Annotated in this window: 49 protein-coding genes (2 of these 49 cut by a window edge); 12 read left to right on the top strand and 37 right to left on the bottom strand. The window is 61.1% G+C overall.

The features are described from left to right. The 9 genes from ACMDB8_RS14260 to glgA all read right to left on the bottom strand — a co-directional run. A protein-coding gene (locus ACMDB8_RS14260; protein ID WP_056727515.1) for an autotransporter outer membrane beta-barrel domain-containing protein crosses the window boundary here: on the bottom strand, positions 1-2 show a 2-nt sliver of it. The gene continues 2527 nt to the left of window position 1, outside the view; just 2 of its 2529 coding nucleotides fall inside the window; only part of the start codon is in view: it crosses the left edge, with 2 bases visible at positions 1-2; its stop codon lies beyond the left edge, outside the window. Positions 3-183: 181 nt separating this feature from the next. Continuing rightward, positions 184-984 carry an endonuclease/exonuclease/phosphatase family protein gene (locus ACMDB8_RS14255; protein WP_056727513.1) on the bottom strand — a complete coding sequence of 267 codons (801 nt, stop codon included), beginning with the start codon at positions 982-984 and terminating at the stop codon, positions 184-186. A gap of 96 nt (positions 985-1080) precedes the next feature. Continuing rightward, complete coding sequence (locus ACMDB8_RS14250; RefSeq protein WP_056727512.1) at positions 1081-1839, bottom strand: PIG-L deacetylase family protein; 759 nt, start codon at positions 1837-1839, stop codon at positions 1081-1083. Positions 1840-2052: 213 nt separating this feature from the next. Then, a complete protein-coding gene (gene glgX / locus ACMDB8_RS14245) occupies positions 2053-4215 on the bottom strand; it encodes a glycogen debranching protein GlgX (RefSeq protein ID WP_409079265.1) in 2163 nt (720 codons plus the stop codon). Between the two features lie 150 nt (positions 4216-4365). Further along, entirely contained in the window at positions 4366-4683 is a 318-nt protein-coding gene (locus tag ACMDB8_RS14240) for a DUF2934 domain-containing protein (RefSeq protein WP_056727508.1), read from the bottom strand. Positions 4684-4704: 21 nt separating this feature from the next. Then, complete coding sequence (locus ACMDB8_RS14235) at positions 4705-7500, bottom strand: malto-oligosyltrehalose synthase (protein ID WP_223541463.1); 2796 nt, start codon at positions 7498-7500, stop codon at positions 4705-4707. Next, positions 7497-9575 (bottom strand): 4-alpha-glucanotransferase, encoded by a 2079-nt coding sequence (gene malQ / locus ACMDB8_RS14230; protein WP_223541462.1) that lies wholly within the window; start codon positions 9573-9575, stop codon positions 7497-7499. Before malQ ends, ACMDB8_RS14235 begins: the two co-directional genes overlap by 4 nt. Further along, positions 9572-11368: a malto-oligosyltrehalose trehalohydrolase gene (treZ, locus tag ACMDB8_RS14225; RefSeq protein WP_409079266.1), complete on the bottom strand. Its 1797-nt coding sequence runs from the start codon at positions 11366-11368 to the stop codon at positions 9572-9574. The genes malQ and treZ overlap by 4 nt, the downstream gene beginning before the upstream one ends. Positions 11369-11380: 12 nt before the next feature. After that, positions 11381-12964, bottom strand: a complete 1584-nt coding sequence (glgA, locus tag ACMDB8_RS14220; RefSeq protein ID WP_056727502.1) for a glycogen synthase GlgA — start codon at positions 12962-12964, stop codon at positions 11381-11383. Between the two features lie 564 nt (positions 12965-13528). Between glgA and ACMDB8_RS14215 the strand changes: the two genes are divergently transcribed. Then, positions 13529-14341: a crotonase/enoyl-CoA hydratase family protein gene (locus tag ACMDB8_RS14215; RefSeq protein ID WP_056727499.1), complete on the top strand. Its 813-nt coding sequence runs from the start codon at positions 13529-13531 to the stop codon at positions 14339-14341. Positions 14342-14347: 6 nt separating this feature from the next. Continuing rightward, positions 14348-15178, top strand: coding sequence for an NAD(+) diphosphatase (gene nudC, locus ACMDB8_RS14210; protein WP_046037107.1), 831 nt, complete (start codon positions 14348-14350; stop codon positions 15176-15178). On the opposite strand, the gene ACMDB8_RS14205 is transcribed toward nudC, so the two are convergent. The 3 genes from ACMDB8_RS14205 to ACMDB8_RS14195 all read right to left on the bottom strand — a co-directional run bounded on the left by ACMDB8_RS14205 (position 15146) and on the right by ACMDB8_RS14195 (position 17211). Continuing rightward, positions 15146-15925 (bottom strand): TSUP family transporter, encoded by a 780-nt coding sequence (locus ACMDB8_RS14205; RefSeq protein ID WP_056727498.1) that lies wholly within the window; start codon positions 15923-15925, stop codon positions 15146-15148. The genes nudC and ACMDB8_RS14205 overlap by 33 nt on opposite strands. Before the next feature lie 190 nt (positions 15926-16115). Next, positions 16116-16592: a DUF1348 family protein gene (locus ACMDB8_RS14200; RefSeq protein WP_056727496.1), complete on the bottom strand. Its 477-nt coding sequence runs from the start codon at positions 16590-16592 to the stop codon at positions 16116-16118. A gap of 55 nt (positions 16593-16647) precedes the next feature. Further along, a complete protein-coding gene (locus ACMDB8_RS14195; protein WP_223541460.1) occupies positions 16648-17211 on the bottom strand; it encodes a TetR/AcrR family transcriptional regulator in 564 nt (187 codons plus the stop codon). Between the two features lie 217 nt (positions 17212-17428). Between ACMDB8_RS14195 and pssA the strand changes: the two genes are divergently transcribed. Together pssA and ACMDB8_RS14185 are read left to right on the top strand one after the other, a co-directional pair. After that, complete coding sequence (gene pssA, locus ACMDB8_RS14190) at positions 17429-18772, top strand: CDP-diacylglycerol--serine O-phosphatidyltransferase (RefSeq protein ID WP_409079267.1); 1344 nt, start codon at positions 17429-17431, stop codon at positions 18770-18772. A 126-nt stretch (positions 18773-18898) separates the two neighbouring features. Further along, the gene (locus ACMDB8_RS14185; RefSeq protein WP_056727491.1) at positions 18899-19915 is read left to right on the top strand and encodes an AraC family transcriptional regulator; all 1017 of its coding nucleotides are present in this window, start codon (positions 18899-18901) and stop codon (positions 19913-19915) included. Between the two features lie 34 nt (positions 19916-19949). Here ACMDB8_RS14185 and ACMDB8_RS14180 read toward each other — a convergent pair whose 3' ends face one another. The 13 genes from ACMDB8_RS14180 to arnB form a co-directional block, all read right to left on the bottom strand. After that, positions 19950-20420, bottom strand: coding sequence for an LEA type 2 family protein (locus ACMDB8_RS14180; protein WP_056727489.1), 471 nt, complete (start codon positions 20418-20420; stop codon positions 19950-19952). A gap of 57 nt (positions 20421-20477) precedes the next feature. Then, positions 20478-21950, bottom strand: coding sequence for a nucleobase:cation symporter-2 family protein (locus tag ACMDB8_RS14175; protein ID WP_056727487.1), 1473 nt, complete (start codon positions 21948-21950; stop codon positions 20478-20480). 97 nt (positions 21951-22047) lie between these two features. Further along, the gene (locus tag ACMDB8_RS14170) at positions 22048-22755 is read right to left on the bottom strand and encodes an HPP family protein (RefSeq protein ID WP_223541458.1); all 708 of its coding nucleotides are present in this window, start codon (positions 22753-22755) and stop codon (positions 22048-22050) included. Between the two features lie 159 nt (positions 22756-22914). Continuing rightward, positions 22915-24126: an MFS transporter gene (locus ACMDB8_RS14165; RefSeq protein ID WP_263291685.1), complete on the bottom strand. Its 1212-nt coding sequence runs from the start codon at positions 24124-24126 to the stop codon at positions 22915-22917. A gap of 56 nt (positions 24127-24182) precedes the next feature. Continuing rightward, on the bottom strand, positions 24183-25766 hold the full coding sequence (locus ACMDB8_RS14160; RefSeq protein ID WP_162252432.1) for an ArnT family glycosyltransferase: 1584 nt from the start codon (positions 25764-25766) through the stop codon (positions 24183-24185). A gap of 5 nt (positions 25767-25771) precedes the next feature. Beyond that, positions 25772-27151 carry a UDP-glucose dehydrogenase family protein gene (locus tag ACMDB8_RS14155; RefSeq protein ID WP_223541456.1) on the bottom strand — a complete coding sequence of 460 codons (1380 nt, stop codon included), beginning with the start codon at positions 27149-27151 and terminating at the stop codon, positions 25772-25774. After that, positions 27148-27549 (bottom strand): 4-amino-4-deoxy-L-arabinose-phosphoundecaprenol flippase subunit ArnF, encoded by a 402-nt coding sequence (gene arnF, locus ACMDB8_RS14150; protein ID WP_056727481.1) that lies wholly within the window; start codon positions 27547-27549, stop codon positions 27148-27150. Before arnF ends, ACMDB8_RS14155 begins: the two co-directional genes overlap by 4 nt. After that, complete coding sequence (gene arnE, locus ACMDB8_RS14145) at positions 27546-27890, bottom strand: 4-amino-4-deoxy-L-arabinose-phosphoundecaprenol flippase subunit ArnE (RefSeq protein ID WP_223541455.1); 345 nt, start codon at positions 27888-27890, stop codon at positions 27546-27548. Before arnE ends, arnF begins: the two co-directional genes overlap by 4 nt. Next, on the bottom strand, positions 27887-29536 hold the full coding sequence (gene arnT / locus ACMDB8_RS14140) for a lipid IV(A) 4-amino-4-deoxy-L-arabinosyltransferase (RefSeq protein WP_223541454.1): 1650 nt from the start codon (positions 29534-29536) through the stop codon (positions 27887-27889). Before arnT ends, arnE begins: the two co-directional genes overlap by 4 nt. Beyond that, positions 29533-30417: a 4-deoxy-4-formamido-L-arabinose-phosphoundecaprenol deformylase gene (arnD, locus tag ACMDB8_RS14135; RefSeq protein WP_056728082.1), complete on the bottom strand. Its 885-nt coding sequence runs from the start codon at positions 30415-30417 to the stop codon at positions 29533-29535. Before arnD ends, arnT begins: the two co-directional genes overlap by 4 nt. Then, entirely contained in the window at positions 30417-32423 is a 2007-nt protein-coding gene (gene arnA / locus ACMDB8_RS14130) for a bifunctional UDP-4-amino-4-deoxy-L-arabinose formyltransferase/UDP-glucuronic acid oxidase ArnA (protein WP_056727475.1), read from the bottom strand. Before arnA ends, arnD begins: the two co-directional genes overlap by 1 nt. After that, entirely contained in the window at positions 32420-33439 is a 1020-nt protein-coding gene (arnC, locus tag ACMDB8_RS14125) for an undecaprenyl-phosphate 4-deoxy-4-formamido-L-arabinose transferase (RefSeq protein WP_409079268.1), read from the bottom strand. Before arnC ends, arnA begins: the two co-directional genes overlap by 4 nt. Further along, complete coding sequence (gene arnB, locus ACMDB8_RS14120) at positions 33436-34584, bottom strand: UDP-4-amino-4-deoxy-L-arabinose aminotransferase (protein ID WP_409079269.1); 1149 nt, start codon at positions 34582-34584, stop codon at positions 33436-33438. The genes arnC and arnB overlap by 4 nt, the downstream gene beginning before the upstream one ends. 390 nt (positions 34585-34974) lie before the next feature. On the opposite strand from arnB, the gene ACMDB8_RS14115 reads away from it, so the two are divergent. After that, complete coding sequence (locus ACMDB8_RS14115) at positions 34975-35913, top strand: site-specific integrase (RefSeq protein WP_056727471.1); 939 nt, start codon at positions 34975-34977, stop codon at positions 35911-35913. A gap of 4 nt (positions 35914-35917) precedes the next feature. On the opposite strand, the gene ACMDB8_RS14110 is transcribed toward ACMDB8_RS14115, so the two are convergent. The 7 genes from ACMDB8_RS14110 to ACMDB8_RS14080 form a co-directional block, all read right to left on the bottom strand. Beyond that, positions 35918-36988 (bottom strand): ABC transporter ATP-binding protein, encoded by a 1071-nt coding sequence (locus ACMDB8_RS14110; RefSeq protein ID WP_056727470.1) that lies wholly within the window; start codon positions 36986-36988, stop codon positions 35918-35920. Continuing rightward, positions 36985-38583, bottom strand: a complete 1599-nt coding sequence (locus ACMDB8_RS14105; protein WP_056727468.1) for an ABC transporter permease — start codon at positions 38581-38583, stop codon at positions 36985-36987. Before ACMDB8_RS14105 ends, ACMDB8_RS14110 begins: the two co-directional genes overlap by 4 nt. A gap of 4 nt (positions 38584-38587) precedes the next feature. Continuing rightward, the gene (locus ACMDB8_RS14100) at positions 38588-39601 is read right to left on the bottom strand and encodes an iron ABC transporter substrate-binding protein (RefSeq protein ID WP_056727467.1); all 1014 of its coding nucleotides are present in this window, start codon (positions 39599-39601) and stop codon (positions 38588-38590) included. 377 nt (positions 39602-39978) lie between these two features. After that, positions 39979-40536 (bottom strand): PqiC family protein, encoded by a 558-nt coding sequence (locus tag ACMDB8_RS14095; RefSeq protein WP_056727466.1) that lies wholly within the window; start codon positions 40534-40536, stop codon positions 39979-39981. Between the two features lie 17 nt (positions 40537-40553). Beyond that, entirely contained in the window at positions 40554-42230 is a 1677-nt protein-coding gene (locus ACMDB8_RS14090; RefSeq protein WP_056727464.1) for an intermembrane transport protein PqiB, read from the bottom strand. After that, positions 42211-42867, bottom strand: a complete 657-nt coding sequence (locus ACMDB8_RS14085; protein ID WP_223541449.1) for a paraquat-inducible protein A — start codon at positions 42865-42867, stop codon at positions 42211-42213. Before ACMDB8_RS14085 ends, ACMDB8_RS14090 begins: the two co-directional genes overlap by 20 nt. Then, the gene (locus ACMDB8_RS14080; RefSeq protein WP_056727460.1) at positions 42864-43460 is read right to left on the bottom strand and encodes a paraquat-inducible protein A; all 597 of its coding nucleotides are present in this window, start codon (positions 43458-43460) and stop codon (positions 42864-42866) included. The genes ACMDB8_RS14085 and ACMDB8_RS14080 overlap by 4 nt, the downstream gene beginning before the upstream one ends. 370 nt (positions 43461-43830) lie before the next feature. Here ACMDB8_RS14080 and ACMDB8_RS14075 point away from each other — a divergent pair, with 370 nt between their 5' ends. Further along, entirely contained in the window at positions 43831-45483 is a 1653-nt protein-coding gene (locus tag ACMDB8_RS14075) for an arylsulfatase (protein ID WP_413966557.1), read from the top strand. 93 nt (positions 45484-45576) lie between these two features. Here the strand turns inward: ACMDB8_RS14075 and ACMDB8_RS14070 are convergent, their stop codons facing one another. The 3 genes from ACMDB8_RS14070 to ACMDB8_RS14060 all read right to left on the bottom strand — a co-directional run bounded on the left by ACMDB8_RS14070 (position 45577) and on the right by ACMDB8_RS14060 (position 49489). Continuing rightward, entirely contained in the window at positions 45577-46878 is a 1302-nt protein-coding gene (locus tag ACMDB8_RS14070) for an NAD(P)/FAD-dependent oxidoreductase (RefSeq protein WP_056725074.1), read from the bottom strand. After that, positions 46875-47963, bottom strand: coding sequence for a polyamine ABC transporter substrate-binding protein (locus ACMDB8_RS14065; protein WP_223542146.1), 1089 nt, complete (start codon positions 47961-47963; stop codon positions 46875-46877). Before ACMDB8_RS14065 ends, ACMDB8_RS14070 begins: the two co-directional genes overlap by 4 nt. A gap of 167 nt (positions 47964-48130) precedes the next feature. Further along, a complete protein-coding gene (locus ACMDB8_RS14060) occupies positions 48131-49489 on the bottom strand; it encodes a glutamine synthetase family protein (RefSeq protein WP_056725071.1) in 1359 nt (452 codons plus the stop codon). Between the two features lie 164 nt (positions 49490-49653). Between ACMDB8_RS14060 and ACMDB8_RS14055 the strand changes: the two genes are divergently transcribed. After that, on the top strand, positions 49654-50586 hold the full coding sequence (locus tag ACMDB8_RS14055) for a helix-turn-helix domain-containing protein (RefSeq protein WP_409079211.1): 933 nt from the start codon (positions 49654-49656) through the stop codon (positions 50584-50586). Here the strand turns inward: ACMDB8_RS14055 and ACMDB8_RS14050 are convergent. Both ACMDB8_RS14050 and ACMDB8_RS14045 read right to left on the bottom strand, forming a co-directional pair. After that, a complete protein-coding gene (locus tag ACMDB8_RS14050; RefSeq protein ID WP_056725067.1) occupies positions 50583-51179 on the bottom strand; it encodes a cupin domain-containing protein in 597 nt (198 codons plus the stop codon). The two genes, ACMDB8_RS14055 and ACMDB8_RS14050, sit on opposite strands and share 4 nt — an antisense overlap. A 162-nt stretch (positions 51180-51341) precedes the next feature. Continuing rightward, positions 51342-53303, bottom strand: a complete 1962-nt coding sequence (locus ACMDB8_RS14045; RefSeq protein ID WP_409079212.1) for an FAD-dependent oxidoreductase — start codon at positions 53301-53303, stop codon at positions 51342-51344. A 216-nt stretch (positions 53304-53519) separates the two neighbouring features. Here ACMDB8_RS14045 and ACMDB8_RS14040 point away from each other — a divergent pair, with 216 nt between their 5' ends. The 5 genes from ACMDB8_RS14040 to ACMDB8_RS14020 all read left to right on the top strand — a co-directional run. Next, positions 53520-54569: an ABC transporter substrate-binding protein gene (locus tag ACMDB8_RS14040; RefSeq protein ID WP_056725063.1), complete on the top strand. Its 1050-nt coding sequence runs from the start codon at positions 53520-53522 to the stop codon at positions 54567-54569. A gap of 75 nt (positions 54570-54644) precedes the next feature. Then, a complete protein-coding gene (locus tag ACMDB8_RS14035; protein WP_409079213.1) occupies positions 54645-55433 on the top strand; it encodes a class II aldolase/adducin family protein in 789 nt (262 codons plus the stop codon). 156 nt (positions 55434-55589) lie between these two features. After that, positions 55590-56237, top strand: a complete 648-nt coding sequence (locus tag ACMDB8_RS14030) for a TetR family transcriptional regulator C-terminal domain-containing protein (RefSeq protein ID WP_056725059.1) — start codon at positions 55590-55592, stop codon at positions 56235-56237. A 92-nt stretch (positions 56238-56329) separates the two neighbouring features. Further along, a complete protein-coding gene (locus ACMDB8_RS14025) occupies positions 56330-57046 on the top strand; it encodes a response regulator (RefSeq protein ID WP_046037067.1) in 717 nt (238 codons plus the stop codon). A gap of 5 nt (positions 57047-57051) precedes the next feature. Then, on the top strand, positions 57052-57381 hold the 5' portion of the coding sequence (locus tag ACMDB8_RS14020; protein ID WP_056725057.1) for a substrate-binding periplasmic protein. It continues 444 nt past the right edge of the window; 330 of the gene's 774 nt are visible here — the first part of the coding sequence; it begins with the start codon at positions 57052-57054; the stop codon falls past the right edge of the window.

The following is a 57381-nucleotide window of genomic DNA, read 5'->3' as shown; positions in this document are numbered from 1 at the left end:
ATGGTTGCCTCCGCGATGGGATCAACGTCCGTTCCTTTGGCCGTCAGCAATGGCCAGGAACGACTGCCCTTACCGGCATCGGCAGGGCGTCACCAACGTAGCAGGCGCCGCTTCAATGCGGCTACTGTCAGAAATAACAGGTGGGGGGCGTTATCACAGCGCCAGGCGCCTGATAGCCGTGATTCACAAGTGCACTTCCACCGCCAGCGGCAAATGATCGGACAGGTGCGTCCACGGCTTGTTTCCCAGTATTTGTGGCTGGTGGCTGCTGGCGTTGCGCAGGTAGACGCGATCGAGGCGCAGCAAGGGAAACCGCGCGGGGTAGGTTTTGGCCGGTCGGCCAAGGTGGCGTTCGAAGGCTTCGTGCAAGTAGTCGCGGCGGGCAAGGGTGGCATTGCCCTGCATCTGCCAGTCGTTGAAGTCGCCGGCAATGATCACCGGCGCATCATCCGGCAGGGATTCGAGGAGCTGACAGAGCAACTGCAACTGCAGTTGTCGATGGCTTTCCAGCAGGCTGAGGTGAACGCAAATGGCATGCACTTCGCGATGCCCCGGCACGTCCAGCACGCAGTGCAGCAAGCCACGGCGTTCCGGGCCGGTAATGGAAACATCCAGGTTTCGATACTCGCGGATCGGGTATTTCGACAGCAGGGCATTGCCATGGTGACCGTCGGGATAGACGGCGTTGCGCCCATAGGCGAAGTCGCTCCACATGCTGTCGGCGAGGAATTCATATTGCGAGGTTTGTGGCCAATCGTTGTAGCGGGAGGAATGGCGGTCGTGCTCGCCGACGACTTCTTGCAGAAACACCAGGTCTGCCGACGTACTGCGCACCGCTTCACGCAACTCAGGAAGGATGAAGCGCCGGTTGAGTGCAGTAAAACCCTTGTGGGTGTTGACCGTCAGCACGCGAAGCCGATGAATCGTCGGGGGCGTGTTCAAGGGTGTCGATTCGGCTGCCTGCCGTTTTGGATAACTGGCCACTTACACTCCTCTGACTCAAGGCTGCTTATGCATGCGACTGATGCAAAGGCAGGCAGTTCAGTCCGATGGACTGCACCGGGTCGATAATCGATGAGTTCATACCAACACGATTTCATAAGGCAAACGGATACGCTCCAACAGCGGCCGGGGCAGCAACGGCGCAAGGCCGATGGCCGGTTCGCCGTCCAGTTGGCTGGCGTAGGCATGGGTGGCGTGGCTCTTGCGGGCGACGGTCCAGGTATCGAGGCGCACCTTGCGGGCGCGGTGCCAGGGGATCAGTTCCCGGTCTCGTGCCGGCCAGTGCCAGGCCCAGAACGGTACGTCGTTGTAGGTTGCCCCTGCGTTGGCTGCCGCCCTGGCGCTGGCGCGGCCAACGGTGTCGTGGTCGACGTTGCCGTCCTCGCGCCAGGTGCTGAACACCACATCACCGGGGCGCAGGTAGCGCGTGATGAATTGGGCGATCTGATCTTCGTGCTCCACCAGGGCGTTGTCGGTAAACCCGCCACGAATCCACTTCAGGCTGTGCATCGGCAACCCGAGCCGGCGGATGGCTTCGACGCTTTCCTGGGGACGAAACACGCTGAGGCGTTTTTCCGACCACTGCCGAGAGCCCGGATGGCTGGCGCTGCCGTCGGTGATCGAGATCAATTGCAGCGGGTGGCCGAGGTTACTGAGCAACTGCAGCAGGCCGCCGCAGGTCACTACCTCATCGCCGGGGTGCGGGGCAATGAGTACCGCGCGTGCGCCGGTGGGTACCAGCGACTGGGTGCTGATGACCGGAATGCTGTCCAGTTGCGGGGCGCTGTTCCAGATCTGTGATGGCAGGCTGGCTTCGCTCAGGGAAACGGGTTTCATAGTCGATACGTCCTTGTTCTGCGTCGCCTTCAGTCGTGCATGGGACCAGCCCGGCAGACCCGTGAGGGCTCGTTGATAGCGGAGCGACAAGCCAAACCCTGGATTGCCGCGAATCGAGTATTGCTCATGTAACGCTATTCGTCGCGTCGCGAACCTGTCCGCAATGACTTTTCCGCTCTGCGGTGTTGCGGCCATAAACGCCTGTAGGCTTTTTTACTCTTCTTCCTCATGCTGCAACTCGAACAGCAGCAACGAGCGTCCGGTGACCGAGTACTCGTGGCCAAACTCGAAACGCTCCTGGCCGCGGATCGATGGCTGGTTGGTGTCGATCATGCATGTCCAGAAACCGCCGTCAGGCACTTCCGGCAGCCGGAAATTGACGATGTCGTGATGTGCGTTGACTACCAGCATCAACGTCGCGTCGACGCCTTTGCGGCGGATGCCGGTTTCCTGGGCGCGGCCATCGAGCAACATGCCCAGGCATCGATTGTGCGCATCGTGCCAATGTTCGGTGGTCATTTGTGTGCCGTCCGGCGCCAGCCAGGTCACGTCCTTGACGCCGATATCCTCGTTGTAATTGCCCACCAGAAAACGTCCGCGCCGCAGAACCGGGTAGGTCAGGCGCAACTTGATCAGGCGTTTGACGAACTTGAGCAGGGCCTTGCCATCTTCGCTGAGGTCCCAGTTGACCCAGCCGATCTCACTGTCCTGGCAGTACGCGTTGTTGTTGCCGTCCTGGGTGCGGGCGAACTCGTCGCCGGCCACCAGCATCGGCGTGCCTTGGGCCAGCAGCAGGGTGGCGAAGAAATTGCGCATCTGCCGATGGCGCAGCGCGTTGATCTCGGGATCGTCGGTGGGGCCTTCGGCGCCGTGGTTCCACGACAGGTTGTTGTTGCTGCCATCCTGATTGTCTTCGTCGTTTGCCTCGTTGTGCTTGTCGTTGTACGACACCAGATCGTTGAGGGTGAAGCCGTCGTGGGCGGTGACGAAATTGACCGATGAGTATGGCCGCCGACCACGTTGATTGAACATATCGCCCGAAGCGGTCAGGCGGCTGGCAAAGTCAGCCAGTTGGCCGTCGTCGCCTTTCCAGAAGGCGCGCACGGTGTCGCGGAACTTGTCGTTCCACTCGACCCAGCCCGGCGGAAAGTTGCCGACCTGATAACCGCCGGGGCCGCAGTCCCAGGGTTCGGCGATCAGTTTGACCTGGCGCAGCACCGGGTCCTGGCGGCAGGCCACGAGGAAACTGTGGCGCTCGTCGAAACCGTCGTGGTAACGCCCCAGAATGGTCGCCAGGTCGAAGCGGAAGCCGTCCACGTGCATTTCCGTGGCCCAGTAGCGCAGGGAGTCGGTGACCATTTGCAGTACGCAGGGGTGGCTCAGGTCCAGGGTGTTGCCGGTGCCGGAATCGTTGATATAGAAGCGCTTGTCATCGGGCTTGAGACGGTAGTAGGACGCGTTGTCGATGCCGCGCATGGACAGGGTCGGGCCTTGCTCGTTGCCCTCGGCGGTGTGGTTGTAGACCACGTCGAGGATCACCTCCAGATTGGCTTCGTGCAGGTGCGCGACCATTTCCTTGAATTCGGCGATCTTGCCGCTGGCCAGGTAACGCGGATCGGGGGCGAAGAACGCAATGCTGTTGTAGCCCCAGTAATTGGTCATGCCCTTGTGCAGCAGATGCTGGTCGTTGACGAAGGCGTGGATCGGCAGTAATTCCACAGTCGACACGCCGAGCTTGCGGATGTGCTCCACCACATCATCGACCATCAACCCGGCAAAGGTGCCGCGCAGGTTTTCGGGGACGGCGGGGTGGCGCATGCTGAAGCCGCGCACATGGGTTTCATAGATGATCGTCCTGTCCCACGGCACGCTGACCCGATGATCGTGGCCCCAGGTATGCGCCGGGTCGATGACCTTGCATTTGGGCACAAAGGGCGCGCTGTCCCGTTTATCGAAGCTGAGGTCAGCGTCGGGGTGGCCGATGGTGTAGCCGAACAGCGCTTCGGACCATTTCAGCTTGCCCACCAGTTGTTTGGCGTAGGGGTCGATCAGCAGTTTGTTGGGGTTGAAGCGATGGCCGTTGGCCGGGTCGTATGGACCGTAGACGCGATAGCCGTAGATCAGCCCCGGATGGGCGTCGGGCAGGTAGCCGTGGTAGATCTCGTCAGTGTATTCGGGCAGTTCGATGCGTTCGAGTTCCACCTCGCCGGCGTCGTCGAACAGGCACAGTTCAACCTTGGTGGCGTGGGCGGAAAACAGGGCGAAGTTGACTCCCAGTCCATCCCAGGTGGCACCCAGTGGAAAGGGCAGGCCTTCGCGGATTCGTGTGGTTTCGGCACGAGGGGCTGGCGCGGCGGCTTTCTTCGGACTGGTCATAGGTATTCCTTAAAGCGGCGGCAACCTGTAGGAGCAAGCCCGCTCCCACAGGGACCTGTGAGTTGCCACAGATTGCAGTTACACCACCAAACACTGTGTGAGCGGCGGTGCGGCGGTCCGACTTGCCCGCGAAGGGGCCTCAAGGCCTATTCAAACCGCTGGCGGTTTTCGCGCAGCCCGGGGCTTTTTCTCAGCGGCCTTTTCCCCCGGCGGGATCACCTTCGAAGCCGCCGCCGGTTTGGCCTTGGTTTTTGCCGCGGCGACCTTGGCATCGCCAGCCTTGCCATTGGCCGTTTTGCTGACCGGGGTTTTCGCAGCAGCCTTGACCGGCTTTTTCGGGGCCAGGGCTTCGGCTTCCGCCAGTTTGCACGCCATTTCCCAGTGACGGGCCTCCTGGCCTTCGGGTTTTCCTTCGGATTCCCAGATCTGATAGGCAAATTCGCGGATGCGTTTATCGTCGGTACTCATCGTAATGCTCCTGAACTGAATTCAAGTGTGGGCAGTTTGAAAAATGAGATTGACCGGGAAATCCCCCAGCGCGGCGCTGATCAGCAGCTCCCTGTGTTCTGTGACTGTGATGCGGGAAAAAAGTCCCTGCAGATGTTCGTCCGGGACGGTGAACGGCAGTTTGACCCGGGTATCGCCCCACAGCGGCGCGTGGACCTGTGGTTCGGCACCGTTTTCCAGCAGATCGGCACAACGTATCGGCACAATCACAATGGCGCGTTTCCCCTCCCGTTCACGGACAAATCCCAGCACTCGATGGGCCTCGCTGCCCACCACTTCCAAAGCCTGGCAGGTACCACGCCGAAACAGCTCGGCATGCTCGGCGCGCAGGCTCAGGGTGCGCGCAATCAAGGCTTGTTTGATGCGCCCGTCACGCCAGTTTTGCATCAAGTCCGGCAGGTCCACCGCTTGCTGCAGCGCCTGCTGGCGGCTGGCGTAATCCACGGGACGACGGTTGTCCGGGTCGACCAGGCTGAAGTCCCAGAACTCGTTGCCCTGATACAAGTCCGGTACACCGGGCACGGTCATGCGCAGCAAGGTTTGCGCCAATCCGTTGAGTGCGCCGGGGGCGGCAATCGAGCGGGCAGCCTTGGCCAGGGCCGTACGCAACAACTCGCCTTCGGGGCTGAGCAACAGACGCTGGATAAAGTCTTCGCTCGCTTGCTCGTAAGGGTCATTGGGCGCGTTCCAGCTACTTTGCAGTTTGGCTTCGCGCAGGGCCTTGCGTTGCCACTGCCAGAGGCGTTTTGCGTAGTCCTCAAGGGCCGGCGCATGATCGATCTCCAACGCCAGCGGCCAGCTGCCGATGATCGCCTGGTAGAGAATCAGTTCATCCCCCGTCGATGGCATTTGATCGTCGTTGCGCAAGGGCCGGGCGAGGGCGCGCCACAGGCCGATCTGGTCGGCGTACCAACTGCTGCGCTCGCTCAGTACCGCCAGCCGCGCCCGTGAATCTTCACCGCGCTTGTGGTCGTGGGTGGCGCTGGCCAGCAGATTGTCCGGGAAGGTGTCGAGGCGTTCGATACAGGCCTGATGAAAGTCGGCGACAGGTGCGCTGAACTGTTCGGTGTTGAAGCCAACGTCATTGCGCGAGAGCAGGACCGCCGAACGATAGAACGCGGTGTCTTCCACCGCTTTCGCCGCCGCCGGTGAGGTCAGTTGCTGGAAACGTACGCAGGCGTGCTTCAAGCGTTTGCGCTCGCGACCGGCCGGGCGCGAACGCCAGGGTTCACCGCCGAGCCATCCGGCCAGGCAGTCGAGCACCGGCCAGTCCTCTTCACCCAGGGTTTGGCGGGCGCCGTCCATGGCCTGACGGAAAAACGCCTCGCCCTGGGCCGACCGGCCAAGGGGACTGATGTAGGTGCGGTACACCGGGAAATGCACGATCAACGCCTGCAAGGCCCGGCGAATGGCGCCGAGGGTCAGGTCGCGGGTCATGAGGTTGTCCCGGGCCACTTGCAGCAAGGCCTGGGCAACGCTTTCGAAATCTCCGGCCAGGGAGCCGCTGAGGACTTGCTGGCGGGCCAGTTGAGCTTCCTGGCCGAAATCGGCGGACCGCTCGCTGTGACGATGCCAGAGTTCGGCCAGAGTCTGCGCGCCCCGTGGATCCTGTTGCAGTAGTGACAACTGGTTCATGAATTCGTAGCCGGTGGTGCCGTCCACCGACCAGTCGCGAGGCAGGGTTTCCCCTTCGCCCAGGATCTTTTCCACATAGATGGGCAGGTGCCGGCCCGCTGACAGGCTGTCGACCCGGCGGCGCAGCTTGCGGCAATAGCCTCGCGGGTCGGCGAGGCCGTCGATGTGGTCGATGCGCAACCCGTCGATCAGCCCTTCAGCCACCAGTTGGAAAATCTTCGCGTGGGTGGCTTCGAACACGGCGGGACGCTCGACCCGCAGTCCGCCGAGTTCATTGATATCGAAGAAGCGCCGCCAGTTGATGTCATCGGCGGCGGTGCGCCAACTGGCGAGGCGATAGCTCTGGCGTTCCAGCAGGTTGTGCAGGCGCCGGAAGCCTTCGCCGGTCAGTGAGTCGTAGTTGTTCAGGTGCTGCTCGATGGCGTGGGCCAGGGCCGGATCGTTGACCAGATCGCGAAGTTCCGCTTTCAGCGGCAGGGCCAGGCTGTGGGCGTCGGTCTGGTAGCTCAGGGTGCTGAAGCGATCGGCCAGGTTTTTCAGTTGTTCGGCCTGCTGTGTATCGAGCGGTGCATCGGTCCTGAGCAGTTCCCCGTAATCGCTGGGGCAAATCGGAAAGCGATGTTCGTAGTGCTCGACATGGAAGCTGCCGTGCCAGGCATCGAAGCGCAGGGGCAGGGTGCCGTCCTGCAACGCGACGCCGTAGTCGCTGCCCAGAAACGGCAGGAGCAACTGGCCTTCCATCAACGGGTCGGGTGAATGCCACTGGATGTCGAAAAACTCGCCGTAAGGGCTCAGGCGTCCCCACTCCAGCAAATCCAGCCACCAGGGATTGTCACCGCCGCCGACCGCCATGTGGTTGGAGACGACGTCGAGAATCAACCCCATGTTGTGCTCGTGCAGGGCGCTGACCAGGCTGCGCAGCGCCGCCTCTCCGCCCAGTTCCGGATTGACCCGGGTCGGGTCCACCACGTCATAACCATGCATCGACCCGGCGCGGGCACGCAACAGCGGGGAGGCGTAGACATGGCTGATGCCAAGACGGGAGAAATACGGCACCAGTGGCACCGCATCTTCAAGCGTGAAGCCTTTGTGAAATTGCAGGCGCAAGGTGGCGCGCAGTAGACGACTCGGTACCAGGGTCATCGATCACGCTCGGCCGCCTGGAGCCGCGCACAGGCGAGCAACTCCAGGCGTCGTGCGGCATCCGCTCCGTCGAGCAGGGCTTCGCTGTAACCGGGCAAGCGCCGCGACCAGTTGGGGTGGGAGTCGATGGTGCCGGGCAGGTTGGCTTGCTGTTCGACACCAAGGGCGTCTTCCAGGGGCAGCAGCACCAAGGGGGCCCGGGTATGACCGAGGAAGCGCACGCTGGCATCGAGCACCTGGTCGGTTTCGTGGGACTCTTCACGGAAGTTCTGCGGGTCCTGGCTCAACGCCCGGCGCAGGCCTTCGCGCTCGCGTTCGCGGTGCTGGCGCCATTCGATTTCACCACTGGCATCGAGCAAGCCGAGCCGGGCGTTCCAGTCGATATCGCGGCCATGCCACCAGCCGTTGAGGGTCGGCAGGTCATGGGTGCTGGTGGTGGCCAGGGCGTTGTCCGGCCAGTCGAGGATCGGCTTGAAATGCGTGTTGTCCTGTTCGAACAGCAATACCCGCATGCCCAGCATCGAGCGGGCGATGAGTTTTTCCCGCAGGCCGTCCGGCACGGTGCCGAGGTCTTCGCCCAGGACGATGGCCTGGTGACGATGGGATTCCAGGGTCAGCAGGCGCAGCAGATCGTCCACCGGGTAATACAGGTAGGCGCCGTCCGCTGGCGGCGATCCATTGGGGATTACCCACAGACGCTGCAAGCCCATGACGTGATCGATGCGCAAGCCACCGGAGTGGGCGAAATTGGCCCGCAACATTTCGATGAAGGCCCGGAAACCATTGCGCACCAGGCCTTCAGGGGAGAATGCGGAAATCCCCCAGCCTTGGCCCGTGCGGTTGAGAATGTCCGGCGGCGCACCGACGGTGAGGGACGCGAGCAGTTCGTCCTGACGGCTCCAGGCCTGGCTGCCGCCACCATCGGCGCCAACGGCCAGGTCGGCGATCAGGCCGATACTCATGCCGCTGGCGCGGGCGGCGGTTTGCGCGCGCTCCAGGCAGCGCGTGATCAGCCACTGGCAGAAGGCGAAGAAGCCGATGCGCCCGGCATTCTCTTCGGCGAATGCCGCCAGTTCGGCGCTGCGCGGATTGCGCCAGGGTTCAGGCCACTGCCGCCAGTCGAGGTGTTCACCCCGGGCGGCGCGCGCCTCCTGGATGGCTTCGAAGCGACAGTGGTTTTCCAGCGCTTCGCCGGCGGCGTGACGAAAACTGCTGAAGTCTTCGTGCAAAGGATGTTCGCCCTGGACGAAACCTTCGTACAGCGACTGCAACAGCCGATGCTTGGCTTCGGCGGCGGCCGGCCAGTCAATCAGCGGTCGCTCTTCCAGCGCCTTGAGTTCAATGGCCAGCCCGGTTGCATCGATGGCGGTGCGCAGTGCGCGTTCGCCGAGAATGGTGCCCGGGGCGCAGTAAAGGCTGTTGAGAAATAAGCGGCTGGACGGCGAATAGGGGCTGTAGCGTTGGGTGTCACTGGAAAACATCGCATGCAGCGGGCTGATCGCCAGCGCCTCGGCGCCACGCTCGCCGGCCACCCGGGCGAGGTCCTCCAGCGCCTGGGTGTCACCAAACCCGCCATCGCCGGGGCGGCGCAATCCATACAATTGCACACTCAGGCCCCAGGCACGGGGGATGGGGTTGTCCACGGCATCGGCCACGCTGTAGCAACGGGCCGGGGCTACGGCCAGGGTGAAGCTTTGTCCGTCGATGCTGACCTGTTGATAGCCGACCGGTACCAGCCCCGGTAGCACCGCGTTGGCGTCCAGTTTCAGGTCGAGCCGCGAACCGTCTTCGAGGTGGATTTCGCAAGGGGTCCCGGGCTCGAAAAAACGCGCCAGGTCCAGGCCCTTCCCGACATCGGCGGTGATCAATGGCGGCAAGTGATGGGTCTGTTGCACCTCTTGCAGTTCCAGCAGGCTGGCGTCGATTTCCTGGGCGCTGCCGGCCGGGTGGCCAAGGCCGGTCAGCACATTGCGCAACACGGACGGCGCGACTTTTTGCGGGCGGCCGTTGGCGTCGAGCCAATCGACTGCGAGACCGGCACGGCTGGCCAGGATTTCCAGTTGCGCATCACTCATGGACGCTCTCCAAACGGGGTAGCAAAGGGGGCTGCGGCGGCGAGGCTGACGAGCGCGCAATACGGGGCAAGGGTGTTTGGGGCCGGCAGGTCGGCGCCCTGTGGCGGGTATTCGAACAAGCGCGTGGCACCGGTCTGTGAGGTGTGGACTACGGGGCTGGCGCTGAGGTTCAGGTCAATGCGCAGCTGGCTGCCATCGCCCAGGCGCCAGGTTGCACTGACCGCGGCTTCACCCAGCACATCGGTGCCCAGTGCCCGGGCGCCCGGCAGGCGCGGGATGATGTGCCGGTGACGGATCTGCAACAGTCGTCGATACAGGTCGTGCATCTCGCAATGGCCGGTCGATGGCAGGACTGGGCGGGACGCTGCAAATGTCTGCGGATCGTTCGGGTCCGGAATGTGTTCGCGCAGGATCGGGTCGGCAAAGGCGCTGAGCGCCGCGAACTCATTGCGCCGGCCGTCGCGAACCTGCCTGGCCAATTCACCGTGATGGCTGGTGAAAAACAGGAAGGGTTGCTCGACGGCAAATTCGTCGCCCATGAACAGCAGCGGAATCATCGGCGACAACAGCAGCAACACCGTGGCGGCCCGCAGCGCTTGCGGGTGGGCGAGTTGATGCAGGCGCTCGCCGAAGGCCCGGTTGCCGATCTGGTCATGGTTCTGCAAAAACAGGATGAATGCACTGGGCGGAAGATGTCCGCTGGGTTCGCCCCGCGCCACACCATGGCGATTGAGATGGCCCTGGAACACGAAGCCCTGGCTCAGGCAGCGCGCCAGTTGTTCGGTGGGGTTTTGCGCGTAGTCGGCGTAATAGGCGTCGGTTTCGCCGGTCAGCAACACATGCAGGGCGTTGTGGCCGTCATCGTTCCACTGCGCGTCGTAACCCTGTTCGAGCAGGCTGGCCTGGTTATGTTCGTTCTCCACCATCAGCCACACATGCCGCGCCGGTCCCGTCTGCTGGCGCACCCGTCGTGCCAGTTCCTGGATGAAATCCGGGTCTTCGATGGCGTGCACCGCGTCCAGGCGCAAACCGTCGAAACGGTACTCCAGCAGCCACATCAAGGCGTTTTCGATGAAGAAGTCCCGTACTTCGCGACGGCGCAAGTCGATGGCCGCGCCCCACGGCGTGTGTTTGTCTTCGCGAAAAAAGCCCTTGGCATAACGATGCAGGTAATTGCCGTCCGGGCCGAAGTGGTTGTAGACCACGTCGAGGATCACCGCCAGGCCGTGGCCATGGGCGGTGTCGATCAAGTGCTTGAGCTGCTCGGGGGAGCCGTATGACGCCTGGGGCGCGTAGGGCAGGACGCCGTCATAACCCCAATTGCGTTCGCCGGGAAACTGCGCGACAGGCATCAGTTCGATCGCGGTGACGCCCAGTTCGACCAGCCGCGCCAGATGCTGCTCGACGGCGCTGAAGCCGCCGAGCGCACCGACATGCAGTTCGTAGATCACCGCTTCGTTCCACGGCCGTCCCAGCCAGGCGGCGTGTTGCCAGGCATAGGCCAGCGGATCGACCACCACGCTGTGCCGGTCGATGTCGCCGGCCTGGGCACGGGAGGCCGGGTCGGGCACTTCCAGTTCGCCGTCGATGCTGTAGCGGTAACGCGTGCCCGCCGCGCATCGGATGTTGCTCACGAACCAGCCGTCGGCCTGGGGCAGCAACGGCAAGGACTGTCCATTTTCCAGTTCGACACTGACGTAGTACGCATCTGGCGCCCACAACGCGAATCGCGTGTGCTCTGCGTCCAGCATGATTGCGCCGTGGGGCCAGGTCTCAAGGGTCCGTAACGGCATCTTCAAAGCCTCTTACTGTTTGTGCGATTTCCCCAATGCCTTGGCCACAAGCTGTTCGTAGAGCTCGGCGTAGGGTTCGACCGCCTTGCACCAGTTGAACGGCGCCGCCATGGCCCGGCAGCGCATGGCGTGCAGCAGGCCGGGAAAGGCGAACACCTTGAACGCGCGGCTCAGGGCTTCCTGATAGCTCTGCACCGTGGATTCATCGAACAGGAAACCGGTCACGCCGTTTTCGATGGTGTCGGCAAGACCGCCGGTGTTGCGTGCCACCGGCAACGAGCCGAAGCGCTGGGCGTACATCTGGCTCAGGCCGCATGGCTCGTATCGCGAAGGCATCAGCAGGAAGTCGCTGCCGGCAAACATGCGCCGGGCGTCGGTTTCGTTGAAGCCGATGCGCACGCCGATCTGCCCGGGGAAGCGCAGGGCCAGTTCACGCATGGCCTGTTCTTCTTCCGGCTCGCCGCGACCGATGATCGCGATCTGCCCGCCATTTTTGACGATGTACTCGGACACCGCCTCTGTCAGGTCCAGGCCTTTCTGATAAACCAGGCGCGAAACCACGGCGAACAGCGGTCCTTCGGAGTCTTTCAGGCCGAACAGTTCGCGGACATGGGCGGCGTTCACGGCCTTGCCATCCCAGTCGCCGATGTCGAACGGGCAGAACAGGTGCGGGTCGGTCGCCGAATCCCAGCTTTCATCGATGCCGTTGGGGATGCCACTGAGCAGGCCTTGCTGGGTCTTGGCGGCGAGGAAACCGTCCAGGCCGCAGCCGAAATCCGGGGTGGTGATTTCCTGGGCGTAGGTCGCGCTGACCGTGGTGATGTGGCTCGAATAGGCCATGCCGGCCTTGAGGAACGACATTTTGCCGTAGAACTCCATGCCTTCCTGTTGCAGCGCGTGTTGGGGAATGCCCAGTTCGGGGCACGAGCCCAGGCTGGTCACACCTTGATAGGCCAGGTTGTGGATGGTGAAAAGCGTCGGTGTGCGCTGCCCACGCCAGTGCATGTAGGCAGGGGCCAGGCCGGCGGGCCAGTCGTGGGCGTGCACCAGGTCCGGGCACCAGTGGATCTGCGCGAGGTTGGCGGCAATATCAGCCGCCGCCAGGCCCAGGCGGGCGAAACGGATATGGTTATCCGGCCAGTCGCGGCCGTTGTTGGCGCCGTAGGGTGAACCTTCGCGCTCGTAGAGTTCGGGGCAGATCAACACGTAAATGACCAGGCCATCGGGCATGTCCATGCGCCCGATCTTGCACGGTGGCAACGCAGCATGGCCGCCAAGCTCACCGATGATATGAATGGGGTTCTCGCTGTGCAGCACTTGCGGGTAACCGGGGATCAACACCCGTACATCGTGCAGATGGGCCATGGCCCGCGGCAGTGCTGCGGAAACATCGCCCAGGCCACCGGTTTTCACCAGGTCGGCAATTTCCGAGGTGACGAACAGGACTTTCTTACGGTTTGGATTCTGGTTGGCTGCCGGGGTCAGCGTCCTGGTGCCTGGAACGCTGGCGGGTTGGGTGTTTGCGGCAGTTACGGCGCTCGATTCGCCGACCTGATGAGCACGCTCTCCCTGTATTTCCAAAGCCGTACTGATCATATGAATCTCCCGTGTTGTTGATCTAATTCTTAGGTCTGGCAAACGGTGTTTCATGGCCATTTCCCGTGGCCGGCGCAAACGCGCTGCGCATCAGTGAGCAAGCGCTGCCCAATGCGTCGAGTCGAAGCAAAAGGGTTGAATCAGCCGTTGCAAAGATTGCACCAGTCGCAACGCACCTTCTTGTCAGAGGACCGATCGGGATTGGAAAAAGTTTCGACTATTTTTCCATTTTGTGACCGACCGGTTTCGCATTGAGAAAGTGAGTCTAGGCCAGAACTTAGAGCGGTAAAGGGCAGATGGCAAAATTGTTCGACAATCGGTTTGTAGCGGGACGGACGTGCCTGATCGAGGTGCAAACGCCCCGACGAAGTGCATGTTTTTTTGCGTTCGGGCCTCAAAAAGTCACTGGGCAGTCATATAAATGTGCGACGTGATATATCAGGCGCGCACTATTGTGGTGCGTGTTTTTTGAGTCCCGCATTTGGCCAAACCACTGCCTTACTGCCCACCTTGATGCCTTGTTATAGTTCGGACCTCATTTTTGCCCGCAAAAGGATCATTGGCATGTCTCAGTACACTGCGTTCAACGTCGAACTGGTCGATAAAATCGCCCATGTGCAGATCAACCGCCCGGAGAAGATCAACTCGATGAACGCGGCGTTCTGGAGCGAGATCGTCGAGATCTTCCAGTGGATCGACGACACCGATGAAGTGCGGGTGGTGGTCCTCAGCGGAGCAGGCAAGCATTTCTCCTCGGGGATCGACCTGATGATGCTGGCCGGCGTGGCCAATGAACTGGGCAAGGACGTGGGACGCAACGCGCGCCTGTTGCGGCGCAAGATCCTCACCCTGCAAGCTTCGTTCAATGCCGTCGATAACTGCCGCAAACCGGTGCTTGCGGCCATTCAGGGTTACTGCCTGGGGGGCGCCATCGACCTGATCGCCGCGTGCGACATGCGTTATGCCGCCGAGGACGCACAGTTTTCGATCAAGGAAATCGACATCGGTATGGCCGCCGACGTTGGCACGCTGCAACGCTTGCCGCGAATCATCGGTGACGGCATGCTGCGCGAACTGGCTTACACTGGTCGCACTTTTGGCGCCGATGAAGCGCGGAGCATGGGCCTGGTCAATCGCGTCTACAGCGACAGCGCCAGCCTGCTCGACGGCGTCATGGGTATTGCCCGGGAAATCGCCGGCAAGTCACCGATCGCGGTCACCGGCACCAAGGAGATGATCAGCTACATGCGTGACCATCGCATCGATGACGGCCTCGAATACATCGCCACCTGGAACGCCGCCATGTTGCAATCCACCGATCTGCGCGTGGCCATGGCCGCCCATATGAGCAAACAGAAACCCGAATTTCTGGATTGATTAACCATGATTCCTCGCTGGACCACCGCAGTACTGGACACCGATCAACCCGGCGGCTGGGCCATCGCGCGCAGCCCCGAAGGCTTTCTGTTCGATGACAACGGCGCACTGTTCGCGCGCGAATGGCTGAAACGTCAGGACCTGTCGATTCTGGCCGAGCATGGCATCGGTCACCTCGATGGCGAGCCGGTCTATCTGCTGGAGTTGCGCAGCCACAGCGAAGTGCCGGGTTGCAACTGGAAAGGCCTGCGGGCGTTCATGCTCGAAGGCGATCACACGCTGTACAAGGTGCTCGGTTACGCCGCGCAGATCGGCACCTGGGCCCGGGAGCACCGCTTTTGCGGTAACTGCGGTCAGGCCATGACCCAGGTGCCGCGCGAGCGCGCGATGTATTGCCAGCCATGTGATCTGCGCAGCTACCCACGGATTTCGCCGAGCATGATTGTCCTGGTGACTCGAGGCGATGAAGTGCTGTTGGCACGTTCACCGCGTTTTGTCAGCGGTGTCTACAGCACATTGGCGGGGTTCGCCGAACCGGGCGAATCGGCCGAGGACTGCCTGATTCGCGAGGTTCGCGAAGAGGTGAGCATCGAGGTCAGGAACATCCAGTACATGGGCAGCCAGTGCTGGCCGTTCCCGCACTCGATGATGCTTGGCTTTCACGCCGAATATGCCGGTGGCGAGATCGTCTGTCAGGAAGACGAGATCGAGGACGCCCAGTGGTTCAACGTGCACGAGCTGCCGCCGTTGCCGGCGTCACGCTCGATTGCCCGTTACCTGATCGACGTCTATGTGGCGCGGCGCTTAGGCCACGCTGAACCAGTGCTGCCAGGCTAGGCGCACGGTCAGGCCCAGCACCACGGTGATGAACACCGGGCGAATGAATTTCGCGCCGCCGCTGATGGCGGTGCGAGCGCCGAAGAAGGCGCCGACCATCAACGATGAGCCCATGCACAGGCCGATGACCCAATCCACCTGACCGGAAAAGATGAAGATCGATAGTGCCGCCGCGTTGCTGACGAAGTTCATGCTGCGCGCCACGCCGCTGGCCTTCACCAGGTCGATGGGGTAGAGCAGCAGGCTGCTCACGGTCCAGAACGCACCCGTGCCGGGACCGGCCACGCCGTCATAGAAGCCGAGGCTGAAGCCTTGGGTCGACTGCCACTTTTTCTTGATCGGTGCGTTGCTATCCAGCGGCGCTTTCGGCGTGCCGCCAAACAAGAGATAGACACCGCAAGCGAAAACGATCACCGGCAGCATTTTGTTCAGCCATTCCGCCGGCAGGTAATGGGCGACCACGGCACCGGTCAGCGCGCCGACCAGAGTGCCGACGATGGCGTGGACCCATTGCGCGGGGTGGAACAACTTGCGGCGGTAGAAGGTGAAACTGGCAATGGCCGAGCCGAAGGTCGAACTGAGTTTGTTGGTGCCCAGCACCAGGTGCGGCGGCAGGCCGGCGGTCAGCAAGGCAGGAGTGGTCAACAGCCCACCGCCACCGGCGATGGCGTCGATGAAACCGGCAACAAAAGCGACAAGGGCCAGGATGGCCAGGGTGGAGAGGTCAACGCTAAGTTCGAAAGGCATGGGATCGGCTTAATCGGCGGGTGCAGAAAGGGCTGCGGGGAAGGGGCGACATGTTACCCACACTAACAACACAACACCAATGTGGGAGCGGGCTTGCTCGCGAAGAGGCCGCCAGATCCAGCATAAATGTTGGCTGACACACCGCTTTCGCGAGCAAGCCCGCTCCCACAGGGTTTAGCGTGAAGCTGAATTACAAGCCCAGATCCGACAGCCCCGGATGATCGTCAGGCCGACGCCCCAGAGGCCAGTGGAACTTGCGCTCGCTTTCCTTGATCGGCATGTCGTTGATGCAGGCGAAGCGGCGGGCCATCAGGCCGTCCTCGTTGAACTCCCAGTTTTCGTTGCCGTAGGAGCGGAACCAGTTACCTGAGTCGTCGTGCCATTCATAGGCATAACGCACGGCAATGCGATTGTCGGTAAATGCCCAGAGCTCCTTGATCAGCCGGTAGTTCAGTTCCCTGGCCCATTTGCGGGTCAGGAAGCCCTTGGCCTCTTCGCGGTTGTGGGCGAACTCGGCGCGGTTGCGCCATTGGGTGTCCAGGGTGTAGGCCAGGGACACACGCTCGGGGTCGCGGGAGTTCCAGCCGTCTTCGGCCAGGCGAACTTTTTCAATGGCCGATTCACGGGTGAATGGGGGTAATGGCGGACGAACTTCGGCGTTAGACATTTCAAGTCTCCGTATCAAGTTAAAGTTCAAACAATTGTCGAGCTTGATCAGGTTGCTACAGGTCCAATAACTTTCGCGCCAAGCATTGCGCATTATCGGCGGCACTGTGATCACCCATTACAAGCGCCACGGTAATGGCACCGTCGATCAGGATCAGCAGCTGTCTGGCCAGCAGTTGCGGATCCTCGGCGCCATGTTCGGTACACAGCTCGCACAGGTAGTCGAGCAGCTTCTGTTTATGTTCTTTGGCGACCAGGCGCACCGGGTCTTGCGGGTCGCCGGTTTCGCCGCTGGTGTTGATGAAGGCGCAGCCGCGGAAACCTTCGCAGGCGAACCACGACTTGAGAACGGTAAACAGGTTGAGCAGTCGCTCGGCCGGGGTTTGTGCCTGGCCGACTGCGCCTCTGTACCAGTGCATCCAGCGCTGGTCGCGGCGTTGCAGGGCCGCCACAACCAGTTCGTCCTTGTTGGCGAAGTAGCGGTAGACGCTTTTTCTGGAGACGCCGGCGGTTTTCACCAGAAGATCCATGCCAGTGGCGGCTATGCCACTTTTGTAGATCAACTTTTCGGTGACATCCAGAATGATGTCGCGTGTGTCGTTGCTAGTGATTTCGTTCATGTGACAAACAGTAGAACGATCGTTCTCCATGGTCAATCGATATTTTTCTAGTGCCTGATAAATGGTCTTCGCGAGCAGGCTCGCTCCCACATGGGAATGCATTCAGCCAGTGAGAGCGAGCCTGCTCGCGAAGGGGACATTACAGACGGTAACAAGACCCGAACCTTTGCATGGTGTAAGCTCATGGGTTCTTCGGATTCGACCCATTGCGAGCCCTATGCCGTCGCTTTTCAAACGCTCCCTGCTGCCCAAGTTGCGCAGTTTTCCGCTGACGGCCGATGCCGTCAGCGTCCTCGCCGGCGCTGCCGAATTCCGTCGTTGCCTGCTGGAGAAAATTGCCAGCGCGACCCGGCGTATCTACATCGTTGCGCTGTACCTGCAACAGGATGAAGCCGGCCAGGAAATACTCGATGCCTTGCACGCGGCCAAACTGGCGCGTCCGGAACTGGACGTGGTGGTGGTCGTCGACTGGCTGCGCGCCCAGCGCGGCCTTATCGGTGCCGGCAAGCAGCCGGGAAACTCCGCGTGGTATCAGGAAGTGACCCGTACCCATGCCAGCGAAGTGCCGATCTACGGCGTCCCGGTACAAACCCGCGAGCTGTTCGGTGTGTTGCACCTTAAAGGCTTCGTGATCGATGACTGGGTGATCTACAGCGGCGCGAGCCTGAACAACGTCTATCTGCACAAGTTCGACAAGTACCGCTACGACCGCTATCACCTGTTGCACAATCGTGAACTGGCCGATTCGATGCAGCACCTGGTGCAGCACGGCCTGGTGGCGTCCAAGGCGGTGCACCGCCTCGACCTGCCGAACCTGCCGACCACCCGCAGCCTGCGCAATGACATTGGTGACCTGCGCAGCCGCCTCAAGCACGCGGCGTACGACACCACGCAGGGCACCACCGACAGGACCGGTTTGTCCGTCAGCCCGCTGCTTGGCGTCGGCAAGAACAATCCGTTGAACCGGGTGATCTGCGAACTGATCGCCAGCGCCCAGCAGCAACTGACCATTTGCACGCCGTACTTCAACCTGCCGCTGACGATCATCCGCGAGATCAACCGCGCACTGGCCCGTGGGGTGAAGATCGACATTGTGGTCGGCGACAAGACGGCCAACGATTTCTACATTCCGCCGAGCGAACCCTTCCGGGTCATTTCGGCGCTGCCGTACCTGTACGAAATCAGCTTGCGCCGGTTTGCCAAGCGTCATCAACGCAACATAAACAGCGGGCAGTTGAACCTGCACCTGTGGCGAGATGGCGACAACACCTATCACCTCAAGGGCATGTGGATCGACCGGCGCTATACCTTGCTGACCGGCAACAACCTCAACCCGCGGGCGTTTCGACTCGATCTGGAAAACGCCTTGTTGATCGATGACCCCCATGGCGAACTGCTGGAACCGCGTGGCAAAGAGCTGGCGGAGATCTTCCAGCACACCCGGCGCATCGAGCACTTCCAGAACCTGGAAACCCTGGCCGAGTACCCGGCGGGCGTGGCCAAGTTCCTCAAGCGCGTGAGCCGTGTGCGGATAGAGCGGTTGCTTTACCGCATCCTGTAAACCCGGTGGGTCTCAGAAAAGCGATCGCGAGCAAGCTCGCTCCCACAGGGTTATTCGATCAGCGTTCAGCGGGTGGTTTCGGCTAATATGCCCCCACTCGAACAAGAACAGGGCTTGCCGCGATCCATGTCGGAAAAAGACACCATCTCCATTCAACTGGTGCGTGAAGCACTGTTGCAAAGCTGCGCGCCGGGCATCGCCACGGACGAGGTGTTGAGCAAAGTCGGCATCGACCCGCAACTGTTGGGCAGCACCGACGCCCGTGTTCCGGCCACGGCTTATGCGCGCCTGTGGCGGTTGCTGGCACGGCGCGGCGATGATGAGTTCTTTGGCATGGACTTGCGCAAACTGAAATCCGGCAGCTTCGCGTTCCTGTGTCGCAGTGCCATGCTCCAGCCCAACGTGGCGGCCGGAGTGGCCAGTGGCCTGGAGTTTCTGTCGTTGATCCTCGAGCACCTGCCGGCGCAGTTGGTGCGTCAGCAAAGCCTGGCGGAAATCGTCCTGCTGGAGGACGACAAGGACCCGCGCCGGGCCTTCACCTATTTCACTTACTGGATGATCGTGCATGGCGTTGCCTGCTGGCTGGCAGGGCGGCGGATTCCGATCCTGGCCATCGAACTGCGCTGTTCGAAACCGGATTTCTGCGATGACTATCAGGTGATGTTTTCCGAGAACCTGCGCTTCAACCGCCCACGCACGCGGATGATTTTCTCCGCCGATTGCCTGGACCTGCCCATCAAGCGCAGCCCTGAGGAACTCGAGCGATTCCTGGCCCGTGCGCCGGCGAACATTCTGGTGAAGTACCGCGATCCGCAGAGCCTGGCCAGTCGCATCAAACACGACCTGCGCCACCTGCCGGCCGAACACTGGCCGGAAACCGAAGCCCTGGCGCAACGCCTGTGCATGTCGGCCTCGACCTTGCGCCGCCGACTGGCCGAGGAAGGGCAAACCTACCAGGGCCTCAAGGATGGCGTGCGCAAGGAACTGGCGATCGTCTGGCTGGCGGAGCCGGCGATCAGCTTCAGCGAAATCGCCACGCGGCTGGGGTTCGCTGACGTCAGTTCGTTCTACAAGGCGTTTCGCAAGTGGTCGGGGTCGAATCCGGGGCATTACCGCAGCCTGATTCTCAATGATACCGAGTAAGTCAGCAGCGCAATGACCGTATATTCCCGAGCTGTTAACGGCTGCCGGTGGTAGGCCCTGGCAGATTGAGGGTGCCACTGTCGACGAAACGCATCGTGTTGAACACCCCACCCGAGAGCTTGCCTCGCAGGACGTAGGGCATGTTGTTCAGCGTTTTCATCTGGCTGATGCCATAGGTCTGGCGGATCACCGAAAACGCCGAAACACTGACCGGCACGGTGACGATGGTGTCGGAAAAACGTCCGATCGTACCCTGCACATCGGTGACGCCAGAGGCGAAGGGCTGGCCATTGATGTCCAGGTCCAGGGCAACGCCGCTGTAGGTGAGGGTGTAGTCATTGGGGTTCTGCACGCGGATTCTCACGGCAAAGCGCACTTCCATGCCTTCGCCTTGCAGGGGGTCGACACCCACGACGTTGATTTTCAACGGGTCTCGATTGGGCAAGGAGGAGCAGGCGCCCAGACAGAGCAGGAGGGAAATCAGGACCGCATGGAGGCTGCGCATGGACGTGCTCTCATCTGAAAAAGACTGAACCGCCAGCGGCTCAGCCCTTGAGCCCGACTAGTGGTTCGACTGTGCGACCATCGCAGGCTTTGCGGGTTCATCCCTGGCGGTCACATCGGGGTTCTGCATCACCTGAAGCACGGAGGCCTCCGGATCGAATTCGTCCTCTTCCAGTTCGATGAACTCTTCGGGCAGGAAGATATTAAGAACGATAGCGCACAGCGCGCCGACGGTGATGGGCGATTCGAAAATGTTGTGCAGGGCCTTGGGCAGTTCACGCAAGACTTCCGGCACGGCGGCCACGCCCAGGCCCATGCCGATGGAAATCGCCACGATCAGCATGTTGCGCCGATGCAGGCCGGCCTCGGCGAGAATCTTGATCCCGGCCACCGCGACGGTGCCGAACATCACCAGTTCGGCGCCGCCGAGCACCGGTTTCGGCATCAGTTGCAGTACCGCGCCGATCATCGGGAACAGGCCAAGCACCACCAGCAATCCGGCAATGAAAAACGCCACGTAACGGCTGGCCACACCGGTGAGCTGGATCACCCCGTTGTTCTGGGCGAAGGTCACCATCGGCATGCTGTTGAACACCGCGGCCATGGCCGAGTTGAGGCCATCGGCGAGCAGGCCGGACTTGATCCGGCGAATGTACACTGGGCCCTTGACCGGTTGCCGGGAGATCATCGAGTTGGCCGTGAGGTCGCCCGCGGCCTCCAGCGGCGACACCAGGAAGATCACCGCCACCGGAATGAACGCCACCCAATCGAAGGAGAACCCGTACTTGAAGGGTACCGGTACGCTCATCAGCGGCACTTCAGGCAGGCTGTTGAAATCCACCTGGCCCATGAGCCATGCCACCCCGTAGCCCAGGGTCAGGCCGATGACAATCGCCCCCAGGCGCAGAAACGGCACATCCACCCGGTTCAACACCACGATGGTGCCCAGCACCAGCGCCGCCAGGGCCAGGTGACTGGCCGCCCCAAGATCCGGGGCGCCGAAGCCGCCGGCGATGTCGGTCATCGCCACCTTGATCAGCGACAAACCCATCAGCGTGATGATGGTTCCGGTCACCACCGGGGTGATCAGCATGCGCAGTTTGCCGATGAACTGGCTTAACACCACCTCGATGAACGCGGCAAAGAAGCACACGCCGAAGATGGTCGAGAGAATCTCATCGGTGCCGCCACCCCGGGCCTTGACCATGAAGCCGGCGCTGAGAATCACACTGATGAACGAGAAACTGGTGCCTTGCAGGCACAACAGGCCCGAGCCCACCGGACCGAAGCGCCGCGCCTGCACGAAGGTGCCCAGGCCGGAGACGAACAGTGCCATGCTGATCAGGTAGGGAATTTCGCTTTGCAGGCCCAGGGCGCTGCCCATGATCAGCGTCGGGGTGATGATGCCGACGAAGCTCGCCAGGACGTGTTGCAGGGCGGCAAAGACGGTGGCGGTCAGATGCGGGCGGTCATCGAGGCCGTAGATCAGATCGCTGTGGCGTGGAGCGGGGGCTTTTTCGGAGGCGGTCATGGTGGTTTGCGTGCCAGAAGGCGGGCCGGGTCAGAAAATGGAGGCGCAGGATGCCAGAACCGCCCGGCCACGGCAAAAGAACCTCCAAAACAGCGACTTACAGTCGTGGGGCGAGCACTTCGCCCACACTGCGGCGTTTGGCGTGCAGTTGGCTGGCCTGGATCAACTGTTCGAGGTCTTCGGGCGTGACGTCATAGAACGCTTCCATGTCGGCCAACGCCAGTTTCAGGTCTTCGGCGGTGATGGCCTGACGGTCGACCGGCGGATGATCGGCAGGAATCCTGGCCACCGGTTCGCTGGCGCTCTTGGGGTAACGAACACGGGTCAGGTTGTTGTAGATCAGGGCGCAGAGCAGCATCGTCGCCGCGCTGAGCATCACCGGCCCAATGGCTTTCCAGTCCATGGCAATGGTTGCCGGATCGGCCAGCACCAGGGTCAGGGCCAATGCACCGGCCGGTGGATGCAGGCACCGCAGCCAGCACATCAGGATCAACGCCATGCCCGCCGCCAGGCAAGCGCTACCCAAGGTTCGTCCCAACACATGGGCCACCAGCAGGGCAATCACCCCGGCGCTCAAGTAACCGCCGAGAATCGACCAGGGCTGGGCGAGCGCGCCCGAAGACACGGCAAACAACAGCACCGCCGAGGCCCCCAGCGGGCCGATCAGGTGCTGGGCCACCTCGATGCCGAACACCTGGCTACAGAGCCACACACTCATCAGTGTCCCCAAGGCCATGCCGATGGCGGCGCGGCTCCATTCGGTGGGGCGGGTGTTGATGGCGGCAGGCAACCAGCGAGCAAGCATTCCGAGAAAACTCCGGCAGAAAAAATCGAGGTAAAAAAAGGGCTTAGCTGGGGAACCCAGAAAGCCCTTGAAGTCGTTCCAACTGTTGGGGGAGGAACGCACACAGTGTGCCGTTCAATTAAGTTACTGACAAATTCATATTAATGAGCTTTGAGTGCATTAATTTTGTTGTAATTTTCTCCGTCGGCCGCTTATGTAGCACAGCAAACCACCCAGGGCCGCGAGTGCACTCAAGGCATAAAACATCGTCGGCGCGGGGGTGTGCATCAACATGAAGCCGCAAATCACCGGGCTCAGCGCGCCGCCAAGGGCAGCGAGGTTTTGCGCACCGTAGTAGCTGCCGCGCAGATCTTCCGGCGCCAGGGTGTCGACGAACAGAAACTCGGCCGGGTAAATGATGATTTCACCGAGGGTGAAGATGAACATCGCCACGCACCAGCTCACCAGACTGTCCGCCACGCTGAAGCCGATCAGCCCGAGGATGAACAGGCCGGTGCCGGCCACGATCCATTGGCGCAGTTGCTCACGCTTGAGAAAACGCCCGATCTGGTATTGCAGCAGGATCACGCTGATGGCGTTGCAGGCGAGCAGGGCAGCCATGATTTCCATGGTGTGTTGGGGGTCGCTGGTCACCAGCAGGTACTGCGACAGGTAAAAGGTAAACCGTCCGTGCACCACGGTGCTGAGCAGGCAACCGGCGGTGAACATGATCAGCGTGCGATCGTTTTTCAGGGTGATCAGGGTTTTGAGGAAACTCTGCGCCTGGCCGGTGACAGATGAACTCGCCGGGTCCTTTGCGATCCCGGTCATCAGGAAAATACTGAAAAAAGCGATGGCCGCCGCGATCAGGAAAGGTGCACTGGCAAAGGCCCCGGCAATCAGCACACCGAACATCGGCCCGACGGCGTAGCCGATGTTGGTCAGCGTATAGCTCAAGGAAAACGCCTTGGCGCGCTGGCCCACCGGGAGGTTGTCGCTGAGGATCGCTTTTGAACCGATGAGGAACAGCGATGAAGCGGTTTCGGTGACGATCAGGGTGATCGTGGTCAGGTAGAGGTTTTCAGCAAAGGTCAGCAACACCAGGCCGACCGCGCTGGACGCCATCGAGAGAATCAGCAACCGGCGTTTTTCGAAGCGATCGATGATGTAGCCGCCATACAGGGAGAGCAGGGTGGCGATGAACACTGCAATGCCGAGCAGCAAGCCAACATCCTGCTGGTTGAGGCCCAGCTTGTCGCTGACGAACAGTGTGAGCAACGGGCTGGTGATGGCGCGGCTGACGACGATGGTCAGCGAGCAGATCAGCAGGCGGCGAATGAGGGGGGAGTAGCTGGTCACGGCGCGAATATCCTTATTCGAGCGGGTCGGCATCAGCCCGGTCGTGAGCGCTACTTTAGCAGTCGGCCCCCCTGTCGTTGCTACGGGATTTACTTAAGGTGCAGGAGTACGAAATCATTCTTGTCGAACCGCCCGCTCAGCACTGGCGGCAATGCACCAACGGCTGTGCTTTGCAGTGTCTGGTAGGTGTTGCGGTCCATCATCAGCCACGCCGGGCCCTTGAGGGCTAAAAGCTCCGGTGGGGAGTCAGTGAAAACCGGGTGCAGGTCCTGCGGGATGTTGACCATGAACTTGATGGCCTTCGCGTCTTTGCCCATCCCGTGCATGACCAGCGGCGCCGGGTCTTTTTGCACGAGTTCAAAAGCTTCGCGACTGAAGGTCCGGGTGTCGTAGAGCTGTCGTTGAATGGGCTCGAACTGCAGGATGTAGGACGACCACAGTGCCAGGACCGCGCAGAGGGCCAGTATCTGAGCTCGCCAGCGGGACTGCCTGAGCGCTGCCAGGGCGATCGCTTGCAACACTCCGAGCAGGATGAACAGGGAAGTGAGGTGAGCCACCCCATCGGGGAATTTTTGCCGTACCACCAGCAATGCCGTGATCAGCAGCCCCGGGATCAGCAGCCACAGCCCCTGCATCAAACCCCGCAGCCAGGCAAACCATTGACCCTGCGTCGCGTAAAACGGATACGCCGCCACGATTGCCGCCATGGGCAACATCGGCAGCAGGTAGCGGGCCTTTTTCGCCTGGGGAATGGAAAGGCCGAGCATTACGATCAGTCCGGCCGCCACGCAGTACTGCATCAGGCGCAATGCCGGCCCGGTTTCCCTCGAACCGGTTAACGCAGCGGCCCCAAGCGTCAGCACGGCCAACGGCCAGGCCAGCGCGTAATTGCCCATCGAGCTGGTGAAGTAATACAACGCTCCGTTGGACCCTTCGCTACCGTCCATGCGTCCCAGGAACTGCATGCGAATCACTTCCTGCAGGAAGGCCGGGCCGCCGCTGACGCCTGCCAGCCACAACAGCAGCCCAATGCACACCGCCAGCAGTACCGATGCCAGCAATCCGAAGACCATCAGCCGTCGCCATTGGCGATCAAGCAGAAAACAGCTGCAGAGCATCCCCGCAGGAATGACCAGGCCGATGGGCCCACGAATCCAGAAGCCCAGCATCAGCAAGGCAAAGATCAGAACCCGGCGGCGCGGCGCCGCGAAATGATCGGCGGCATAGCCAAGGTAGAAAACGCTGAACGCGACGGCCGCCAGCATCAGGTCGAGGGAAACGGCATGGGTTTGCGTGATGAAGGTATTGGTCAACAGCATCAAGGCGATGCTCAACAGCGCCCAGCGCGTGGAGTAGGGTGCCAACAGGCGGTACATCAAGCTGACGATGACCGCTGCGGCGATGGCACTCGGCAGCCATGCGGTCAGGCTGCTGACCTGGCCGAACGGCAGCGAAAGCAGCCAGATGAATACCGTTGAAAGTCCCGAATAGTCGGCGTAGGGCTGGCCATAGGTCGTCGGAAAAAACGACGGTCCATTGCGCAGCATCTCCTGGGCGAACAGCACGAAGCGCGAATCGAAACCGATGACCGCTTGCTGGTAAATCCCGGCGCAGAACAACAACAGCGCCAACAGACCCAGCGCGAGGGACTGTTGGCGGATGTGAGGGAGCATGGTGTTCAGGCAACCACTGACTCGGCAAACCATTGCTGGTACGGAATCGGCAATTTGCTCGACTCACCCCGGCCGATCGGAAAGTAGGTGAAACCGATGCGTGCCAGGCGGTCCGAGTCGTAAAGGTTGCGGCCGTCGAAGATCACCGGTGCGTTGAGCCGCTGCTGGATCAGCTGGAAGTCCGGCGCCTTGAACTGTTGCCATTCGGTGCAGATGATCAGTGCATCGGCACCGGACAGGACTGACTCGGGCGTGCCCATGAGCATCAGCTTCGATTCATCGGGATACAGCTTTTGGGTTTCCTGCATGGCTTCCGGGTCGAACGCACGGACATTCGCCCCGGCGGCCCACAAGGATTCGAGCAACACCCGGCTCGGCGCATCGCGCATGTCGTCGGTATTTGGCTTGAACGCCAGGCCCCACAAGGCAAACGTCTTGCCACGCAAGTCGCCCTTGTAGAACGCGTTGATGCGCTCGAACAGCTTGTATTTCTGTCGCTCGTTGATGGCTTCCACCGCTTGCAGCAGGTCGCTGGAGCAATGGGCCTGCTCGGCGCTGTGGATCAGGGCGCGCATGTCCTTGGGGAAACATGAGCCACCGTAGCCGCAACCGGGGTAGATGAAGTGATAGCCGATGCGGGAGTCGGCGCCGATGCCCAGGCGTACCGATTCGATGTCGGCACCCAGGTGTTCGGCCAGTTCTGCGATCTGGTTGATGAAGCTGATCTTGGTCGCCAGCATGCAGTTGGCGGCGTACTTGGTCAGCTCGGCGCTGCGCAGGTCCATGAACATGATGCGCTCATGGTTGCGGTTGAAGGGCGAGTACAGGTCACGCATCACGTCACGCACTTCTTCGCGTTCACAGCCGATGACGATACGGTCCGGGCGTCGGCAGTCGGCCACGGCCGAACCCTCTTTCAAGAATTCCGGATTGGAGACGATATCGAACTGCAATACGCGCCCGGCGCTGAGCAGGCATTTATCGATGTGTGCACGCAAGGCATCGCCGGTGCCGACCGGGACAGTGGATTTCTCCACCAGGATCGCCGGTTGCTCGCGATGACGGGCCACGGCGTCGCCCACCGACATCACGTAGCGCAAGTCCGCCGAGCCGTCGTCCCGGGACGGAGTGCCGACTGCGATGAACAGCACTTGTCCGTGCTGTACCGCGAACTTTTCGTCGCTGGTGAACTGCAACCGCCTGGCGTCCAGACCTTCGCGCACCAGGCTGGCCAGCCCGGGTTCGAAAATACTCACGTGACCCTGTTGGAGCAGTTCGACTTTATTTTCGTCAACGTCCATGCAGACCACATCGTGGCCGACTTCCGCCAATACCGCTGCCTGCACCAGGCCGACATATCCGCTACCAAATACACTGATTTTCATGGGGCACTCCTTGATTCGGGCGCACGAGCAGGTCGAGAATTGATGGTGATGACGCCGAGGATGACCAAGGCCACGCCAAGGCTTTTTGCAAGGCTGAACGTTTCGTTGAACAGCGGCAGGCTGGCGGCTAGCAGGTACACCAATGCGTAGCTGATGCTCAGCAACGAGTAGGCACGACCCAGGGGCAGGTCCCGCAGGGCGGCGAGCCAGCAGAGCATCGACAGGGCGTAGGCGAAGATGGCCAGGAGCACCACGGCAACCGCTGTCAGGTCGACGGGGGCGCTGAGCCATTGTTCGGGTTGTGGCAGGTGGCTCATGCTCCAGCGCATGCCCAGTTGGGCGGCACTGACCAGCAACACACTGCCCAGCGCGAAGGTGATGCCGCGGCTCAGGTTCATGCGTGTTGCCCCAGCAATGCCACGCCGCCGATCACCAGCGCCACACCGAGCCAGTGGCGGCGGTCGATGGTTTCGTGGAACACGAAACGCGCCACCAGGGTGATCAGCACGAAGTTCAGGCTCAGCATCGGGTAGGCAATCCCGACTTCCAGGCGTTGCAGCACCAGCAGCCATACCAGCAGGCCCAGGCCCAATGAGGCCAGGGCCAGCCAAAGCCAGGGCGAACGCAGTTTGTCCGCCCACCCGGAAGGTTTGCCGCGCCAGCTTTCTACCGCATATTTCTGGGCGATCTGGCCCAGGCAGGTCAGCAGGCAGGCCACCAGCAGCAATAGCAGGCTCATGGTGCCGCCTGAGGAATAATCAAAATCACCAGATTGCCTTGTTCATACCGCTTGCCCTCTTTGGGCAACAGTTCAAGTTCGCGCAGCTCTTCTTCGCCCTTGACCCGCATGACCACACCCACCGAGCCTTGCTGGCGGGCATCGTGCATCCATTGTTGCACCTGATCGGAGTCGACGCGCTGTTCAAGCGAGTCAGGATAGGCAAGGCCATATTTCAATTCGCCTATCGTGTTGAAAAAAGCCACGTCCGGCCGTTTCACCCGCCAGGACAACGCCGACGCGGCACCCAGATCGTTGCTCAATAATTTGGCACTCTGGCCAAGTTCCTCGGCGTGATCGAGGATGAATTGGTCAGGGGTTTTATTGGCGACGACGGAGTTGGGCAGTCCGGCGGGCAGCACGGCGGCGAGCAACAGGCTGCCAAAAGCCGGGGCCGCCCAGCACTGCAATGGGCGCAAGGCCTGTAGCAGGTTGGCCATGATCCAGCCGATCAAACCGACGAACACCAATACCAGGTTGTGCAGTTCATGATCGTAAATTGGTTTTTTCAGTTGCAGATAAACCAGGGTCAACAGGGTGGCCACACCCACAGCCAGATTCAGCAGGCCGTTGATGCCCAGGGCGCGACCTTGCTCCAGCTTCAATCGGTCAGCCAGAGCATGGCCGAGCAACAATGCCAGCGGCAGCAGGCACGGCAGGATGTAGGCCGGCAACTTGCCCTTGCTCAGGCTGAAGAAGAACAACGGCATCCACAGCCACAGCAGCAGGAACCCGATATTGGTTTGGCGCCGGGTCTGCCAGGCTTGCTTGAGCGCGGGGGGCAGCATGGCAACCCACGGCATGCTGAACGCCACCAGCAGCGGCAGGTAGTACCACCATGGCGCGTCATGCTGGGCATCGTCCCCGGCAAAACGGCGGATGTGCTCGTGCCAGAAGAAGAATCGCCAGTAGTCGGGCTCCTGGGCGTGTACAGCCAGTGCCCATGGCAGGCTGACGACAATGGCGACCACGATCGCCACAGGGCCATAGACCAACAGTTCACGCCAGCGTTTTTGCCAGATCATCCAGGGCAGGGCGATCAGCACCGGCAACAGCCAGGCCAGGAAGCCCTTGGTCATGAAGCCCATGCCGCAAGCGAGGCCCAACACCGCCCACGCGATCAGGCGTTGCCCACGGCTCGTGCTGTCGAGCGCGAACCATAGCGCCGCCAGGCTCAGGTTGACCCAAAAGGTGAATTGCGGATCGAGGTTGGCGTACCCCGCCATAGCCGCAATGATGGTGAAGCTCATGAAGATCACGGCGCAGGCGAGACTCTTGCTCGGCTCGTTCCACATCCGGCGGGCGACCAGATAGCACAGCAACACACCCAAAGCGGTGCTCAGTGCCGAGGCGAAGCGCACTCCGAACAGGTTCTGGCCGAACAGAGCCTGACCGATGGCAATCATCCAGTAGCCGGCCGCGGGTTTTTCGAAATAGCGCACGTCCATGAAATGCGGCGACACCCAGTTGCCGCTCAGGAGCATGCCCTGGCTGATCTGGGCGTAGCGGGTTTCATCGGGAATCCATAAACCGTGACTGCCCAGTGGCAGCAGGTACGCCAGAGCCATCATGGTCAGCAATAACGGCAAAGCCCAGCGTTTGCTCATGCGCCTTGCACTCCCAGCCAGCCTTCGCGACCTTCGAGCGCACCGCGTACCACGCGGCCGATCGGCAAACTGTCAGGGGCCCGGGGCAACAAGTTGCCCAAGGGGTGAAAACGAATGTCTCGCTGATGTGCATCGCTCAGCAGTTGACGGAAATCGTTGGCCATCAGAATCCCTTCTACCTCGGCATGGATAGTGTAGACATTGAGCTTTTCCGGGTTGAACCGGTCCAGGATGAACCTGTTGAAGTCCTTGGCGGCGACGGTCGGGCCGACCACTTCGTCGAAGGTTGGCAGGTTCACCGGGATTTGCGGTGTGCCCAGTCGACCATTGGCCAGTTGCGGCTGGAACAGGCTCTGGCCACGACAATCACTGTTGTAGCGAAAACCGAAACCCTGCTTGGCTTCGATCACACGCTCGTCGGCACGCCAGCCGGCGGACGCCGAGCAGGTGATCTTTTCCCCGAGAATGTCGCTGAGGGTGTCCACGCCACGGCGTATCTGCTCGACCAGTTGTGTGTCGCTCCAGCGCCCGGCATTGGCCTGCCAGCCATGGTGATCCCAGGCGTGCAAACCCACCTCATGCCCGGCATCCCGGGCCTGGCGCATCAAGTGCCCCAGGTCGCGGCCGATCGGTTTCCCGGGCCATGCGGTGCCGGCCAGCAGAATGTCCCAGCCATACAGGCCGGCAGCGTTGGAGCGGAGCATTTTCCAGAGAAACTGCGGACGAATGAGACGCCACAAGTGGCGCCCCATGTTGTCCGGCCCGACACTGAAGAAGAACGTCGCCTTGACCTGAGCTTCATCAAGGATTTCCAGCAACCGGGGAACCCCTTCACGGGTGCCCCGGTAGGTGTCGACATCGATCCGAAGGCCTGCCTGCATCAGCATGATTCTTCTGCAGGGCGCTCTGCGATTTCGAGCATGGCCTCGCGCAAGAAGAAGTCCAGGGTGTTGCCGATGGTTTCGCTCATCTCAACGGTTGGCGTCCAGTCCAGCAGGCGCTTGGCGTTGGCGATGCTTGGCTTGCGGTGCGACACGTCCTGGTAACCGGTGCCGTAGAACGCCTTGCTCTCGATGTCGCGGAAACCGGCGAACGGAGGGAAGTTGGCGCGCAACGGATGAGCTTCGAACTGACGCAGCAGCTCTTCGCCCAACTGACGGATGCTGGCCTCGTTGTCCGGGTTGCCGATGTTGATGATCTGGCCATTGCAGACATCGTTGTCGTTGTCGATGATCCGTGCCAGGGCTTCCACACCGTCGGCGATGTCGGTGAAGCAACGTTTCTGCTCGCCACCGTCGAACAGGCGAATCGGTGTACCTTCCACCAGGTTCAGGATCAGCTGGGTAATCGCCCGGGAACTGCCGATACGGGCCGAATCCAGGCGGTCCAGGCGTGGGCCCATCCAGTTGAACGGACGGAACAGGGTGAAGTTCAGGCCCTTCTGGCCGTAGGCCCAGATCACGCGGTCCAGCAGTTGCTTGGAGACCGAGTAGATCCAGCGTTGCTTGTTGATCGGGCCGACCACCAGGTTGGAGGTGTCTTCGTCGAAGTTGTTGTCCTGGCACATGCCATAGACTTCCGACGTCGACGGGAAGATCACGCGCTTGTTGTACTTGACGCAATAGCGAACCAGCTTCAGGTTCTCTTCGAAGTCCAGTTCGAATACACGCAGCGGGTTACGGGTGTATTCGATTGGCGTGGCGATGGCCACCAGTGGCAGCACCACGTCGCACTTCTTGATGTGGTATTCGATCCACTCGGAGTGAATGCTGATGTCGCCTTCGACGAAGTGGAAATGCGGGTGGCTGCGCAGGCGGTCAATGGCGTCCGAGCCGATATCCAGGCCATAGACTTCGTAACGGTCGTCGCTCAGCAGGCGCTCGGACAAGTGATTGCCGATGAAACCATTGACGCCGAGGATCAACACGCGGGTGCGGCGTGGCGCACGACCGGATTCGGCACCGCGCAACACGGAACCGTCCACCAGGCCCAGTTCGTTGGCCAGTTGCGGGCCGCTCAGGTACAGACCGTTGTCGTTGCGCTGGCCGGCGTTGATGATCAGCGAGTCTTGACCGCAGGCGATGCGCAGCGGGTCGACGCTGATGACGCGACCAGGCGCAAGGCCTTCGTTGCCCTTGGCGACTTCTGCGCTCCAGACAATCAGCTTGTGCTCGCCCACCGCACAGAAGGCGCCCGGGTACGGCTGGGTAACCGCGCGAACCAGATTGAAAAGCTCTTCGGCCGGCCTGGCCCAGACCAGTTTGCCGTCGGCCGGGGTGCGGCGGCCAAACACCGTGGCTTTGGATTCGTCTTGCGGTGTTTCAGTGGCCTTGCCTTGCAGCAGGGCCGGCAAGGTGTCGCGCAGCAGGTCTGCTGCCGCCGTGCGCAATTTGCCGTGCAGGCTCAGCGCCGTGTCGCTGCGTTCGATCGCGACTTTCTGTTGGGCGACGATGGCGCCCGCATCGGCACGCTTGACCATGCGGTGCAGGGTCACGCCGGTTTCGGTTTCGCCGTTGACCAGCACCCAGTTGGCCGGTGCGCGACCACGGTAGCGCGGCAGCAGCGAACCGTGCAGGTTGAACGCGCCTCTGCGCGCAGTGGCCAGCAGTGGTTCGCTCAGCAGGTTGCGGTAGTAGAAGGAGAAAATGTAGTCGGGGTCGAGCTTGGCGATACGCTCGATCCACAGCGGATGGTTGGCGTCTTCCGGTGCATGCACGACAATGCCGTGGCGGGCGCACAGTTGCGCGACGGAGCCGTAGAACGCGTTCTCCTTCGGATCGTCGGCGTGGGTGAACACCGCCGCAATCTCGAAACCGGAGCAGAGCAGGGATTCGATGCCGGCGCAGCCAATATCGTGATAGGCGAAGACAACAGCTTTTGCACTCATGAAGGAACCTGATCTGAAGAAGTGGAAGTAAGGCCGTCGACAGTTACAACGGAAGCGGGGGCGGCGGGCTGGCTGCGCAGCACCTTTTCAACGAAGAAGCGCGGACGCGCGCGTACGTCGCTGTACATGCGGCCCAGGTATTCACCCAGCAGGCCCATGCCGATGAATTGACCACCGGTGAAGACAAACAGTACGGCAAACAGTACGAAGGTACCGCCACCGGCCCAACCGGCGCCGAACACCAGGCGCAGCAGGATCAAGGCGATGGCGAACAGGATGCCCAGCGCCGCCATGCCCACGCCGACGATGCTCAGCAGTCGCAGCGGCGTGGTCGTCATGCAGGTGACCAGGTCGAACATGAGGTTGATCAGGCGCATGGGGCTGTACTTGGAATCGCCATGTTCACGCTCGGCGTGGGTCACGGGGATTTCCGTGGTATGGCGGGCAAAGCTGTTGGCCAGGATCGGAATGAAGGTGCTGCGTTCACGGCAGGCGAGCATGGCGTCGACAATGGTGCGTCGGTAGGCGCGCAGCATGCAGCCGTAGTCGCTCATGGCCACACCGGTGGAACGTTGCACGGCGAGGTTGATCAGCTTCGATGGCCAACGGCGCAGGGCCGAATCCTGGCGGTTGTTGCGTACCGTCGCGACGACGTCGTAGCCAAGTTTGGCCTGCTCGATCAGTCGCGGGATTTCTTCGGGCGGGTTTTGCAGGTCGGCATCGAGGGTGATGACGACATCGCCCTTGCACTGCTCGAAACCGGCCATGATCGCCGCATGCTGGCCGTAGTTACGGTTGAGGATCACCGCCACAACAGGGCTGCCTTCGCGGGAGGCGGCGTCTTCCAGAATCTGTGCGGAGTCGTCGCGGCTGCCGTCGTCGACCAGAACGATCTCGTAGGGATGGGTCAATTGCTGACACGCTGCTTCGGTGCGACGAAGCAACTCTGGCAGGCTTTCCTGTTCGTTGTAGACCGGAATGACGATCGAAACGAAGTTGATTGGGTAGGGTCTCAAAGGCTTCTGTCCATGCAGTTTTCAATGGCGCCGACGACGCGCTCGACATCATCGGAGGTCATGTCGGGGAACAACGGGATCGAACACAGCCGCGCCGAATTCCATTCGGTGTTGGGCAGGTACAGGTTGGGGTAACGTTGTCGATAGTAGGTGTGCAGGTGCGTTGCAATGAAGTGAATGCCGGTGCCTATATTCTGTTCCTGGAGGGCTTTCATGAACGCTTCTCGATCCAGTCCGCAACGCTCGGCGTCGATACGCAGGATGAACAGGTGCCAGGCGTGTTTTTGCGAATGGGCGGGAACGGCCAGGGGTTGCACGGGCAAGCCTTCCAGGCGCTGCAAGTAGGTCTGTGCCAGTGAAGTGCGCTTGGCATTTATCTCGTCCAGGCGTTCCAGTTGCACCAGCGCGATAGCCGCGTTGATGTCAGCCAGATTGTACTTGAAACCGGGCTCGACCACTTGGGCCTGAGGCTTGCGGCCGTGGGTCAGGCGGTCGTAGGCATCAACCCCCAGCCCGTGAAACCTGAGCATGCGTACCCGTGAGGCCAAGGCTTCATCGTCGCTGACGAACATGGCGCCTTCGGCGCAGGTCATGTTCTTGATCGCGTGGAACGAAAAGATCGCAGTGCCTTTGGAGCCGATGTGACGACCTTTGTAGACAGTGCCTGCCGCGTGGGCGGCGTCTTCGATCACGGCTATGCCGTGTTTGTCGGCGAGGGCGTAGAGCGGATCGAGATCGAATGCCGCACCGGCGTAATGCACCGGGATGATGGCTTTGGTGCGCGGCGTGATCGCAGCTTCGATAGAGGCCACGTCGGTCATCAGCGTGTCGCGGTCGATATCGACGAACACTGGCGTGGCACCCAGCAGGGTGATCATGTTGGCGGTGGAAACCCAGGTCTGCGACGGCGTAATGACTTCATCGCCGGGACCGACACCCAATGCCAACAGGGTGATATGCATTCCGCCGGTGGCCGAGGAAAGTGCCACGGCATGTCGGCAACCGACGTAGTTGGCGAAGTGTTCTTCCAGTGCCTGGTTCTTCGGTCCGCTAGTGATCCATCCGGAGCGCAATACTTGCTCTACGGCAGCGATTTCTTCGTCGCCGATACTGGGACGGGAGAAAGGGAGAAACGCCTGACTCATGGGCACCTCAGGGGCTGTAAACGTAAATAGCCTTTGAGGCTAAAGGGATCCAGAAATCAGCTTAGACGCTAAATCAGAACCTGCATCAAATCAAATAGTTACCGGTTGGCGGTAAAAATCTGCATTGGTTGACTTTTTTCGCCACGGGCGGCAGGTTGGACGTCCATTCGGGTTGCGTCGAGTTTATAGAAGGTTATGCCCGATTTTGTGAAAGGAACATGAAAAAACGGTTGGGGAATCGTTTATCTGAAGGCTATTAAGCCGTTGTTCAGACTTCCGACATTTATGGTAGTTCCTAGGAAAAGTCCTACAGCGGTAATGTCTTTTACATCATCGTTATTTCACTTCTTAGTTGTTTCATTGAACTGTTTACATTCAAGGCCGTTTCGTTTGATTGACTTACCTGTTACTGATTCACGCCCGCTCCTCACCAATCCGCTGACCCTGTATCTGGCGCGATTGGCGCCGTCCAGCCAGTTGACCATGCGTTATGTGCTGCAGGATGCCGCCGACCGCCTGGGCTTCGAAGACCAGGATATCGAGGAAATCCCCTGGCACAACCTGCAGCCCGAGGACGTCATTGCGCTGGTGGCCACCTTGCGTTCGGATGGCTATGCACCGAACACGTCGTCGCTCTATGTCAACGCGGTGCGCGGGGTGATGAACGAAGCGTGGCGCATGAGCCTGATCTCTCAGGATCATCTGTTGAAGATGCGATCGGTGAAGGGCATGGCCGGTACACGGCTGTCCCAGGGGCGCAATCTCAGGCGCACGCTGATCCAGGAACTGATGGCGGTTTGCGCCGCCGATCCGCGGCCGCAAGGCCTGCGGGACGCAGCAATCATCGGGATTCTGTACGGTTCGGGAATGCGCAAATCCGAATCGGTGAACCTGGAGCTGAACCAGGTCGATTTCACCGAGCGCAGCCTGCGGGTGACGGCCAAGGGCAACAAACAGTTGATCAAGTACGCCCCGGCCTGGGCCTTCGCCAAGCTTGAAGCCTGGCTTGAGCTACGTCGGTCGATGCTCAAGGACGGTGAGTCGGACGACCCGTTCCTGTTCAACCGCATCCGCCGTGGCAGTCACATCACCCGCGAACGCATCACCAAACACGCGATTTACTACATCGCACGGCAACGGGGCGCACAGGTCGGGGTGAAAATCATGCCCCACGACTTCCGGCGTTCATTCATCACCCGGGTGATCGAAGAGCATGACTTGTCGATTGCGCAGAAGCTGGCGCACCACAGCAATATCCAGACCACGGCCAACTACGATGTGCGCGATGACAACGAGCGGCGTCGGGCGGTGGATCGATTCGACCTCTGAGCGATCACATCTCGCTCAGTACATGGGCATGGCCGATGGTCGAGACCTGCACCGAGCTGCCGGCGGGTGGTGCATACATGCCTGAACTGCGCACCAGCAGTGATCGGCCCGATTGCTCATTGCGGGTCAATGGCTGCAGTTCCACTGTCAGCGTGCAGGTGTTGCCGCTGAAGTCCCGATCGGTGACCACGGCCCGGCAACCGCTGGCTTCCGGGTCGCTGGGGAGGATGCTGGCCAATTGCAGTTGTTCGGGGCGCAACATGATCTGCGCCGAGTTGTTGTTGCGGTGATTGTTGACGGGAATCCGCCCGAGGTCGCAATGGGCCCAACCGGCCTCGATGCGTGCGGGCATCACCACGGCATCCCCCAGGAACAAGGCGGTCTGTTCGTCTTCGGGATAGCGGTAAAGGTCCAGCGGATGCCCTGACTGTACCAGTCGGCCATGACGCATCACCGCCAGCTGGTCGGCGAAGGACAGGGCTTCACTCTGGTCATGGGTGACCAGGATGGTGGTGACACCTGCGTCCTCCAGCAGCCGCGCAACCATCTTGCGCATCGCGGCGCGCAATCCGGTATCGAGCGCCGAGAACGGCTCGTCCAGCAGCATCAGTCGTGGCTGTTGCGCCAGGGCTCGGGCCAGGGCCACGCGCTGTTGCTGGCCACCGGACAATTCATGGGGCCAGCGCGCGGCCATCTTCGCGTCCAGGGCCACGCTGTCCATCAGTTCGGCGACGCGCTGCTGTTTTTCAGGGCCCTTGGTCGCCAGGCCGAAGCCAATGTTCGCGGCCACGGTCATGTGCGGGAACAATGCGCCGTCCTGTGGCACGTAGCCGATCAGGCGTTGATGGGCCGGCACTTCGTGGGTGCCGTCGACCAGGGTCTGGCCATTGAGCGAAAGATGCCCGGAATCGGGGAACTCGAAGCCGGCGATCATCCGCAGCAACGTGGTCTTGCCCGAGCCGGAAGGGCCAACGATGACCGTGCGACTGCCGCTGGGTACCGAGAGGCTGACGTTGTCAAGGGCGCAATGGGCGCCATAGGACTTGTAGAGGGCATTTAATTCAAGAGTGTTCATCGGCCAGCCGTTTTTTTCGATTGGTGATAAAGAAGTCCGGTCAACGGAAGTGACAGCACAACCATCAATAAGGCGTAGGGGGCAGCGGCTGCGTAATCGATTTCGCTGGTCAAGGCCCAGAACCCGGTCGCCAGGGTGCGCGTTCCGTTGGGTGCCAGCAGCAGGGTGGCGGTCAATTCGTTGGTGATCGCCAGGAACACCAGTGCCGCGCCGGCGGCTGCCCCCGGTGCGGCCAGGCGCAGGGTGATCAGCCACAGTGCCCGGGCCGGCGAGCGGCCAAGGCTGCGGGCCATGTTTTCCAGTTCCACCGGGGCCTGGGCAATGCCGGCGCGCAGGCTCACCAGGGCGCGGGGCAGGAACATCAACAGGTACGCCAGCAGCACGGTGAAGGTGGTCTGGTAGATCGGCCGGGCATAATGGATCGTGACGGTTACCAGTGCCAGCGCCACGATAATTCCAGGCAAGGAACTGGTGATGTAGTTGCAGCTTTCCAGTACCCGTTGCATTCGACCGGGGTAGCGAATCGATAGCCAGGCTATCGGAATCGCCGCGCAGGTGGTCAGCGCCGCGCCCGCGATGCCAAGCAGCAGGGTTTGCTCCAGGGCGGGCAACAATTCGGCCATGTCCCAGACTTCCACGCCACCGGCGATGAGCCACTTGCCCAGGGTGATCAAGGGCACGCCCAGGGCCAGGGCGCAGGTCACGATTTGCAGCGTCAGCGAGAGCAGTGTGGATACCGGTTTCAGGTATACGACCCGTTGCTCCCGGGCGCTTCCCGAACCGACGCGAGCGTAGCGCGCGGAACCCCGGGCGGCGGATTCGGCCGTCAGCATCGCCAGGCAACACAGCGCCAGCACACTGGCCAGCATGTGCGCAGCCGCACCGTTGAAGGTCGATTTGAACTGATCGAAGATCGCGGTGGTAAAGGTGTCGAAGCGGATCATGGCGTACAGGCCATATTCAGCCAGCAGGTGCAGGCCGACCAACAAGGCGCCGCCGCAGATCGCCAGGCGCAATTGCGGCAACACCACGCGGAAAAACACTTTCCAGGGCTTGAGCCCCATGGACTCGGCGACGTCTTCGATGGCCGGATCGAGCCGGCGCAAAGTCGCCGCTACCGGCAAATACAGGAACGGGAAGTAGGCGATGACCGAGACCAGGACTCCGGCAAACAAGCCGTGAATCGGTGGCACCAGGCTGACCCAGGCGTAGCTGTGAACAAACGCAGGCACCGCCAGCGGCGCGGTGGCCAGCAACGACCACCAGCGTCGTCCCGGCAGATTCGTGCGTTCCGTGAGCCACGCCAGCGTCACTCCCAGCGCGACGCATAAGGGAATCGTCAGCAGCACCAGCAACACGGTGTTGACCAGCAGTTCACCGACCCGAGGACGGAACACCAGGGCCACAACGGTTGACCAGCCTGTCTGCAGGGACACGCCAATAACGTAGGCGATCGGTAGCAGTGCCAGTAATGAAACCAGCACCGACAAACCAATCACCCATACACCGCCACGTCCCGCAAAGACTCCACGGGAACGTCGACGCAAATTAGCGGGTGTCGCCTCAGCGACCCCCGCAGGCAGGGTTTCTGGCATCAATTTAGAGCAGTCCGGCCTGTGTCATCAGCTCCACGGCTTTTTTACTGTCGAGTTTCGAAGCATCGACAGTCGGCGCATCGAGTTGATTCAGAGGCACCAGTTTAGGGTTGGATGCAGCACCTTTGCCCACGGCGTATTCAAACGACTTGCCGTTCTTCAGGACAGCCTGGCCATCCTTGCCGGTAATGTATTTGAGAAACGCCTGGGCTTGTTCCTGGTGTTTGCTGGAAGCGAGGACGCCGCCGCCGGAGATGCTAACAAAAGCGCCAGGGTCTTTGTGCTTGAAATAGTGCAGGGCGGTGTTCTTGCTGTTTTCGCCGGTCTTGGACTGATCCACCAGGCTGTAATAGTGGTAGATCACGCCGCTGTCGATCTGCCCGGCATTAACCGCCTTGAGTACCGAACTGTTGCCGCGGTAGTTGGCGTAGTTGGTTTTCATCGCCTTGAGCCAATCCAGCGTGGCGGCTTCACCCTTTTGTTCGAGGATGGCCGCGACGATGGCCTGGAAGTCAGCGCCACCGGGCGATGCACCCCAGCGACCCTTCCAGCTCGGCGAAGCCAGGTCCATGATCGATTTCGGCAGGTCGGCTTCCGGCAGTTTGCTCGGGTTGTAGACGAACACTGTAGAGCGCGCGGCAATCCCGACCCATTTGCCGTGGGCTGGACGGTAGGCGGAGTCAACCTGTTCCAGCGTGGCCTTGTCGATGGGCGCAAATAGCCCGGCGTTGTCGACCAGGACCATGGCAGGGGAGTTTTCAGTCAGGAATACGTCCGCCGGAGAAGCCGCGCCTTCCTGCACGATCTGGTTGCCCATCTCGGTGTCATCGCCGTTGCGCAAGGTGACGGGGATACCGGTCTCCTGGGTAAAACCCTCGACCCAGGCCTTGGTCAGGCCTTCGTGTTGCGCGTTGTACACCACGATGCCGACAGAGTCAGCGGCATAGACCTGGCCAGCGCTCAGCAAAGCGGTGGCCAGCAGGGCTTTTTTCAAGAACGAAGGGATTTTTGGAATCATTCTGCGGGCTGCTCCTGGTGCATTTTTTTGAAAGTCATGCGCATTCAAACGCCAGTTAACCAATGCGAATCATTTGCATGTTTTTGAAGTGCGGGAAATGTAGAGATCCAAATGAGAAAAAAACGTCAAAAAAACCGCTAATACATGTAATTTTCATTCAGATTAGCAGCACTGTGCCCACTGTGGTTGGACTCGTCGATCAAACGATGCTGTCGATCAGAATATGACGTTGCCCCGGTTGCCTTTTTGTCGTGCGCCTCGGCGTATCTGACGGTGGCAGTTGCTGCGGGTCGCCTGTCGCGGGGAATGACAGCAGGAAAAGGAGAGACGGATCTACGGCGAACTTGTCGCCGTAGATCCAGGGGGGGAGACGGCATTCAGGGCGTGGGGCAATTCGCCTGCGGTCTGGTGGCTGCCTGGCTGATCAGCGCGGCCAGGCGCTTGACGTTGTTTTGCTGGGCAAGCACCAGGTCATCGATGCTCGCGCCCGAGGGTGTTTGCAAGGTGCTGCGGCAAATCACCCGTGCCGTGTCGCCGGTGCTGTCACTGCGCAGGCGCCATTCCACGTCCATCAAGGCGTACTGGCCGGGCACCGAGTCAAAACGCTGCACATCGATCCGCACCGAATATCGGCCTTGTACAGGATTGTTGCTCAATTGATCGACCAGCGCACTGCGCAATTCGTCCACGAGGGTGGCGCCCCACCATTGGTTTTCCAGGATTGCCAGGCCACTGTTGCCCTCGCGAATGACGATCTGCGCACGATCGACCTGGGGTGGCACGCTGAGCATCTCGATCTGGATCAGCCCGACGGTGGTCCTTGAGTGATTGCCCTCATGTGCCGGGGTCAAGGTATGGAAGTGAATCGGGCCACTGCGGCAGGCGGCGAGCAGCAACATCGCGGTGACCAGAGTGAACTTCAGCGGTAAAGCCATGGGTATTGCTCCTGTGTTCAATTGCGCGGTGGCCCTTGCAGGTCCATGGGCGCGGCATTGTTCGGACGGCCGCGAAGCAGCGATTCCGGATGCCGTCCCAGGTAATCCGAAAGATCACGCAAGGATCTCGACGTGCGTCCGAGTTCATCCAGGGTCTGCCCCAGTTTTTCCCGTTGCGGCGAATCCTCGGCCAAGGTCGAACTGGCCGATTGCAGGGTCGAATTGGCGGTTTCCAGGGTCTTGCTGACATCCGACAGGGTGGATTGCACGCCCGGCAGGATCTTGCCGTTGAATTGCATCATGCCTTTGCGCAATTCGACGAGGTTGCCATCGAGATTGCCGGCGATACGCTCGATCGGCAGCTTGTTGATCTTGTCGACCATGGATTCGAGTTTTTCCTGCAATTGCTCGAGGCTGCCGGGAAGGGTCGGAATCATGACCGGGCGCGCGTTTGCATCGAAGGTAACCTTGTCGGCCTTGGGGTAGAAGTCCAGGGCAATGTACAACTGGCCGGTCAGGAAGTTGCCGGTGCGGGCCTGGGCACGCAGGCCGTTTTCGATGAAGGTGCCGATCAGCCGTACGCCAGCGGCTTCGTTATCAGGATCATGATTGAGCGCCTTGAGCATCTTGATGTGGGCCTGGCCCAGGCGCTGCGGGTAGATCACGATGCCGACGTTGATCGGAAAGGAACGTTTTTTCTCGTCGTAATCCAGATTGACTGCCACTACCTTGCCGATTTCCACACCGAGGAATTCCACCGGGGCGTCGACCTTGAGCCCGCGCAGTGCCTGGTCGAAGCGCATGGCCAGGTACTGCGGCTTGCCGTTTGGCGGGGCGAGGGCGGCTTGTTGGTCCTCGAACAGTTCGTAGGCGTACTCCGCGGCAGCAGGCTTATCGTTGGGGCTGTAGTCGGGCGCGCGGAAGGCAATGCCGCCCACGAGCAAGGAAGACAAGGATTCGGTCTTGACTGCGAAACCGTTGGCGCCGACGTTCACGTCAATGCCGCTGGCGTTCCAGAAACGGGTGTTTTCGGTGACGTACTTGTCATGGGGGGCGTGAATGAACAGCTCTATGTTCACGCCCTTGCCATCCGGGTCCAGCGCGTAAGCCACCACCTGACCCACCGGGATCTTGCGGTAGTAGACCGGAGAGCCGATATCCAGCGACCCCAGGTCCTGGGTGAACAGGGTGAAACGCTTGCCCGGCTCGCCGTAGGTGATGGGTGGCGGGTTTTCCAGGCCCTTGAAGTTTTTTGCCCGGCCGTTGGCCTGGCCGATATCGGCACCGATGTAATCGCCCGACAACAGCGTATCGATGCCGGACACACCGCCCGCGCCAATGCGCGGCCGCACGACCCAGAACTGCGAATCTTCGCGGGTAAAGCTTTCGGCCTGCTTTTCCAGTTTGATGGTGGCGTTGACGCTCTTCTGGTCATTGGCCAGTTCCACATCGGAGACATGACCAATCACGACATTACGGTACTTGACCTCGGTCTTGTTCGCGGTCAGGCCGTCCCCGGTCTTGAACGTGACAACGATGGTCGGGCCTTGCTGCAAAATGCTGTGAACCACCAGCGAAATACCCACCAGCACCGCGACGATCGGGACGATCCAGACCAGCGAGACGCTGAAGCGGCGGGTCTTGATCGGAGCCTGCCCGGGGGCTTGCGGCCCGTCAGTGGCTTGTGACTTCATCCGTGACCTCCTCATTGTGTGGGTTTTCCCGTTCTTTATCCCAAATCAAGCGTGGATCGAAACTCATTGCCGACAACATGGTAAATACCACCACCAACCCAAAAAACAGAATGCCCGGGCGCGGTTCGATATCGGCCAGGGCCTGGAATTTAACAAGCGAGGCCACCAGGGCGACCACGATCACATCGAGCATCGACCAGTAACCGATGACCTCGACGAAGCGGTACAGCGTCGACCGCTCCTTGCGTGCCCACTCGCTGTCGCGCTGCACGGTAACCAGCAGCAATGTGATGGCGACGAACTTGATGCCCGGCACCGCGATACTGGCAATGAAAATGATCAGGGCGATGTCCCAGGCCCCGGCTTCCCAGAACTCCAGCACGCCGCTCATGATTGTGCTGTCGGCGCCGTTGCCGACCATCTTGGTGTTCATCACCGGCAACAGGTTGGCCGGGATGTAGAACACCAGGGCCGCGATCATGTAGGCCCAGGTGCGGGTCAGTGAATTGGTTTTGCGCCGGTGCAGCGGTGCACCGCATCGCTCGCATTCGTGGGGTTCTAAGGTCATGTCGCAGGCCAGGCCGCAGGTGTGGCACAGGCACAGGTTGAGCTCGTCGGCGTAAGGAGGCGTGCTCATACAAGGTCCCATAGTTCGCGAATATCGCGCCCGGCGATGCGGATCATCATCAGGCTCAGCGCAGCGAGGGCAAACAACCCGATGCCGGGCAGCACATCGAGCAGTCCGGCGAGCTTGATCACCGCGACCATGGCTCCCAGCAGACAGACTTCGAGCATGCTCCAGGGCCTCAGGGTTTCCAGCCAGCGCATGGAGAGTTTGAATCCGGGCGAGCGTCGCCCGCTGAGGGCGAAGCCCAGCACCCAGATCAGCAGCAGCAACTGGAAAATCGGCGCGATGATCATGGCGATTGCCGCCACCATGGCGATGAAGGTGATAGGCCCCATGCTCAGGGCCAGCACCGAGTCCCAGAGCGTTGCGCTGTTCTTCACGCCTTTGAGGCTGATGCTCATCACCGGATAGAAATTGGCGAATATCCAGAGCATCAATGCGGTGAAGGTCAACGCAAGACGTTGTTCCACCGTGAGGCCGTTATAGCGCTGAAGCACGCCGCCACAGCGCGTACACAGGGTTTTTTGATGTTTGGCGAGCGTTGCTTTTTGGTACACGCTGTCGCAGTGCTCGCAGATGATCAGCTGATCAGTAGTTGCCATGGGTCAAGCTCAACAGAAGGCAGGAAGTTCAGAGCACCCCCTCAATATAGAGGTGACTTGCAATTGAGCAAATCAAAAATCGCAACCTGAACACTATCTGCCGCCGGGGATGACTCGACCCACGAAATGACATGGGAAGCAAGCGACGAACGACTGAGAATTCCACTGCCTGTATTGCGCGTTATGAAAATAACCGTACTAGGCTGACTCGGGTGCCTTGAGTAGATACAGGAATCCAATTGCCTGGTCAGTTGAAAGCCTGGAACTCACCAGAGGGCATGGTTTGGGGTAACTCACCAGGGTCCGGTCACGGATTACTTGAAAACAAGTAGCCGACCACAAGGATCCGTCCCGATAAAGGAAGGTCGCCATGAATAGACTCTCGCATCGCTCAAGGTTCTACATTGCAGGTTCATTACTGATAGCGCTCAGCGGTATGGCCCAGGCTGCACAAACAGAAAAACCCAATATCCTGTTCATCGTGTCCGACGATACCGGCTACGGCGATCTGGGGCCGTACGGTGGTGGTGTCGGCCGTGGCATGCCAACCCCCAGCATCGACCAACTGGCACAAGAAGGTACGACCTTTTATTCCTTTTATGCCCAGCCGAGCTGCACCCCGGGCCGGGCGGCCATGCAGACCGGGCGTATCCCCAATCGCAGCGGCATGACCACCGTGGCCTTCCAGGGCCAGGGCGGTGGTTTGCCCGCCGCCGAGTGGACGCTGGCCTCGGTGCTCAAGACCGGCGGCTACGAGACCTACTTCACCGGCAAGTGGCACCTGGGCGAAGCCGACTATGCATTGCCCAATGCCCAGGGGTATGACGTGATGAAGTACGTCGGCCTCTATCACCTCAATGCCTACACCTACGCCGACCCGACCTGGTTCCCCGACATGGACCCGGAAACCCGGGAAATGTTTGCCAAGGTGACCAAGGGCGCACTCTCGGGCAAGGCGGGAGAAAAGGCCGTCGAAGAGTTCAAGATCAACGGCCAGTATGTTGATACGCCGGTCATCGATGGCAAACCCGGTGTAGTCGGCATTCCCTACTTTGACGGTTATGTCGAAAAGGCCGCGCTGGAATTTCTCGACACCGCTGCCAAGTCCGACAAGCCGTTCTTCATCAACGTCAACTTCATGAAAGTGCACCAGCCGAACCTGCCGGCACCGGAGTTCGTTCACAAGTCGATCTCCAAGTCCAAGTACGCCGACTCGGTGGTCGAACTGGATACGCGCATCGGCCATATCATGGACAAGCTCAAGGCGCTGGGCCTGGATAAGAATACGCTGGTGGTCTACACCACCGATAACGGCGCCTGGCAGGATGTTTACCCGGACGCCGGCTACACACCATTTCGTGGCACCAAAGGCACCGTGCGCGAGGGCGGTAACCGGGTCCCTGCAATCATGACCTGGCCCGGAAAAATCAAGCCCAATGCCAAGAACCACGACATTCTCGGCGGGCTCGATCTGATGGCAACTTTCGCCTCGGTGGCCGGCATCAAGTTGCCGGAGAAGGATCGCGAAGGTCAGCCAATCTATTTCGACAGCTACGACATGACCCCGGTAATCACCGGCACGGGTCCCGATCCACGTAAAGAGTGGTTCTACTTCACCGAAAACGAGTTGTCCCCTGGTGCGGCCCGCGTAGGCAACTACAAGGCCGTGTTCAACCTGCGTGGCGACAATGGTGTGCCGACCGGCGGCCTGGCGGTGGATACCAACCTGGGCTGGAAAGGGGAGTCGAAGTACGTGGCGGTCGTACCGCAGGTCTTTGACTTGCTGCAAGATCCACAGGAGCGCTACGACATCTTCATGAGTAACGTCACTGAGCGCACCTGGACCATGGTGCCGATCAGCCAGGCGATCAACAAACTGATGCAGACCTACATCAAGTACCCGCCACGCAAACTGCAAAGCATGGGCTATGACGGGCCGATCGAGTTGTCCAAGTATCAGAAATTCCAGTCGGTACGGGAAGAAATGCAGAAGGAGGGCATTAACATTCAGATGCCTCAATAGAAGTGCCGCGGCGATCTCTTGAGGTCGCCACAACCCCTCCTGACCTGCCGCGACGCCTGAAGCGAGAGACAACTCGCCTCAGGTGCCCGGTGGTCAACCCAGCACTTCCCGCATCCGATACCAGAACATGCCAAGGGCCAGCAACGGTGAACGCAGGGCGCGTCCGCCGGGGAAGGTCATGTGCGGCACGGCGCTGAACACGTCGAAGCCCTTGCTGTGGCCGGCATGGATCGCTTCGCCCAACAACTTCGCGCACCAGTGGGTCACGTTCAGGCCATGACCGGAGTAGCCCTGGGCGTAGAACACGTTGGGGTGCTGGCCCAGGCGCCCGACCTGGGGGAAACGGTTGGCCGAGATGCCGATCTTGCCGCCCCACTGATAGTCGATGCGCACATCGGCCAGTTGCGGGAATACCTTGAGCATCTGCGGGCGCATGTAGGCGCTGATGTCCGAAGGATCGCGCCCGGAATAATGGCAGGCTCCGCCGAACAGCAAACGCCGGTCAGCCGAGAGCCGGTAGTAATCCAGGCCGACCTTCTGGTCGCACAGCGCGACGTTGTGCGGGATCAGTTTTGCAGCGGCCTCTTCTGACAAGGGCTCGGTGGCGATGATGTAGCTGCCCGCCGGGAGTACCTTGCCGCTGAGCTTCGGTTCCAATTCTTCGAGGTGCGCGTTGCAGGCCAGCACCAAGGTGCCTGCACTCACAGTGCCACCGGCGCAACGGACCTGGACCGTGCTGCCATGGATCAACTCCAGCACCGGGCTCTGCTCGAAAATCCGCACCCCAAGGGACTCGGCAACCTGCGCCTCGCCAAGGACCAGGTTCAGCGGATGCAAATGCCCCGAGCCCATGTCCACCAGGCCACCGGCGTACACGCCGGAGTTCACCACCTGTTCACGAATCTGTTCCGGCGCGACCAGTCGGGTTTCAAAGGCGTAGCCGGATTCAATCAGTTGCGCCTGCTCGGCCTTGAACGCCTTGAACTGTGCCGGGGTGTTGGCCAGTTCGCAGAAGCCCCAGCTCAGGTCGCAATCGATGCCGTGCTCACGGATGCGATTGCCCACGACCTGCACCGACTCGGTCCCGGCATACTCCAGGTATTGCACGCCATCGGCGCCGATGTGCCTGGCGAAACCGCTGACGTCATGGCCGATACCACGAATCAACTGGCCGCCGTTGCGCCCGCTGGCGCCCCAGCCAATTCGCCGGGCCTCCAGCAGGACCACCGAGAGCCCACGCTGGGCCAGTTCGATGGCGGTGTTGATGCCGGTGAAACCCGCACCGACCACGCAGACATCGGCCATCAGGTCCGAGGCCAGTGCGGGACGCTGCCTCATGCCCTTGGCGGACGCCGCGTAATAGGAGTGGGTGTGTTCCTTGGTGTACTGATTCATTTGTTGGACTTCACTTTGCTCCACGAACGGGTCATCAGGCGCATGATCGACTGCGGCGGCGTGGTGGAGATGTAGAGTTTGTCGAGGACTTCCTGGGATGGATAAACCTCGGGGTTGCTGACCAGTTCAGGGTCCATGTACTGCTTGGCGGCCGGGTTCGGGTTGGCGTAGCCGACCGACTCACTGACCTTGGCAATCACTTGCGGGTCCAGCAGGTAGTTGATGAAGGCGTGGGCTTCTTTCGGATTGCCGGCGTCGGCGGGGATGGCCAGCAGGTCGAACCACAGGTTGGCGCCTTCCTTGGGAATGGCGTAGGCGATGTTCACGCCGTTCTTGGCTTCCTTGGCGCGGTTGGCGGCCTGGAACACATCGCCCGAGTAACCGAATGCCACGCAGATATCGCCGTTGGCCAGGTCCGAGACGTACTTGGAGGAGTGGAAATAGGTGATGTAGGGGCGGATCTGCAGCAGCTTGGCTTCGGCCTTCTTGAAGTCCTCTGGGTTTTCGCTGCGCGGGTCCATACCCATGTAATTGAGCATCGCCGGGAACACTTCGTCCGCCGAGTCCATCATCGACACGCCGCAGGCGCTGAGCTTCTTGATGTTTTCCGGTTCGAACAGCACGGCCCAGGAGTCGATTTTGTCGATACCCAGCACCGCCTTGACCTTGTCGACGTTATAGCCGATGCCGTTGGTGCCCCACAGGTACGGCACCGAGTGCGCGTTACCCGGATCGTTTTTCTCCAGCAGCGCCAGCAGTTTCGGATCTAGGTTCTGGAAATTCGGCAGTTGCTCGCGATCGAGCTTGAGGAACGCACCGGCCTTCACCTGGCGGGCGAGGAAGTGGTTGGACGGCACCACCACGTCATACCCGGTACGACCGGCAAGCAGTTTGCCTTCCAGGGTTTCGTTGGAATCGAATACGTCGTAGATCACCTTGATCCCGGTCTTGGCCTGGAAGTCGGCGAGGGTGGTTTCGCCGATGTAGTCGGTCCAGTTGTAGACGCTGACCTGTGGCTGGGCCTGGGCAACGGCGCTGAACAGAACCGCCAGTGCGGCGGGGACCACGGATTTCAAAAGACGCATATCGATACCTTCTTGGAATTGTTGGATTCTTCAGGTGATTCTTTGGTGGTCTGTCGGCCCTCATCGCGAGCAAGTCGGGTCGCCGCACCGTCGCTCCCACATTTGAAATGCGTTCCCCTGTGGGAGCGAGCTTGCTCGCGATGAGGCCGTTACGGACAGCGAAGATCTCAGACGCTGAGCATCAGGAACTCACGCTCCCACGAACTGATCACCCGCTTGAAGTTCTCGTGCTCGGCGCGTTTGACCGCGACATAGCCCCGCACGAACTTGTTGCCCAGGTAGCGGCTGATGGTGTCGCACTCTTCCATCTGGGTCAGGGCGTCCTCGATGGTGATCGGCAGGCGCAGGTTGCGACGCTCATAGGCGCGGCCCTGTACCGCAGCGCTCGGCTCGATACGCTCGACCATGCCCAGGTAACCGCACAGCAGGCTGGCGGCGATGGCCAGGTACGGGTTGGCGTCGGCGCCCGGCAGGCGATTCTCGACGCGCATGGCGTCGGGGCTGGAGGTCGGCACGCGCAGGCCGACGGTGCGGTTTTCTTCGCCCCATTCGACGTTCACCGGTGCCGAGGTGTCCGGCAGGAAACGGCGGAACGAGTTGACGTTCGGCGCGAACATCGGTAGCACCTTCGGGATGTACTTCTGCAAGCCGCCAATGTGATGCAGGAACAGTTCGCTCATGTTGCCATCGGCATCGGCGAAGATCGGCTGACCGGTGGCAATGTCCACCACGCTCTGGTGAATGTGCATGGCGCTGCCAGGCTCGTCGCCGACCGGCTTGGCCATGAAGGTTGCCGCCACGTTGTGCTTGAGCGCCGCTTCACGCATGGTGCGTTTGAACACGGTGATCTGGTCCGCCAGGTCCAGGGCGTTGCCATGACGGAAGTTGATTTCCATCTGCGCCGGACCGTCTTCGTGGATCAGCGTGTCGAGGTCCAGGCCTTGCAGTTCGCACCAGTCGTAAACGTCTTCGAACAGCGGATCGAATTCGTTGGCAGCGTCGATGGAGAACGACTGACGACCGCTTTCGGCGCGGCCCGAACGGCCCATCGGCGCCTTGAGCGGCAGGTCCGGGTCTTCGCAGCGCTGGGTCAGGTAGAACTCCATTTCCGGCGCGACGATCGGACGCCAGCCTTTGTCGGTGTACAGCTGCAGGACTTTCTTCAGCACGTTGCGCGGCGACAGTTCGATCGGGTTGCCGAACTTGTCGAAGGTGTCGTGGATCACGATGGCGGTCGGCTCGATGGCCCATGGCACCACGTAGACCGCGTCGGCATCTGGCTTGCAGACCATGTCGATATCGGCCGGGTCGAGCAGGTCGTAGTAGATGTCGTCGTCGACAAAGTCCCCGGTTACCGTTTGCAGAAGGACACTTTCCGGCAGGCGCATGCCTCGCTCATGCAGGAACTTGTTGGTCGGTGCAATTTTGCCGCGTGCAATGCCGGTCAGGTCGCTGACGACGCACTCGACTTCGGTAATCTTGTGATCTTTCAGCCAAGTGAACAGCTGATCGAAAGGGACATTCATAAAGACCTCGTTATTGGTTTTATTAACGCCAGGAGAGACCGGTTTCATCCGCCGGACACTTCCCCTGTAGCGCGTTGACGACTATCTTGTGCGAGCCTTGCGGTTCCATCTATCCACTTTAAGCAGCACAAAGCGCACCAAAAGAGTGCGTAAGGTCGCCCCCCATGACAGGTTCCAACTCCCTCCAGGTCCAAGCGTTCAACACCGCCGATGTCGCCGAGCAAATCCGCGCCACGCCGGGTTGGGTGCAGCAATACCAGCAGATGTCGCCGGGGCATTTCGCAGGCCTGGTGCGTTATCTGGATCTGCAGGGCGTGGAGATTTACGAAGAGTCGATGAATACCCGGGTCGAACAGAATTTCAGCGCGCCCCAGGGTTCGTTGTCGTTTTGTTTCGATCGCGGCGACAACGCGCTGTACGTGTTGAATGGCGAAAGCCGCAACATCTGGATCACCCCGGAGAACTACCAGGAAATCGCCGTGGTGTTCGGGCCGGAGTTCGTAAAGCGCCACAGCCTCGACATCGCCAGGCTCGAAGGGCTGTTCATGGCACCGCTCAACTCCCAGCAGAACGCGCTGTTCTGCCGTTGGCTCAGCGGGACCTTGACGCGCCTGTCGCAGACCTTCGATCCACCGAGCCGCGAAGCGCTGACCCAGCAACTGCTGGAAGATTGCCTGTTCATCCTCGACAACGCCTGTGTCGGCCTCGACCAGGGGGCCCTGCAGCGTCGGGCCGGGGAGCGGTCGATCATGAAGCGGGTAGGAGAATGGGCCGCGGACACCCCGGAAGAACACCTCAACCTGCTGGAGCTGTCTCAGGTCGCGGGGGTTTCACTGCGCCAGTTGCAGCATGCGTTCAAGACCTACACCGGCATGTCGCCGACCCAGTGGCTGCGCCTGCGCCGCCTCAACAGCGCCCGCCGCGAATTGCTCAGCCGCACACCCATGCAAACCACCGTGGCCGAGGTGGCGATGCATTGGTCGTTCTGGCATCTGGGGCGGTTTTCCAGCAGCTACCGCGCGTTGTTCAACGAGCTGCCGAGCGACACCCTCAAGCGTGCGAGTTCCACTCAGGCAAGCGGTCGCAGCCGGCGTTAGAACGTCGGTGGCGTAATCACCCAGATCACCACCGCATCGACATCGCCGGGATTGCCGTAGCGGTGCGGTTCCTGGCTGGAAAAGCTGAAGCTGTCGCCTTCATTGAGCTGGAAATGGCGCTCGCCGACCCACAACTCGAAACTCCCCGAGAGCAAGTAGCCGGCTTCTTCGCCGTCGTGGCTGTAGCTTTGCTGGCTGTAGGTGCCGGGCGGGAAGCGTGAGTGGAGCATTTCCAGTTGGCGGTTGGCTTGCGGCGTCAACAACTGGTCGACGATGCCGTCTTCGTAATGAACGTTCAGGCGGCTGTTCTTGCGTACCACGACGCCATCGTCTTCGGGCGCGGTGACCGCTTCACTGGCGAAAAACCACTGGATGGTCACGCCGAGGCTGCGGGCAATGTTGAACAGCGCCGGAATCGACGGGTAGGCGAGGTTGCGTTCCAGCTGGCTGATGTAGCCGGCGGTGAGTTCGCTCTGTTGCGCCAGTTCCGCCAGGGTCATGCCCCGGCGCTTGCGCAGGCCGCGAATGCGCGTGCCGAGAAAATGCGGTTCGGCGCTGCCTGAAGCGGGCGGGGTCTTGCTGTTGTTGCTCATGGAAAATTCCGAACCGGGGGCTACGCCACACCCTGGTAGGAGCTGCCGCAGGCTGCGATCTTTTGATCTTGTTTTTGAAAAGCAAAATCAAAAGATCGCAGCCTGCGGCAGCTCCTACTGAGAGCGATCATTTGAATGTAAAGCCCCGGAGTATAAACAGCCTTAAAGCTCCCACGCGACTTTAAGGCCTTCATAAATCGCTTCTTCGGCGGTACGCGGCGCCAGGCAGTCGCCGATGCGACGAAACTCCACCAGCCCTTGCAACTCCGCACCCAGGGTATCCACCGGTTGGTGGCCCTGGCACAGCACCAGCGTATCGATGTTCTCCATCAGCATCGGTTCGCCACTGGCGGTGTGTTGCAGGTACACCGTGTTGTCATCGCAGCCATACAACCGCGCGTAGGGCGTGATCGGCACGCCCAGCTTATGCAGTTCGCCGGCCAGTTGATCGCGCACGTACAGCGGCAGGTTTTCCCCGCAGTGGGTGCCGTTGACCGCCAGCTGCACCTGGTGCCCGGCGCGCACCAGGCGTTCGGCGATGCCGGGGCCGATCCAGTCGCAGCGCCAGTCGACCACCACCACCGAACGGCCGACCTTTACTTCATCGCGCAGCACTTGCCAGGCGTCCACCACCTGCAACTCACCGCCGCGCTCGAAGGCCGGCCAGTAGGGCTCGGCACCGGTAGCGACGATCACCATGTCCGGTTTTTCCCGTTCCACGAGTGCCCGGTCGACTCGGGTATTGCGCACCACGCGCACGCCGGCCAGTTCCATTTCCCGTTGCAGGTTGGTACTGGCACCGCCGAATTCGCTACGCCGCGGCAGCAGCTGCGCGAGCAACACCTGACCGCCCAGTTGCGGACTGGCTTCGTACAACGTCACCTCATGGCCGCGCTGGGCCGCAACGGTGGCGGCTTTCATCCCGGCCGGGCCACCGCCGGCGATCATGATGCGTTTGCGCCGTGGCGCTTGTCGGCGTTCGCCGAAGATCAGTTCGCGCCCGGTTTCCGGGTGCTGGATGCAGGAAATCGGCAAGCCCTTGTGGAAGTGGCCGATGCACGCCTGGTTGCAGGCAATGCACGCCCGCACGTCTTCGACGCGGCCGGTGTCGGTCTTGTTGGGCATTTGCGGATCGCAAATCAGCGCCCGGGTCATGCCGCACACATCGGCCTGGCCGCGAGCCAGAATCAGCTCGGCTTCCTGGGGCTGGTTGATGCGCCCGGTGACGAACAACGGAATGTTTAAACCGGCCTTGAACGTCCCGGCTTCTTTAGCCAGGTACGCCGCTTCGATCGCCATGGGTGGCACGATATGCACCGCGCCACCCAGGGAAGCCGAGGTGCCGGCGACGATGTGCACGTAATCGAACTGCGCTTGCAGTGACTGCACGGCGGCCAGGGATTCGTCCTCGGTCAGGCCTTCCGGGTCGCGCTCGTCGGCGGAAATGCGCAGGCCGATGATGAACTGCTCGTCGGTCGCCGCGCGCACGGCGGCGATTACCTCGCGCAGGAAACGCAAACGCTGTTCCAGTCCGCCGTTGTAGCCATCGGTCCGCCGGTTGACCCGCGGATTGATGAACTGCGCCGGCAGGTAACCATGGCTGGCCACGACCTCGACGCCATCGATGCCTGCCTGGTGCAGTCGGCGGGCGGCAGCGGCATAACCGGCGACGATCTCGTCGATCATGGCCTGGTCCAGCGCGCGGGGCATCACCCGGAAGCGTTCGTTGGGCACCGACGAGGCGCAATAGGCCACCGCCAGCAGGCCATCGCTGGACTCCATGATCTCCCGCCCCGGATGGAACACCTGGGACAACACCACGGTACCGTGGGCATGGCAGGTTTGCGCCAGTTTGCGGTAGCCCTCGATGCACGCATCGTCGGTGGCCATCAGCACATGGGAGGTGTAGCGCGCGCTGTCATGCACGCCGGCCACTTGCAGCACGATCAGCCCGGCACCGCCTTCGGCACGCGCCCGGTGATAGGCGATCAATTGCTCATTGACCAGATTGTCGGTGGGCATCGAGGTGTCGTGCCCGCTGGACATGATGCGGTTTTTCAGGCGCTTGCCACGGATCTCCAGGGGTTCGAACAGGTGCGCGAAGGCGGGTGTCGAGGTCGGCATGGGGCGGGTACTCCTGGCAGGCTGAAGCCGAAAGGCCGGGTTTCGGCGTTGTTATTATTGCGCTATAGAAATTTACCTTCAGTAAAAAATCAACTTGTTTTTTTACTATGCCTTGCAGTAGTTTCGTCTCGAGCCCGCTCCCGGGCCAAACCTCACAACAATAAAAAAGGGCTGCGCGGGCCTTGGGTCCCGTGGCACCTGCAAGAGGAACCACTGATGAAATCGCACACGCTCAAGCACGGTTTTTATCCCTTGGTGTTGTCCGTGGCCATGGGCCTGGGCAGCGCTCAGGCAGCATCGGACATGGTGGTGGTCGGATACGGCGGAGCCGGACAAAAAGCCCAGGACGTGGCGTTCTTTCAACCCTTCGCCGCCGTGGATCAAAGCAAGGTGATCCAGAGTGAATACAACGGAGAAATGGCCAAAATCAAAGTCATGGTCGACACCGGCAACGTCGACTGGGACGTGGTGCAGATCGAAGGTCCGGACCTGATGCGCGGCTGCGAGGAAGGCATGTACGAGCGCCTGGACTGGACCCGCCTGGGCCACGCCGACCAGTTGATCCCCGAGGCGGCGCAGGAATGCGGTTCCGCCGCGCTGGTGTGGAGCGTGGCGATTGCCTACGACACCGACAAACTGGCCCAGGCCCCGACCTCGTGGGCAGACTTCTGGGACGTGAAGAAAACCCCCGGCAAGCGTGGGCTGCGCAAACGCGCGGTGTACAACCTGGAATTCGCCTTGCTGGCCGACGGGGTCAAGACCGAAGACGTCTACAAGGTGCTCGGCACCCCGCAGGGGGTGGACCGGGCATTCGCCAAGCTCACTGAACTCAAGCCTTACATCCAGTGGTGGGAGGCCGGCGCGCAACCGCCGCAATGGCTGACCGCCGGCGATGTGGTGATGACCTCGACCTACAGCGGACGCATCGCCGACGCCGCACAGAAAGGCAGCCACCTCGCTCTGGTCTGGCCCGGCAGCCTGTACGGCATGGACTACTGGGCGATCATCAAAGGGTCCCGGCATGTGGATCAGGCCAAGCGCTTTATCGCCTTCGCCAACCAGCCGGACGCCCAGGTCAACTACGTGCAGCAGATCCCCTACGGCCCGACCAACACCCAGGCCGCCGCACGGCTGGACGACAAACTGGCGCAATGGGTGCCCACCGCGCCGCAGAACCTCAAGGGCGCACTGTCGATGAACGTCGGTTTCTGGGTCGATCATGGCGAAGAGCTCGAAGAGCGCTTCAACGCCTGGGCCAGTAAATAAATGCGGACGGCTGGACGTGTCCAAGCGTCCAGCCTTACTGTCTGCCCCAGCCGATCAGCCTGGAGAACCACCACCATGAACAACATCGCCAGCCACCTGGCCCCTGAACGCAGCGCTACCGAGCTACGCCTGCGTGAGGAACTGGCGGCCTGTTACCGTTTGATTGCGCACTTTCGCATGACCGATCTGATCTTCACCCACATCTCGGTGCGCATTCCGGGGCCGGAGCATCACTTTCTGATCAACCCTTACGGGCTGATGTTCGATGAGATCACTGCGTCGAATCTGGTGAAGATCGACCTCGATGGTCACGCCGTGGAGCCGTCGCCGTATCCGGTCAACCCGGCCGGTTTCGTGATCCACAGCGCCATTCATGGCGCCCGTGAAGATGCGCAATGCGTGCTGCACACCCACACCAAATCCGGGTGTGCGGTGGCGGCGTTGAAGTGTGGGTTGTTGCCGGTGAACCAGATTTCCATGGAGTTTTATGGCCGGGTCGCTTACCACGATTACGAAGGTGTGGCGCTGGACCTGAGCGAGCAGCAACGGCTGGTGGCGGACCTGGGCGACAAATCGGTATTGATGCTGCGCAACCATGGCTTGCTGACTGTCGGCGAGACGGTGAGCCAGGCATTCTTGCGCATGTACTACCTGGAAAAGGCCTGTGAAATCCAGCTGGCCGCGCAAGCTGCCGGTGAGGTTGTGCTGCCGTCGCACGAGGTCTGTGCGCATACAGAACGGCAGTTCAATGATCCGGGGCGGCCGTTGGAGGAGGGGGAACTGAGTGATCCGGATGCCATGCAACTGGCTTGGGCGGCGTTGTTGCGAATACTGGATCGTGTGGCTCCGAGGTATCGGGACTGATCCGGATTCTGTGTTGTTTGAGCTGACCCGATGGACGCGCCGCGGTCTACCAGACTGGCAACTGACTGGAGAAATGGCCCGCTCTTGCTGTACAGTCGTTCAGCCCGACGCCAACCCGCGCAGGCCTGAACGATTGAACCAAGGAGCGTGTCGCCCATGAACCAGGAAGCCCGTTTTTCCCGCATGGAACCGCAGTTGCGCAAAGCCAACCTGATCGAGGCGACGCTGGTGTGCCTCAAGCGTCACGGCTTCCAGGGCGCGTCGATCCGCAAGATATCCGCCGAGGCAGGGGTCTCGGTGGGGCTGATCAGCCATCACTATTCCGGCAAGGATGAACTGGTGGCCGAGGCCTACATGGCGATCACCGGGCGGGTCATGACCCTGCTGCGCGACGCCATGGAGCAAGCCGCGCCGAATGCCCGGGAGCGCTTGTCGGCGTTTTTCCGCGGATCGTTTTCCGCCGAGCTGCTCGACCCGCAACTGATCGATGCGTGGCTGGCGTTCTGGGGCGCGGTGAAAACCGCCGAGGCCATCAACCAGGCCCACGATCATTCCTATGGCGAGTATCGCGGCATCCTGCGCAAGGTGCTGGCGGAATTGGCCCGGGAAGAGGGCTGGGAAAATTTCGACGCCGACCTCGCCGCCATCAGCCTCAGCGCCTTGCTCGACGGCTTGTGGCTGGAGTCCGGGCTGAACCCCGGCACCTTCACCCCGGAGCAAGGCATCCAGATTTGCGAGGCCTGGGTCGATGGTCTGCAGGCCGGCGGACGCCAGCGTTTTTGCCTGCAGACGAGCGACTGTTGATCAGTCGTTCAGCAATCGATACTCTCTGGCGCCGATGCAGGAATACACTCTAATAAGAAACTGGCCTCAGGGCCTATGCCGGACACCAAGCGATGACTCCTCGGGTATTGATCGTCGATGACGATCCGCTGATTCGCGATCTGCTGCACGCCTACCTGTCCCAGGAAGGCTACGACGTCCATTGCGCCGCCACGGCGGAACTGGCGGAAACCTTCCTGGCCAGCCAGAGCGTCGACCTGGTGATGCTCGACATCCGCCTGCCGGGCAAGGACGGCCTGACCCTGACCCGTGAACTGCGGGTGCGTTCGGAAGTCGGAATCATCCTGATCACCGGGCGCAACGATGAAATCGACCGCATCGTCGGCCTCGAATGCGGCGCCGATGACTACGTGATCAAACCCCTCAATCCAAGGGAGCTGGTGTCCCGGGCGAAAAACCTGATTCGCCGGGTCCGTCATGCGCAAACGCCGGCGCCTGCCGTCGCGGTGGCCAAGCCGGTCAAGCAGTTCGCCGACTGGTCACTGGACACCGACCGCCGTCGCCTGATCGATCCGTCCGGCAGCGAAACCCTGCTGACTCACGGCGAATACCAGTTGCTCAGCGTGTTCCTGCGCAACAGCGGCCACACCCTCAGCCGCGACCAGTTGATGGACCAGATCCGCAACCGCGAATGGGTGCCCAACGACCGCTCCATCGACGTGCTGGTCGGGCGCTTGCGCCGCAAGTTGCATGACGATCCGGCCGAACCGCAGTTGATCATCACCATTCACGGCGCCGGTTACCTGTTCACCGCCAGTGTGGCGGCCTGAAGCTGATGGCGCGATGGCCTTGCCTGCTGGCGCTGCTGCTGGCCGGCCATGCGGTCGCGGCGGACAAGGTTCGCTATTGCGATTACCCGGTGTACCCGCCCGTGTCCTGGAGCGACGGCAAGCAGGTGCGCGGCCTGGCGCCGAACGTGGTGAAAAACCTGTTTGGCCGGTTGGGTTACGAGGTCGAGATGGTGGTGCTGGGCAACTGGAAACGCTGCCTGCTGGACGCCGCCGAAGGCCGGGTCGATGTGGTGCTGGCCTACAGCACTGCGCAACGGGAGCAGAGCATGCTGTTCTCGACGGTGCCGGTCTTGCGTGAAGAAGTGGCGCTGTTC

The sequence above is a fragment of the Pseudomonas monachiensis genome, assembly GCF_047345015.1.
Classification (GTDB): domain Bacteria; phylum Pseudomonadota; class Gammaproteobacteria; order Pseudomonadales; family Pseudomonadaceae; genus Aquipseudomonas; species Aquipseudomonas monachiensis.
The sequence above is the reverse complement of the archived record's forward strand: the minus strand, read 5'-3'. Positions and strand labels throughout refer to the sequence as shown.

What these genes read in the sequence shown, in the direction of transcription:
- ACMDB8_RS14250 (WP_056727512.1), bottom strand. Translation starts at nt 1,839, where the DNA reads ATGAAACCCGTTTCCCTGAGCGAAGCCAGCCTGCCATCACAGATCTGG.
- glgX (WP_409079265.1), bottom strand. Translation starts at nt 4,215, where the DNA reads ATGACCAGTCCGAAGAAAGCCGCCGCGCCAGCCCCTCGTGCCGAAACC.
- ACMDB8_RS14240 (WP_056727508.1), bottom strand. Translation starts at nt 4,683, where the DNA reads ATGAGTACCGACGATAAACGCATCCGCGAATTTGCCTATCAGATCTGG.
- ACMDB8_RS14235 (WP_223541463.1), bottom strand. Translation starts at nt 7,500, where the DNA reads ATGACCCTGGTACCGAGTCGTCTACTGCGCGCCACCTTGCGCCTGCAA.
- malQ (WP_223541462.1), bottom strand. Translation starts at nt 9,575, where the DNA reads ATGAGTGATGCGCAACTGGAAATCCTGGCCAGCCGTGCCGGTCTCGCA.
- treZ (WP_409079266.1), bottom strand. Translation starts at nt 11,368, where the DNA reads ATGCCGTTACGGACCCTTGAGACCTGGCCCCACGGCGCAATCATGCTG.
- glgA (WP_056727502.1), bottom strand. Translation starts at nt 12,964, where the DNA reads ATGATCAGTACGGCTTTGGAAATACAGGGAGAGCGTGCTCATCAGGTC.
- ACMDB8_RS14215 (WP_056727499.1), top strand. Translation starts at nt 13,529, where the DNA reads ATGTCTCAGTACACTGCGTTCAACGTCGAACTGGTCGATAAAATCGCC.
- nudC (WP_046037107.1), top strand. Translation starts at nt 14,348, where the DNA reads ATGATTCCTCGCTGGACCACCGCAGTACTGGACACCGATCAACCCGGC.
- ACMDB8_RS14205 (WP_056727498.1), bottom strand. Translation starts at nt 15,925, where the DNA reads ATGCCTTTCGAACTTAGCGTTGACCTCTCCACCCTGGCCATCCTGGCC.
- ACMDB8_RS14200 (WP_056727496.1), bottom strand. Translation starts at nt 16,592, where the DNA reads ATGTCTAACGCCGAAGTTCGTCCGCCATTACCCCCATTCACCCGTGAA.
- ACMDB8_RS14195 (WP_223541460.1), bottom strand. Translation starts at nt 17,211, where the DNA reads ATGAACGAAATCACTAGCAACGACACACGCGACATCATTCTGGATGTC.
- pssA (WP_409079267.1), top strand. Translation starts at nt 17,429, where the DNA reads ATGCCGTCGCTTTTCAAACGCTCCCTGCTGCCCAAGTTGCGCAGTTTT.
- ACMDB8_RS14185 (WP_056727491.1), top strand. Translation starts at nt 18,899, where the DNA reads ATGTCGGAAAAAGACACCATCTCCATTCAACTGGTGCGTGAAGCACTG.
- ACMDB8_RS14180 (WP_056727489.1), bottom strand. Translation starts at nt 20,420, where the DNA reads ATGCGCAGCCTCCATGCGGTCCTGATTTCCCTCCTGCTCTGTCTGGGC.
- ACMDB8_RS14175 (WP_056727487.1), bottom strand. Translation starts at nt 21,950, where the DNA reads ATGACCGCCTCCGAAAAAGCCCCCGCTCCACGCCACAGCGATCTGATC.
- ACMDB8_RS14170 (WP_223541458.1), bottom strand. Translation starts at nt 22,755, where the DNA reads ATGCTTGCTCGCTGGTTGCCTGCCGCCATCAACACCCGCCCCACCGAA.
- ACMDB8_RS14165 (WP_263291685.1), bottom strand. Translation starts at nt 24,126, where the DNA reads ATGCCGACCCGCTCGAATAAGGATATTCGCGCCGTGACCAGCTACTCC.
- ACMDB8_RS14160 (WP_162252432.1), bottom strand. Translation starts at nt 25,766, where the DNA reads ATGCTCCCTCACATCCGCCAACAGTCCCTCGCGCTGGGTCTGTTGGCG.
- ACMDB8_RS14155 (WP_223541456.1), bottom strand. Translation starts at nt 27,151, where the DNA reads ATGAAAATCAGTGTATTTGGTAGCGGATATGTCGGCCTGGTGCAGGCA.
- arnF (WP_056727481.1), bottom strand. Translation starts at nt 27,549, where the DNA reads ATGAACCTGAGCCGCGGCATCACCTTCGCGCTGGGCAGTGTGTTGCTG.
- arnE (WP_223541455.1), bottom strand. Translation starts at nt 27,890, where the DNA reads ATGAGCCTGCTATTGCTGCTGGTGGCCTGCCTGCTGACCTGCCTGGGC.
- arnT (WP_223541454.1), bottom strand. Translation starts at nt 29,536, where the DNA reads ATGAGCAAACGCTGGGCTTTGCCGTTATTGCTGACCATGATGGCTCTG.
- arnD (WP_056728082.1), bottom strand. Translation starts at nt 30,417, where the DNA reads ATGCAGGCAGGCCTTCGGATCGATGTCGACACCTACCGGGGCACCCGT.
- arnA (WP_056727475.1), bottom strand. Translation starts at nt 32,423, where the DNA reads ATGAGTGCAAAAGCTGTTGTCTTCGCCTATCACGATATTGGCTGCGCC.
- arnB (WP_409079269.1), bottom strand. Translation starts at nt 34,584, where the DNA reads ATGAGTCAGGCGTTTCTCCCTTTCTCCCGTCCCAGTATCGGCGACGAA.
- ACMDB8_RS14110 (WP_056727470.1), bottom strand. Translation starts at nt 36,988, where the DNA reads ATGAACACTCTTGAATTAAATGCCCTCTACAAGTCCTATGGCGCCCAT.
- ACMDB8_RS14105 (WP_056727468.1), bottom strand. Translation starts at nt 38,583, where the DNA reads ATGCCAGAAACCCTGCCTGCGGGGGTCGCTGAGGCGACACCCGCTAAT.
- ACMDB8_RS14100 (WP_056727467.1), bottom strand. Translation starts at nt 39,601, where the DNA reads ATGATTCCAAAAATCCCTTCGTTCTTGAAAAAAGCCCTGCTGGCCACC.
- ACMDB8_RS14095 (WP_056727466.1), bottom strand. Translation starts at nt 40,536, where the DNA reads ATGGCTTTACCGCTGAAGTTCACTCTGGTCACCGCGATGTTGCTGCTC.
- ACMDB8_RS14090 (WP_056727464.1), bottom strand. Translation starts at nt 42,230, where the DNA reads ATGAAGTCACAAGCCACTGACGGGCCGCAAGCCCCCGGGCAGGCTCCG.
- ACMDB8_RS14085 (WP_223541449.1), bottom strand. Translation starts at nt 42,867, where the DNA reads ATGAGCACGCCTCCTTACGCCGACGAGCTCAACCTGTGCCTGTGCCAC.
- ACMDB8_RS14080 (WP_056727460.1), bottom strand. Translation starts at nt 43,460, where the DNA reads ATGGCAACTACTGATCAGCTGATCATCTGCGAGCACTGCGACAGCGTG.
- ACMDB8_RS14075 (WP_413966557.1), top strand. Translation starts at nt 43,831, where the DNA reads ATGAATAGACTCTCGCATCGCTCAAGGTTCTACATTGCAGGTTCATTA.
- ACMDB8_RS14070 (WP_056725074.1), bottom strand. Translation starts at nt 46,878, where the DNA reads ATGAATCAGTACACCAAGGAACACACCCACTCCTATTACGCGGCGTCC.
- ACMDB8_RS14065 (WP_223542146.1), bottom strand. Translation starts at nt 47,963, where the DNA reads ATGCGTCTTTTGAAATCCGTGGTCCCCGCCGCACTGGCGGTTCTGTTC.
- ACMDB8_RS14060 (WP_056725071.1), bottom strand. Translation starts at nt 49,489, where the DNA reads ATGAATGTCCCTTTCGATCAGCTGTTCACTTGGCTGAAAGATCACAAG.
- ACMDB8_RS14055 (WP_409079211.1), top strand. Translation starts at nt 49,654, where the DNA reads ATGACAGGTTCCAACTCCCTCCAGGTCCAAGCGTTCAACACCGCCGAT.
- ACMDB8_RS14050 (WP_056725067.1), bottom strand. Translation starts at nt 51,179, where the DNA reads ATGAGCAACAACAGCAAGACCCCGCCCGCTTCAGGCAGCGCCGAACCG.
- ACMDB8_RS14045 (WP_409079212.1), bottom strand. Translation starts at nt 53,303, where the DNA reads ATGCCGACCTCGACACCCGCCTTCGCGCACCTGTTCGAACCCCTGGAG.
- ACMDB8_RS14040 (WP_056725063.1), top strand. Translation starts at nt 53,520, where the DNA reads ATGAAATCGCACACGCTCAAGCACGGTTTTTATCCCTTGGTGTTGTCC.
- ACMDB8_RS14035 (WP_409079213.1), top strand. Translation starts at nt 54,645, where the DNA reads ATGAACAACATCGCCAGCCACCTGGCCCCTGAACGCAGCGCTACCGAG.
- ACMDB8_RS14030 (WP_056725059.1), top strand. Translation starts at nt 55,590, where the DNA reads ATGAACCAGGAAGCCCGTTTTTCCCGCATGGAACCGCAGTTGCGCAAA.
- ACMDB8_RS14025 (WP_046037067.1), top strand. Translation starts at nt 56,330, where the DNA reads ATGACTCCTCGGGTATTGATCGTCGATGACGATCCGCTGATTCGCGAT.